Here is a 57671-nt window from a genome sequence, read left to right on the forward strand (position 1 = left end):
ACTACATTATTTTATACCAAATATTAAATTATAAAGTATTTCTCCCTGAATAGTACGTTTGTATTTTTGGTCTTTATGTGTTGGTTTTTCTGGAATTGTCATTTCTATCCATCCTAATTTCACTAATGGATCTAAATATTTCTCTCGATTATCGGAATGATTACGTAATCCGATATGTTCTAGAATTTCAACTCTTTTTTTAGGCTCTTCCAATACATTCAAAATAGCTAGTACTTTATCATTAAGCTGGCTTTCTATGATTTGAACAGCTTGGTCGCTAGCTTGGTCGTTAAGTCTTGATAAGGCGTTCTTTAAAACCTCACTTTCCTTGCTGTCACTGGTTTTATCTTGGTCGTTAACTTGGTCGCTCAGTTTGTTTAAAAAGTAACTAAGCTCCTCTAAATTATTGAAAGGAACATTCTCGATAGCTATAATTATTTGTTCTTTTGCTTGCAGCACCGAAAGGAAATAAGTGCTTTGTTCGTCTGTTTCAAAAACAGGATCAGGCGAATTATTTTCCTTCATGGCATTTCTGATGGTGGGAAAACCTGTACCACGACCTTCGGTTAGGTGTAGCTCTTTAAGTAAATCACCTATTCTGCGGTTGCGATAATCACGAGCCACTATGCGCCGGTTTTAGTTTCAATAAACATTTTTATCGACATTTTAATCGTTGTTTCATTTAGAAATGTTGATGGAGTAAAGAGACCGTTTTACTGATTAGTTCAGTATTTACGGTACTTTAAGTTACGTCTCCGATAATTGTGTCGGGGGCATTTTTGAGAAATACTCCTTATTTAACCTTCTTTTTTATCACTCCTATTAATTTATCACATTATGTGATTTACTTCGAATGTTCGCTATCGCTCAGGTCTCCCAAAAGGTTGAAATGACATAAAACTTCAAAACGACAAAAACGCCTCATCGACTAAGCTCCCCCTTAAATGCTCGTTCCAACAAACTCTGAAATATATCCTTATTTTTTACCAAGGTTTTTTAGTTTATTTATAATTTATTCAAAGTCGTAGAGTTTTCATTGTTTTCCAACTATAAAAGATGCTCGTTCATATAACTCATCATAAGTTATTATCTCAATATTTTTCGAATCGCGTCTAAACAATTCAAATGTTTTTCTTTTTATTCGTTTAACATTATATGATTCATCACTCAAATTGACTTCATCCCAATTTCTAATTATTAAAATTGTTTTTAAATCATAAGCGTGTTGATTTATCACGTCTCCTTTATCATTAATTAGTTCTTTTGAGTTTTCAATTTTTATTTGTCCACTAGCTTTTTGTTCTAATATTTGCGAAACGGAATCGATAAATTTATTAGAAAATCTCCAAGCATTTGAGCGGTTTTTTTCTTTTCCAAATAATTCAGTTGTTGGTAATTTTAATTCAACAAATGTTGTGAAATTATTATCTCCCAATAAAAAATCAGCGATAACGCTCTCGCTTCCATTCGCATTTGTGTCTGATGCGTGAAATTCTTTTTGTAAAATTCCTTGATAACGATAATCTAAACCATAACCAAAAATCCATTCATTTTTATTGAAGAAATATTGCCAAGCAACTTCATCTTTAGTATTGGGATTGCAATTCAAATTTTTATATTCTTGCAGATAATGTTCTTCTAATAGTTTTCTGAATATTTGTAATTCCTTTTTGCGGTAACCGGTATTAACGATATCTTGAGATGTAATTAAACCATCTTCTAATAAATCTCTAATTACATCAGCGCCATCAATACCTGAAAGTAATGTTGCTATTTGTCGTTTAGTGTCTTCATCTACAATATCTAAAAAATTGTCAGCCAAAACAATTCTTCTATCTGAAATGCATTTTAAATCAATTGAATTTATAAATTCCAGAAAGCATTTTAATTGTTGAAAATTAAATTTGCTGAATTTAATTCTCTGCTTCTCAATTTCAGAAACCATCTTTATTATTTCTATACCTTCAATATCTTCATGTTCTCTGATATAGACAATTTTCATTAAAGTTTTTGGAGCAAGTTTTATATGAGTTTCTTCATCGTTAGAGAATACAACCTGAAAAAAACGTCCGCTGCCAAAGTCATGATTATATAAATGTTCTAATTTCGAATTAGTAATCACATCGTCTTCGGTTGCTATATTATTGAAATCTTTCATTTATACACTTTTAAATTGCCTCTACACTTTCTAATTCATTACTCACCAACTCCCCCTTAAAGGCCCGTTGCTACAAACTATGACTTTTTAATACCTCCTAGAGCTATTAACCCACTCAGGTCTGTTCTCTGAAATTAAATATTTTTCTTCCTCAGTAGGATTCTCCATTAAATCAACATTCTCAAATTTTAATATTTTTAAAAAATATCGTGAAATTGATACAGGTACCTTGGTTCCATGCATTATTAGACTATTTCCAAATTGTTTGTTTATAGATAGTATGTTTTTGCCTAGAAGTCCAGCAATAACTGGATTGTCATATGGCATATCAATTGAACTTTGACTACATATAATAAATTCTCTCAATACAGCCTTTTCCTGAGGATCTAATTCGGTGAGGATTTGCTTATGCTCAGCTTTTAATTTTTTCAGCTTGTATTCAAAATGTAATTTGTTGAATATCCATATAATTAGATTTACTATTACAAGAACAGTAGAAAATAAAAAAGCCAATCCTACAAATCCTTCATACGTTTGAAATTTATCCAAATGGAGTTTCTTTAAAATTTCTGAACCAGAAAAAATAAATACTCCAGTGACAATTGAAACAACAAGAAAAATCTTTGTTGGTAGTTTCGTAACATCAAAAAACGATTTAAAAAAATCCATACTGTTTGGTTATTATAAATTAATTCAATTCCCCCTTAAACGCCTTCTGCAATAAACTCTGAAACAAATCTTCGCTTTTTGCCAAGGCTTCTTGCGCTTTTTGTTTTTGGGTTTCTATCAGTTGTACTCGTTCTGCGAATTGGCTTTGGAGTTCGATTGGAGGAACTGGAATATTAAATTTTTCTAGTTGATCCTTTGTGATAGCTTCCATTATGGCACCACCTGCTAAACCGACTCCTAATAATTGAATTTTTATGTTTTCTGAAATCAATAAATGACTTAAAAATAATGAATGTAATTTATCAGAAATCGGTCTTAAAATTGAAACGTGCTGATTAACTCTTGCGGGTAAAACATCGTTTGGTACTACTGTACAACGGCAAACAGATGCACCAGTGATATTAAAAAGGACATCATTACTTTCTACTGTCACATTTTTTAATTTGGTTGCTTGGTCATCATTTATAAAAGCTAATTTTTTATATTTGAAGTCATTGTCATAAATATTTAAACTTCTAATTAATGAAATGCCTTCAGTATGATAAGCTTCTTTGCCACCTCTCGGAGTAGAGCCGCTTCCAATTTTTGAAGTACAATTTTTCAACTCCATCTTCTCCCACCCCTTTTCATTCTTCACAGGATCGCCAAACATATCCAAAAACAAACTTTGCGTCAAGGCATTGTATTTTTCTATGAGTTGTTTGTTGTATTGGCGTAATTGATCTGCGGTGTCGAGAATTTTGGCTATTTTTTGTTGGGTCGGTAATGGTGGGAGGGGTATTTTTAATGAATTTAAAGTTCCTTGGGTTAATTTTCCTCGAGTAGCACCATTAATATGCAAAGATAAATCTGCATGATTAAAGTAATACATTAGATACTCAAGTACTAAATTGTCTTTTGCTGTTAAAACATGTGCATGATTATTTACCCAGCATTTCTCATTCATTATTACTGCACATTTTTCTCCTTTACCCCATGAGCCTCCATCTTCAGCAATACATAATATTTTTTCATCGAAAATATACTCATCAATATATCCTTGAATATTATTAGCGCCTACATAAGGGTATAAACCAATTTTAGTCTTCTTTTCTCGCTCAATACCATTTAAAGGTATTCTTCGATTGTCAAGATTATTTGTAATATGTTTCAGTTCTATTAATTCCATTACTTCAACATTATTTGCAATTCGTTCATTTACTGTTAATTCCATATCTTTATGCTAATTACCCTTTCAAAATTTTTTTTAAGGATTATGTTTATAGCACCTGCCTTCTAAGCAGGCGTTCAAAGGTTCGTCTCTCGACTGCGCTCGGGATGACAAGCTCCACTTCTGCGATTACAAAGTAACTTTTTAAGATTACAGGCTTGAATCTAGTCAAGGTCAAGTTGTACCTTTAGGGTTTTTGGTTCGAACCCTGTCGCGGTATTCGAATCCCTTTCTCACTGCTGAATATTTTAAATTGTATTCTAGTCAGGAGCTAGAATCCCTCTTATTCTGCCAGTTTTACTTTTTCAACTCGTTGTATTGGTTTGATTTTTCGGCTTGTGTCACTAATTTTTCAAATTCATCCTCTGACAATAAGGGTGCTACAATTGTGTATTCGTCCACGCGTTGCCAACTTTTTGGCAGTATGGTGTTTAGTGTATCATTAGTTATGGCTATAATTTCTAATTCGTTTTTTTGAAATAAAATATAATCATATTTATCAATGATGCAATTTACATCGTTAGTGATGAGTTTTAATGTTTTTTTATCCTCGCCTTCTCCCATTACCAGCACATTGCCATATTCATAATTAGGAATTTTATAGTTTACATATACTATGATGTTTTGCAGTATTATAGTTAATTCCTTATTGCTTTTATCCGATAATTTACTCAACATTTCTATGCCAAAATGCACCTTACGAATTGGGCAAAAAAGAGTCATTGGTTGCTTTAACTGTGTTACTATAGCACTAACCACCGCGGTATCATTTTGTGGTAAAGATTCAATATCTTCCGTGGTAAATAATGGGTGTTCCTTTGGCAGGTAGGCTAAAAAAACATCATCTTCATCTTCATCGTAATCGTTATTTTCTTTATAGAGTTCTCCTTTATAGAGATTGCAAATACTACTCACTAGTTCGTTAGTTAAGTTGTAATCTGCATAATTAGAGAAACTAGTATTGCGTATTTCTACCAAACCCACTTCTTCCATACTCACATCGACACCACGAGCAGAGGCTCCATTAATCCAGAAATAACATAGTGTTTCTGAGCGCTGTTCATATAAGACATCCGCTAATGTGCGTTCAATGATTTTTTGAAGTTGCACAAAATTAATAGGCTCTTTGGTTTTTATATAATGAAGTACACTCATAATTATTTTTAAATTTGTTTGACATTTTTTTTATAATGTTACTGGTCTTCTTTGCGTTTTTTTGATTATTCCAACTGGTTCAATTCCCTTTCAATAAAGGCTTGCAATACTTCTTTGCTAGGCAGTTGCAGTAAATATTTAGACACAAACAGTTTTTCGTCCATTCCAGAAAGAGCATATTCTACCAGTTTTGTTCCTTTTTGAGTACACAACAAAATACCTATTGGCGGGTTGTCATCGGGTTGTTTTACTTCTTCCCTATAATAGGAAACATACGTATTGAGCTGTGATAAATGCTCGTGCTTAAATTGATCCGCTTTCAGTTCTATTAAAACATGGCATTTTAAAATTCGGTGATAAAAAACTAAATCCACAAAATAGTTTTCCTCGTCTATGAGGATTTTCTTTTGTCGTGCTTCAAAGCAAAAGCCGTTTCCTAGTTCTACAATAAATTCCTGTAAATGGTTTATCAATGCTTGTTCGAGTGTGTTTTCTTCTATTAAATTGTAGTTGCCTAATTTTAGAAAATCGAAAATATAATGGGATTTTATGGAATCTATTGGGCTCGAAGGCTCAATTTTCTGTAACAATTCTTCGAATCCCAAGGCATTATTTTGAGATAAACCGACTCTTTCAAATGCCAGAGAATGAATTTGTTTTTTTAATTGAGCTACAGAGGGTTGCGTTTTTAAAATTAGTAATTCGTAAAACTGTCGCTGTGTTGGGTCTTTTATTTTGATGAGCTCAACAAAATGGGTGTATGAAATGCGTTGAATTGCTTTTTTATTATATGCTAACAGCTCATTGTCATTGCTTTTAGATTTTGCGGTTGGCAACCGCAAAATGTTTTTATCATCGTTTTGGAATTCTTGGGATACCATCCCAAGAATTCTATTTTCTTGATTTTTCAATTTTGCGGTTGGCAACCGCAAAATGTTTTCAACAATCAAATGGGTGTATTTTTCCTGAATTAGGTCAGAATAAAAAGGATAAGTAGTGTAGAATAACCGGCATCTAGCTAATTCTGATGAAGCTAGTCCTTTTAGATTTATGGTTTTAGCTAATTTTGAAATTAGCTTATCTCCATAGATTGCTCGGTCTTCTCCATTCTGTTCAAATTCTAAAATATAAAACCCAACCAGCCAATTACGAACAGTCATAGAAATATTAACCGCTTTTATAGCTTCTTGTTGCAAAACAGCGTGTGTATGTTGTATGGATTCGGCTAGAGAATTAAAATTTGTCATAGCATTCTTCTTTATAATAGTATTTTAATGTTGTTTTGAATAGGGCAGTTGGCGACTGCCCAATTTTGGGGTTGGTAACCCCAAAATTCGTTACTTTAACAATTTTTCTAATATTTCCATGGCCTTAGCCCTATCATTATCCAGTTGTTTGATATCAGCAATGAGTGTTTCGGGTTTGTCATAGAACACTTCGTCGTAGACAATTTCTTTGTAGCGGTTTATGCTCAGGTCGTAATCGTTGGCTACAATATCGGCTTTTGGGATTAGGAAGGATTTTTGGGTACGATCTTGCCCTTCAACTGCGCTCAGGGTGACACCGCTAGTAAACTTTTTCCAGTCTAACAAAATGTTAGGAATGTCGCATTTGCCTTTAAACTCCTCTAAAATACTTTCCGGATCAGCGAAACATTGTTCAAATACCTCTTCCGAGAGTTGAGCGTTGCGTTTGTCGTCCAGACTAAATCCATCAGCTTGCATGTCATAAAACCACACTTTATCTGTACCGCCAGAATTGGTTTTTGTAAAGAATAAAATAGCGGTGCTCACTCCGGCATAGGGTTTAAAAACACCACTTGGCATCGAGATTACCGCTTGCAGTTGTTGGTTTTCTACCAATTCTTTACGGATGCTTTTGTGGGCTCCGCTGCCTCCAAATAACACACCATCGGGTACAATCACAGCAGCACGTCCGCCAAGTTTTAGCATTCGCAAAATCAAGGTCAAGAATAATAATTCGGTTTTTTTAGTTTTGGTTACGTTTAGCAAACTGCTTTCTACCTCATCATAATCCAGCGCCCCTTTGAACGGTGGATTAGCTAAGATTAAAGAGTACTGACTGCTGATAGCGTTGCTTTCGCTCAAGGCAGAATTACCAATAAGCGTTGGGTTTTCCATGCCGTGCAATTGCAAGTTCATAGCCGAAATACGCATCATCGAGGGATCGATTTCTATGCCGTTGAACATGCTTTTGTTGTAATGTTCGCGGAATTGTTCTTCTATAAACCAGTCTTCGTGTTTCTCGTGAATGAATTGAGAAGCAGCAACCAAGAAACCTGCTGTTCCACAAGAAGGATCACAAATGGTATCGTCTTTTTTGGGTTGGGTCATCTCGACCATCATACGGATAATATGGCGCGGGGTACGGAATTGCCCGTTAGTTCCTGCTTCGGCAATTTTGCCTAACATGTATTCGTATAAATCTCCTTTGGTATCGCGGTTGTCTAAGGGCAGTTTGTCAATTTGTTGTACCACACGGTCTAATAATTTTGCCGTTGGAATCATAAAGGTTGCACCTTTTATGTATTCGGTAAAAGCACCGCCATCTTTACCTAATGTTTTCATAAAATCAAACACGGTAACATCATTCAAATGACGTTGCGGACGTGTAAAAAGTTCAAACATCACCTCTGAATCCTTGTCTCTGAAGCTGCTCCAACGTAAATCCCTTTGTTCAGGGGAATAGATGGGTTTGTCAGTAGTTACTCCCAGCATATTGGCTCTTTTCTCAATAAGGATTTGTTTTTCGTCCAGTTGTTTCAAGAAAATAAGGTAGGTGAATTGTTCAATTACCGTTAAAGGATTTGATATTCCGCCAGTCCAGAAGTCGTTCCAGATTTTGTCTATTTGAGATTTTAAGTCGCCTGTGATCATAAGTTTAATTCGTCTTTTTAATGCTATTATTTTCAAATGTACAAAGTTAATGTGCAGATGACGTGCATTGATTACTTTAATTCGAAAATTACTTTTTGCTTTTGTAAAAGCAATTCAAAATATTGTGAAAAAATGTATTTTTTGGCTAAGGTATTTAAAATCTAATAAATAAAAATATGGAATACCGTAAAGCGAGTCCTTATAATTTTTAATCAATTGCATTTTAATAATTTAAGTTTTTTTAATTAAAATTATTTCTTGACAACCAAATGTGCCAGTCCAAAATCATTTAATAGTCTTTCTTTTTCAGAATAAATAATGTCCTTGATATCCTGTTTTATCTGCAAGTAGTTGCGTTGCACCATTGCGTTATCGACTTTCCGAATAACAGGGATATCTTTATAATCATCCTGTTCGTTTTTCAATGCTTTATGGTCATTCACAATTTCACAGTGAAATGTTTTGAGTTCAATTTTACAATCGGGATCATCGGCTACCATACCAACAAATTCACCAGAACTAAGTCCAGAAATTTTGGAAGGAGGCACTGCGGATTCCAATTGCTTGGAACGACTGATCGAGGTGTCCCCGCTATTAATAGACAGGCTTTCCCTATCCTGCATGATCTTTCCGAAACGCTCTGATAATTGCTTGGCAGTATCACCTGTGACCTGTCCGCTGACGATATTTCCGGTAATGTTCATAATCACGTCGGCCTGTTCACGTCCATAGTCTTTTCGCAACTGACTAAAGTCCTGAATACCCAAACAATTAGCTACTTTATTGCTTCTGGCAGTAGCAATCAAACTATCCATATTGTTAAGGTAAATTGTTGGAAATTCATCGAATATCAGGCTGCTTTTCTGTTTGCCTTTTTGGTTAACCAACTTTACCAATCTGTTTACATAAAGCGATAATACGGCCCCGTAAATTTGTATTTTTTGTGGATTATTTCCCATGCAAACAATTTTTGGTTCCTCTGGATTATTGATATCCAATGTAAAATCATTACCTGATAAAACATAATACAATTGCGGAGAAGAAAGCCTCGCCATTGCGATTTTTGCCGAAGCGATTTGACCTTCCAATTGGTCCATTACATTATTGAGGTAGGCATTTACAAAAGGATTGATGAGTACCTCAATTTCTTTTTCAGTTCTAAGCAAGGTAAACAAGCTATCGTAGTCTGCCTGCATCAGTTCTATAACATGGGGAAGCGTACAAAATTCGCCGTCTTTGTATTTTCTTAAATACCATATTATGGCTGAGAGAAAATTAATTGGTGATTCCACAAAAAAATCTCCCTGACGTTTGATCCATTCCCGATTTAATCCTAACAGAATGGTGCGTGCAGATTCAGAAGCATCGGTAATATCACTCATGGCTGAAGGATCCAATGGATTGCATCGGTGTGTTCGGGTCAGGTCATCAAAATTAATAACATAAAATTGTGGTGGTTTAGGATAAAGATGTTTGTATTTGAGCCAGGTATTATAGGTAATTTTGGAAAGATCATCGAACTTGAAATCATAAATAAACATCGTAAAGCCTTTGCGTATGTGCTGAGTAATAACATGTCGAATTACAAAGTAGGACTTTCCAGAACCTGGAGTCCCCAGAACCATCAAAGCACGAAAGGGATTAATAATGTTTATCCAGCTGTTTCGCACCTTATCTTTTAAGTGATATCTAGCTGGAAGGTTGATGGAATATTCATTCTCTAAAAGCCTTTCTTCTTGAGGAAAGGTCTCATTTTCGGTATTAAAAATATCTTTATCGCTGAGCCTGTTTTTTATAATACGCGAGAGCAAAGTACCTCCAGAAAGTATCAGAAGAAATCCAACTGCCGTAATGCTTATATAAGCTATCGCTGCCTGTACTATTTCTATTTTGAGATATAATGAAAGATAGCTTATGAAGAAAATTAGAGTACCCGTAATTATATAAGCAAAAGCTGTTTTGTAATTTAGTTTTTCGTCTTTACGTCCTTTAGCACCTATTAAGGAAATCAGTAAAAATCCCAATGCAAAGAGTTTGGATTTGTGAAAATTGCTGAACAATCCTGTATGGTGAATATTGCCCATAATTTTATCACTGAATCCGCTGACAAGATGCCACTCCAGAAAGGCAGCGTAGCAGTAATAATAAAAATGGATTACTAAAATAATGATGCTGATTAGTCTGGTCATGTCGAGTATCTTCCTCAATGCCTGTTCGTTTTCTCCAGTTTGCATAGCCATAATTTAAATTTTATTGATTATTTGGCTTTCCTCTTCTTTTTTTCTTTTTGCCTTTGAGTTGATACGGAACGTAATTAGCAGCCTGTTCGGATTGCGTAAGGATATTCAATAATTGTCCCATTACTAAATCGGATCCAACTGATTTATTATTTTGAAAATCATCACCAAACGAAGTTGTATTGATTTTCGAATGAGTCGTTTGAGATGTAATCCCCTGTGATTTTTCACTATCTGAGCTTCCCATTTTTTGTTCTACTGGGGTAATTGATTTACAACGTTTCTGAATTGCTTTAGCGCTATATTGTTTGCCCAGCTTACTACCGTTAAAAACACATTTTGTGGTATGGTCTACATAAGTAATCCCATAAAGTAATCCTTCTGCATTTTTTCTAAAAACAGTAATGATTCCATCTTTTTCCAGTAGTTGCACCATTTGCGTAAGTGATATTTCCGTTCTTAAAAACGCCATATCAATGGCGTTTTTAACTCTTCTCACATCGGAAATTTGGCCACTCGTATTGGATGCAAATTTTCCTTCTAAAAATTTCAGGATTGGCTTGTTGTAAAAGAGACTGGCCTTAATGGGTACACCGATAGGTTTGCCATTTTCATCCAGTATCCGGTACATTAATCCTTTTGTCTTAAACATCCTTGAATTTTCATTGCCTCTGTCTGTCAAAACATTGTATTGTTGTAAAACTGCATTCAGCTCCGGCAGGCTGGTATATTTATAGGATGAAAGCACTTGGGCCAATACATTTGCAATGGCTTTTTTGGATTCGTTTCGCCCATAATGAACCTTTCCTGAGATGATAGGTTGGAGTTCAAAATCTTGATTATTTACGCGTCCTTGCGCTTTAACAAGTCCAAAAAGTTCTTCGATTTCTTTTCGCGCTGGTTCAGATTGATTTCGACCGATATTTTGCATATCGATCCGCTTGCCATCCCTCTCTACATTTATGGAGACCAGATGGAGATGCGGATGCCCGGAATCGTGATGTTGGTATACCAGATAAGGTTGTTCTCCAAAACCTATTTTCTCCATATAAGTATCCGCAATAGCCATTAATTTTTCTTTGGAATGATCTTCCGTGCTATGAAAATTCAATGAGATGTGCACACTGTTTCGCTTTACATTTTCATTTAATTCCAACTGTTTTAAAAAACGATTCAGTTTTATAGTATCGCTCATTTTATCCACATCAATTGGATAATTTCCGGCACCGATACACTCTGCTACGCCCTCTTTTACTTTGTTTTCATTGTAATAGAAAACCTTGTAGATAGAGTGTCCTGTTTTTATGATTGCAACCATTTTTCCGAGATTTTTTGGATGCAAATCTTGATTTCTTCAACCTTGTTCAAAAGGATTTTTTGATCCTGTTCAGAACTGATAATCCAGACTTTAAATTCAGGAATTTGGTCAAGGGTATGTAATTTTTTTACCGCCTGATTAAAGTTGTTTCCGATGGCATTTAATTGCTTATAAAGCAGCATCATTTCACAGGTCATATCATCTAAAGATTGATTCCTGTAAGTGGTGTTTATCGGTTTATTAAATAGGTGTTTACGAATGTAGTCACTCAGCTTACGGCAAGTACTTGCTTTCCATTTTCGTTCAATTTTCACATACTCTTCGGGTGTAAATCGTAACCCGACAATCCGTGTTCTGTTTGAATTTTCTCTTTCCATCATCTCTCATTTTACTCATTAATTCAAATTATTTTTTATTGGTATTCGTGAATTCGCTGCGCTTCATTTCATTGTTATCAAACTCTTTTTATCCTTTCAGTGTCACTGCTAACGAGTCCCGAGTATAGAGCAGCAAGAATCTGTTGTTTAACAACAGGACATCTTGCCGATTGCAGGAACGTTGCAATCTTACAGCCACTTTAAATGTTTTTTAGACATTCCAGTATTTCTAAAATATTCAAAACTCAAATTCCTCACTTATAGGTCTTTTTATAATATGTGATATATTAAAAATGGTATTTCAGCCATTCATAGGAACTATCAATTCAGTCATTAAATCTCGATGACTTTTATAAAGGGGTATTTTATCATCACTTTCGGTGGTCAAGGAAAGTGCACACTCCTTTTAATTTAAAACCATTGCAACCGGATAATTATAAGGCCAAATTTTACTCACCAATTTTCCATAAAAGGATGTGCTCTTTCCAAGTAATAAACCAATTTTAAAACAACCAAATCCTGACTTGTTTAAGGAAGGTTTTGGCTGTTCATTTTAAAGGATAGTGATTGTCATTAAATGCTTAAATAAAATCATCTTTTCAGAACTTTTTTTCTACCCTGAACTTCATTTGATAAACCGTTTCTTTTGAAATATGATTATCAAATTTTATACTCTTGAAAATCGTTTTTAATTGACCCATTTTATATCAAATTCAAAGCACATTTCTGTAATTCTGTTTGTCTAAAATCCTATCGTACATTTTAATGTTCAGCATTTAAATCAGATACAAAATTAAGTAAGCGGTATGAATTCTACCTATCATAGGTAAATTTTACCTATCAAAATTCATAAACGACTTTATACCTTTACGGAATAAATTATTAATTAAAAACGTGAAGATTATGACAACAAATGATGTAGCCAAGGTTTTTGATACTGTACTTAGTATCCCTGGAATGAATGACGTAGTGAAGATTGATTTGAAAATTTCACGAAAAAATGTGCTGTTATTAAACCATGTCATTGAACGTGGATTAGCAGCTAAAGACGATGATAAACCATCGATTCTCATGACAAGTGTTCCAGAAGAAAATCTCCAGGAATTAAAACTGTTTGGAGATGAGTGTTTACAAAAAGCCGGACTTATAGAACTCAATGAAAAATTGAAGACATTGAGCGAAACCGGGAAGTAATAACAAATTATAAAAGAAGAAAATAGCTGGGTGCCAAATAAACAATATTTGTTTATTTGGCACTTTTTTTATTGCTCAATTTTATTTCAGGGATGCTTTTTTAAAAACTTTAACTAAACTAGCGGATTTTGACAAATTCATGCCGGATTTCGGTAACATGTTATCAAACAGACTATTGTAATTTTGTTTCAGTTTTAATTCCAAATAATTAAATCATCAATAAAATGTTTTTTTCATTTAATGGATTTTGAATACGATACTAAAATTCATTGCCCCAAATGCAGTAATAAAAATGGAGAATAAGGTATAAAATTATAATTAAAGAATTTTTCCAAACTGAAAATCAGAAAAATGAACCAGATTAAAAACATAAGGAATACGTTGATGATTACAATTTGCTATCTAACGGCATTACTTTTCATTTATGCTGCCACAAGTAAAGGACTTGATTATGAAAATTTCAGCATTCAATTGGGTCAATCACCATTACTTAGTGCATTTGCAAGCTGGGTCTCCGTGACAGTTCCATTGGCTGAAATAGCTTTGGCTCTTGGACTGTTTATCCCAAGACTACGATTCGTTTCATTATTAGGTTCCTTTACACTAATGGTAATGTTTACAGCCTACATCTACATTATCCTTAATTACAGTGCTTTCGTTCCATGTTCATGCGGGGGTGTACTTGAAAAATTGACATGGAACCAGCACCTTATTTTTAACCTCATATTTGTTGTGCTTATAGGAATAGCGATAATTTTTATACCGATACAAAACACCAAAATAATTACAAATAAAAAACAATCATGAAAATTAAAAACAAGATAGTATTGATGTTTTTTTGCACAATTGTTGGAACAGCAATAGTGATATTACTTTTTAATAGGTCTGAAAATATCATCCATTATGCAAATACATTTATCAGAAGATTTCCACAACATGTGGCGCAGGAAAAATATAAGGCAGATTTGGGATACAACTCGTACTATTTTGCAGGGAGTAGCAATGGAAAAATTTATTTAGGAAACAGCACTGCTCCTTTACAAGTAATGGAATTGGATACAGCTTTAACAAACCGAAAAACCTATAAGATAATTCCAAACAACAAAAAGCTTCCCTTTCACAGCCCTAAGGTTAAAGTATTTGAGAATAATTTTTACCTGTTTGAGGGAAATGTCCCTTATATATTTAAGGGAAATATTCACGACTGGAATGCAAAATTGGTTTTAAGTACCGGAAAATATTTTTCACATCTGGAGCCAATTGATAAGGACAACGTTGCGGTCCGCTTTATTGATCAGAAAACAGGAAAAAGTATCCTTGGTACAACAAGCCTCAGCCATCGTTTAGAGAATCATTCCGAACAACTTCTCCAAACACAAATTGACGGTATTTTTGATGTAGATGGATCATTGCATTTCGACAACAATAATAATCGCATTGTATATGTGTACCGTTACCGTAATCAGTATATAGTTGCTCATAAAAACCTCAAACTTGATTACAGGGGAAATACCATCGATACCATAAACAAAGTACAAATTAAAGTAGCTGAAGTGAAAAGCAAGAACATCAACACTTTTTCAAACCCTCCATTAATAGTCAACAAAATGAGTGCGGTAAGTGATAATTTACTATATGTTAATTCTAATATATCCGGGCAATACGAAAGAGATCAATTATGGAAGGAAGCGAGTATCATTGATGTATATGATTTAAGGGACCATTCCTATAAATCAAGCTTTCCGATTTACAAGATAGGTAAATCTAGTATGAACAGTTTTACTGTAGTAAATAAGAAACTGTATGCCATAATCGATGATAAAATTGTTTGCTACAAATTACTGAACCATTTAACAACTAGGGCAACACTAAAAAATGACAATTAATATTGAAAATATACTGCGCAGTATCAGGACTACGATCGAAAACCTGTAACAGAGTAGATCATAAACTTTAATACTTTTTATTATGAGAACAAATTTTAAAAAACTGATGATGCCTGTGGCAGTCATCATTTTGGGATCGCTTGGAGCATTTGCAACAATGTCAATGGGTACTGTAAAAGATGCACCTGGCGATAAGCGTGGTTACTTATTTGTGGATGCCCTGCACCCTTGTGTTCAGGATATTATGTGTAGTACCATCGTAAATGACATCTGCAAGACACCATCGTTGCAGACATTAAAGGGCAAAATAAATGAAAGTGATGCCTCTTGTCCACAAACACTTTACAAAAAACAATAACGATCTTCGTTATATTTAAAAAGTACGATGCGGTTAATCAATGATTAACCGCATCGTTGTTTAATATAAATCTTGAATTCTATTCCGGACTACTCCAGCCTGGTTTGGGACAATCTTTAAGATAATAATTAAACCAATCCATAATTTTTGAACTCAGGTCAGCCTGACGAACCATATCCAAAATAACATGGCCTTCTTTGGGATACCTCAGCATAACATGATTCCTTTTCAATCTTCTCATGGCCATATAAAAGGCCATGCTTTGCTGTGGATTGACTTGCGTATCTGAATCCCCAGTCCACGACAAAATCGGGGTTGAAAAATCACGGGCAAATGTAATAGCCGAATTTCTCCTATAGCCTTCCGCATCTTCAAAGAGGGTCTTCCCCATGCGAAACTGCTGGTGTTCAAAACGCCATGCATCAGGTGTGCTGTAATTCCATCCCATTGAAAGATAAAAACTGCTCATGTCGGAAATGCCGGCACCAGCTATAGCAGTCGCAAATAACTTCGTTTGCGAGGCAATAAAAAAAGTTTCATAACCTCCAAACGATTGACCTATGAGGCCTATTCTTCCAGGATCAATGCAACCTTTTGAAATAACAGCATGGGTGGCAGCAATCACACAATCTGCTGCTGAAACACCCGGATTACCAATGATATAATTGATATCGGGATGCAGTACAAAGTATCCTTGGCTTGTTAGGTTTGAAGTATTGTACCCCGTTGTATTATACATGGAAGGAGCAATGTAGGTATGCACAGTGGTGACTTGCTTTTCATAAATGCGCACCACCATTGGGTATTTTTTTTCAGGCTGATAGTCAAAAGGATAGAATAAAACCCCTTGCAAAAACTCACCTGCACTATTTCGATAGGAAATTAACTCAGAATGCCCCCACGGATATTGACTGTGTTGCCGATTGCTTTTAAAAACAACATCATTTTTCCATTTATTCCCAGAGACAGCCACAATTTGTGCTGGCAAATCATAATCTTCCTGTCTGTAAATAATGATATCCTTATTTTGGGCCTTTTTAAGTCTGCTTAGTTTCTTATCCGTAAAAGTCTTTATGTTTAACTTTCCATTTGGAGATAAAACGGCATAACCACTCTTGTCGTTGTCCTCGCTCTGGACTTCCAATATAATAGCACTGGCAGAATCAATCTCTTTCCCTGTTTGTACAAACCAAGGCTCCTCTATTGGCCTAACATTGTCAATGTCAGCAACACGAAAAATGATTCCCTCTTCCCTTCCCCTTGTAAGTCGCTTACTATCGGTGCCATCTATTGAAAACGACCAGAGATCAAATTGGTCATACAACAGTAACCTATGGCCATCGGTAGTCCAGCCTGCAAAACCGTAAGGACTTCTTGGTGCACTATAATCTGCTTCGTATGCAAATGGTACTGCAGATGACATCGTGATATGAGTTTTTTCGGCAAAATTATATACTTTCCATTCGTTTTCCCTAAAGTAAGCAACTGATTTTCCATTGGGCGAAAATACCAAAGTAGCATTTTCGAAAGGTACCAGACGTAAAAAAAGGGAGACTTCTCCACTAAGCAAATTAATAACATAATAGTCTGCTTCGGGCCTTTCCTTGTCACTAGGCAAATAAGGAAATACATCTTTTGTGATAGCATACTGCTGATCTCCATTAAGCATATAAATATCCTGTTTCCCTTTACCTGCAATCAGTATCCTGCCGCTAAGAGGTTCCCAAACACCCATTTTATTAACACCCTCTCTGCCAGATTGCTTTAGATGTGGATACACGTTTGAATCTGATGCATTCCATACCTCAACATCTGATGTACTTTTTTTATTGCTGCTTTCCTCTTGATCCTTGAGCGTAAAAAAGACCCGCATCCCATCATCCGAAACAATAAGGGAAGAACTCCTATTACCATTGAAATCAAATCCTTTAAGAGAACTATTATCTGTCATACTGAAACTGTAACTTTTATCTTCAGGTATCTTATAGAAAAAAACGTCAGGCTCCGATGCACCCGTTTTTAGGATTGGTGTCCCTAAGAAAGCTACAGCACTGCTGTTCGGTTGCCAGACTGGATTGAAATAGGCATAGTTACCTGACGCTATTGTTTTCTTTTGAACTTTATGATCCAAAAAAGCCAGTAATGTTACTTTCTTATTTCCACCGTCAGTATGGCAATATACCAATGAATTACGATCTGGACTAATCATAAAGCTACTGACACTTTTTATCATTTCGATCACCGTACAATCTGAATTTAATACATTTATGGTTGTTGTACCGCCTTCTTCATTGGAAGTAAGTAACAGAAAACTATCGTTGCCGGCAATCTGATAATTTTCAACACCTTCAATCTCCTTTTTCTTCGCATTCATTAGATTCGAAATTCCTATTTTTTTATCAGGAAGCATATAAACAAACGAGTTCTCGTTAAAAAACTGGCCATCATACCCTTTTGCAACAGCCAAAACCGCTTTGCCTTTCGTATTCCTGACAAACAACGTATCATTTCCTGAATCATAGACAAGTTTGTACTGCACCCAAGTGCCATTATCAGAAATACCCTCACGGATCATTTGGCTCCACTTACCATAGTCATCCTGCGTAAGTAGCTTTACTTTGTTGACCTGCCCGAAAAGCGGACAGCCAGAAAGAAAATAAATTAAACTAATATAGATTAATTTTTTAATGTTACAGATCGACACCATCAGTATCCTGGATTTTGAGGTTCCAAATTCGGGTTTAAACCTATTTCCGTTTCAGGAATTGGAAACAAGGCGTCATTGCTATCCCAGCCGGGTTTTACAGCCGAAAGTACTGGATTAATAACGCCAAATCGTTTCAGGTCAAAGAAGCGATGACCAAATTCGGTAAACAGTTCAATCCGTCTTTCCCCTAAGATAGCCTGCAGGATTTCCTCCTGTGAAAGGGCATTGGTATCAACAAGTCCTGCAGTATTGCGGATGATATTCAAATCTTCCTTGGCTCCAATCAGGTCACCTGCCCTAGCCCTGGCTTCTGCCCTGATTAGGTAAAGTTCTCCGGTTCTGAAAATGATAGAAAATTCCATCGAAGTGGATGTATTTTCCTTTTGTTTGTATTTATAGGGATGGTACCAAGTCTGGCTTCCGTTTGTCACTGCTTTGGTCCATGCTGCTTTACGAAGGTCGCCCGGCTCAAAACTCGACAGCAATCCCATGCTGATAGCCGAAAGCGTAGGTGTTCCGCCTGTAAAAATAAAACTGGCGCCTTCATAGGTGTTACCCCCTGCATTTTCTGCACTTAGTTGCCATATTGTAGTGCTACTGCCATTTAAAAATATTTTCGAAAGATCGCTTTCAAATGCATACAGTTGCATATTATTCAGTACAGCTGACGCAGCGTTTGATGCTTCATCCCACGATCCTTCATAAAGCGCTATACGGGCAAGCAAGGTCTGTGCCGTATATTTATTGGGACGTGTGCGGTCTGTAACAATATAATTTTCAGGCAACAGTAAGATGGCTGTTTCTAAATCAGCTTTTGCTTTGTCATAAACGTCAGCAACAGCAGTTCTTGCAACATTGCTGTTCGTCTTATAATCCGTTGTGCTTACATACGGCACGGCTCCAAAAACATTGGCAAGGTAGAAATGGATCAGGCTTCGCACAAAGAGCGCTTCGCCCTTTAGCTGATCTTTGTATTCCTGCGGAAGTGTCTTTGACTGCTCTACTCCTGCTATAATGGCATTCGCAGAATAAATTTGATTGTAACTACTGTCCCACAAGCTTTTTACATCAATATTTGCAGCGGTTAGCGAATTATTGTAATACGATAAAGTACCAAGATAGGATTCACCATAAAAATCAAGCTCATCACTGTAGTTGCCCAGTACAACCGAAAGGCCATCGGCAGAACCGGTCAATAATCCGGTTCCTCTTATTTTCGCATAAACTTCTGTCATCGCAGCGTCGGCAGTCGACTTTTCCTCAAAGACTCCATTAGCGATGAGCTGGTCACTTGGAAGGTCAACTTCAACAAAGGAGTCGCAACCATTCAGCAACAAGCCAAGCACAAGCACAAGCACATATAGTGATAAAAAAAGGGAATTTCTACAGGCATGTATTGGAAGCCCTGAACAAATATTCTTACTATATTTTTTCATTTTCATAAGATTTAAGTTAAAAGGTGATTTGTAACCCTACACTAAGGACACGTAGCGGTGGTAGATAGCCTGCTGATTTAAATTCTGGATCAGCACCTGCATACTCGGTAAAAGTCAACAGATTCTGTCCCTCGACAAATACTTTGCAACGCATATCCTTTAATTGGAGAGGAAGATCATACGAAAGTGAAATGTTTTTCAACCGTATATACGATGCATCACTGATTGCGGCATCACTGCTGGCATATCGGCTTGCCGCATTAGCCGCCTCACCATTCGCTCCCGTAGTATACATTTGGTGCGAGGCGATGTCCCCTGGCTGTTTCCAACTGTCAAGAACTGTTGTCGGTTGTTGTGATAGCATTCCTGCAGGGGCAAAAAAGGCGGTAGCGTTGTAATTCTCCTGCTTCACAAACTGGAATAAAAAATCCAGTTGTAGTTTTTTATAGCGGAAACTATTTTGAAAGCCTCCAAAAAATTTAGGATTAAAATCCTTTACCAGCGTTCGATCACCGCTAAAGGTAATTTTTCCGTCTCCATCTCGGTCCGCAAAAGTATAGAGTCCAGTTGCAGGATCGACTCCAGTAAATTGATACACCTTTTTGATATTTAAGGGTTCTCCAATAGAATAAATGTTTTTGTAGGTCGAGGATTCAAGGTCTGGAAATGCAACCAGCTTGTTGCGCGAAACAGTTATATTCAGGTTACTTGTCCAATTGAAATCTTGGGTCTGTACGTTAACAGTTCTCAAAGTCAATTCTAATCCTTTATTCTCCACCGTAGCGGCCAGATTAGATTGTATCGAGAAGAATCCCGTTGTTCCCGGCAGTGGCATTCCTGCCAGTTGGTTCGAGGAGCGGTTCTTGTAATAACCAGCCGTAATAAAGATGCGGTCGTTTAAGAACCCTGCTTCCACCGCAGCCTCCAATTTTCGGTTGGTTTCCCATCCAAACGCGGGGTTAAAGAGTCTAGTAGGCTCTAGTCCTATGATACCGCCGTAGTTGCTACCCGTAGAACCATAGGTGTCTAGGTATTGGTAATCCCCTATCTGGTCACTTCCTGTCACACCATAGCTTGCCCTGATTTTGCCAAAGCTTAGTATTTTACTGTCCTTCAACACATCTTCACGCGAAAAAAGCCACGCTCCTCCTACGGCACCAAAACTGGCAAACCGCTTCCCTGGTCCAAATCGGCTGGAACCGTCACGTCTTCCCGTCAGGTTCACTATATACTTGCCGTTCCAATTAAGGTTTATCCTTCCAAAAAGAGCCGCATAGCGATACTCCTGCTCTTGGCTCAGCAAGATGCTTTTTACTGAGGCTGCGGCAAGGTTATAGATAAGGCTGTTGCTTGAAAAACCTTGACCAAGGTCATCCCTCATTTTTCCTTCTTGCGATTGAAAGCTGCTTCCTGCCAATACATCCAAGCCCATTTTCCCAAACTGCTCTTTGTAATTAAGCTGCGGTTCAATAATCCAGGATTTGCGTGACATAGTCCCAACTTTCAAGGCCGAATAAGAAGCTCCTACGCCATAGGCAGGATCATACTGTGTGGAGGGCAATGCAGCAGTTTCATTGTTATCGGTGGAGGTATAACCAAAATTCGACTTAATTTCAAAATTTTTACTGATCTGGTACGATAATACTGAATTGGCAATCAGGTCATAGGTTTTTGCCTCATATTCCCCTTCAAGGCTGCTCAACGGATTGATCCAAGTGCTATTTTCCCAGTTCAGGCTCCCGTCTGCTTGGTAGAGTGCAGGCGCATTGGGTGCTAGTGCCAGAGCCGAGGTCATCAGATCGTCACGGGGTTGAAGGTTATGTTGTATCGTATAGCCTACCGTGAAGATCGAACGGAAGCGTTTGTTTTCAGACTCATGGTTTACATTCAGGTTAAAATTGGCTTTCTTGTAATTAAAATCACCAGGAAATACCGTCGTCTGTTTATTGAAGCTTCCGCTGGCAAGATACTGTGTACCTGCTGAACCTCCCGAAATCGAGGAAGACAGCGTAGTGATTTCACTCGTATTGCCTAGCAGTGTTTCCTGCCAGTCTGTATAGCGGCTCCTGTCCCAAGTGCCGTTCACATCGTAGGCTTGGTCAGGTAAAGGACTGATGCCGTCATTCGCAAAGGCTTGTTCACGCATGGCAAGATACTGTGGGGTATTCAGCAAATCCATAAATCGGGTAACGCTCCCCACACCTTTTGAAACATTGGCGGTAAATTGCGTCCCTCCCCTCCTACCTTTCTTGGTGGTAATCAGCACAACACCGTTGGCACCACGAGAACCATATATGGCCGTAGCATCAGCATCCTTCAATACTTCTATGCTCTCAATCTGTTCGGGATTAATGCTGTTCAGCGGGCTGGGTTGTCCGGGCAGTACTGGTGATGCCTGCCCGCTTCCTATCGGATCAGTAGCATAAGGCACTCCGTCAATAATATAAAGCGGGTTATTGCCATTGCTACGTACACTGTTCAGTCCCCGTATCTGGATATCAAATCCCCCTCCGGGTACGCCTGTTGTCTGTGTAATACTCACACCAGCCATTCTGCCCTGCATGGCAGCAAGCACATTTGTTACAGGCTGTTTTTCAATATCCTTTGCCGTGATTTTAGAAATACTCCCGGTGCGTTCGCTTTCTTTAACACTGTAGTAACCTGCATTAATTTTCACTTCCTGCAGTTGGGTAGTATCTTCTTTTAGTTGTATGTTTATTGTTTTTCGTCCGTTTATGGTCTCTGTAACGGTTTTAAATCCCATGAAACTAAAGACTAAAGTATCATCAGGCGACGCTGCGAGGGTATATTGCCCGTTAAAGTCAGAGATAGTTCCAGTCGTAGCTTTTCCTTTTATGGAAATTGTCACCCCGGGTAAAGGGCTTGTACCATCAGTAATGGTGCCGCTTATTTGGGTTTGTTGGGGTAAGGACTGCATTTGCCTCAGTAGCTTATTACCTAAAGCAGGGGTGTAACTTAGAGAGAACCCAAAAATAATCAGGTACCAAAAAGCTGAACCACCATTGTAAAATGAAAATTTATTCATAATATTGGGTTAGTTAAATGAAACGTTAGTTTTGTTAGCTACGGTCCTCTATACTAGTTTGGTGACGAATTAGAGGGCCATTTTTTATATTTTTTAATAACCTGCACTGAAGTTGACTAACTCAAAATAAAGAATAAACAGCACAGGTATTAAGTAGGCATTTTTTTTATTTCATAGGCATACCAAAGGTTAAGCGGTTAAACATTAACTGTTGCTGCGAGACAATAAAAATGAAGAAGCGGTGCTAAGAATATAAGCGGAGTATGTGCCTATTAGTATAAAAAATGGCATGGAACTCAGCTTATTGCACTAGAGGTATTGGCCATACCTTACCACAAATAAGTAAGCCCACGCCATGGGACGTGAGCATCTTACTTATCATCTCGTGGTAATTTGAAAAGGCCAATTTTCTAGTACGAGATTCAAAGCGAATGCTTCAAATATTTTTATATGAAGAATCGCAAATTTAATAAAATGAGTACTACTTTGTTAGTACTAGAGCCAAATATATTAAAAAATATCGGTACTCCAAAGCGTACCGATATTTTATTTAAGTTATTGTTAATTGCATTTGTGAAAAAAGATTTAGAAGAACATATAAAAGTGAAGATTGCTACAAGTCTACACAAGCTTTTGCAAAGCAATGGCAAAGATGCTGTAGCTCAAAGCTATAATGATATCGCTATAGCTGCCGATATCCGTAAAGCTACCGTTTCCGATACTTTTAACGCAAAATCTTCTCCAAATTCCTCAACGTTAATTTTGATTTTAGAAGCTATGGGTTATTCACTTCGTGATTTTGCACATATATATGATACTATAAAAGATTCTGAGGTTCTTGCATTCAAAAGAGGTTTAATATAATTGTTAATTCTAAATTATGTAAGAAAAAGATTTCGGTATAATTTTTTTATTTATTTTTGCACTAACCCATAATCCCTAATTAAAACTACTTTGCAAGTTTTGTACAGTGCAATATAAAGCTACATTTTTGATAGAAAGCCATTCGAATTTGGGTGGATTGTAGCCACTTTATGTCTGGTATATACAAGTTAGCGGTAATTATGTAAAACCGCACGAGAATAATATATGAAAGATGATGAATACTAAAAAAATATTTGACGAAAATGGACAAGGATTTACACGGATTTTTTCTTCTGATAAGGTTGAAAAAGTAAATCCTGTTGAGTATTATAAAACATACGAACTTGAAAAAAGAACAATTTCATTACGGGATTTATTAAATGCTAAAAATCCATTTCTTACATCATTATTAGAGGATGATTTTTTTATAAAAAATGCGGAGGAAACTTTAGTTGGTTTTTTCGACCAATTTGAAAATACTAAAGTTCACAACAATTTTTTAGAATTGCTAAAAACAACACGTAAAAAAGACCAAGTAAAGTTATTAAGAGGAATGACATTAAATCCTGACGAACTAATGTCACTTATATTTAAGTCCTATAATGATTTTGGTTTTATATACAGTAAGTATCTTTTTGAAAATTTACCAAATGGTTTAGAAGGAAAAAAACTACCTAAATTATTTCACATAAAAGATGATGGAACAATTGAAAAAGTAGGCGAAACCGAATTAAGCGATGGACAACTTAAAAATGTAATTGAACAAAGAAAAGTGATTGTGTCGCATTTTTTTGAGCAAGATGATATTTGGCATTGTTTTTTTCTAACATATAACAGTATAGCAGGTAAAGAAAACCATAATAGCGGACAACCTCATTTTCATTATATATCAAGTGGTTTTGAAATATCTAAAGAAGATTTTATTGAAAGTATGAGAACAGGAAATTATAAATCAACTAATATTCATTTTGATTTATTAGAATATGGAAATCAACCAAATAAATAAAATAACTAGTGCTAATGGGCGTTATGGGCAAGACTAACAAACCGACAAAGTAATTCACATTATGACTTTTAAAAATTGAAAGAAGAAGAAGAATTAATAGAACCTCAGGAACCACAATCTATTGGATTGTTATCGAATAGTGATGTTGTTCTTGGAATTCCTATACCTCCAATTGACAGATTAAAAATTGTATCCGCTGAAAATTTTGAAGATATTGTTAGAGAATGGATCGCTGGGTACTGCAAAACAAAATACACGAAAGTCAGAAAACCCGCTGGAGCAGGTGACAAAGGTAGAGACGTTATTGCATTTATTGGTAATAATGGTGACTGGGACAATTATCAATGTAAACATTATGACCACCCACTTCACCCTGGTGACATTTGGCTAGAACTAGGGAAACTTTGTTATTATACTTTTCATAATCACTACCAACTACCGAAAAAATATTTTTTCGTTTCACCTCAAGGGGTGGGAAATACTCTTGGGGACTTATTAGATGAACCCGAAAAATTAAAAAAGGAATTAATTGACAAATGGGATGATAAGTGTAAAGTAAAAATAACAAACACTGAGAATATTGAATTAACTACTGAACTTAACGAATATATTGAAAGCATTGATTTTGGAATCTTCACATCACTTGATCCACAAGAATTAATTGAACAACTTAAAACGACAAGGTACTTTGCCTCTCGTTTTGGTGGCGGATTACAACAAAGAAAAAAACCGTCAATTAATTCATTTGAAAATAAAGAATACTCGTTGAGATTTATAGAACAATTGTTTGAAGCCTATTCAGATCATATCAAAATTCCGATAAGTAATTTAGAAGACCTTAAACCGTATACAGATTATTTCGAGCACTTCAATAGAAATAGAAATTGTTTCTATTGGGCTGAAGCACTAAATCAGTTTAGTAGGGACCATTTACCTCCAAAGAACACTTGTTTTGAAGACTTGAAAGAAGAAGTTTACATTGGCGTTGTAAATACTTGTAATAATGCACATAAAAGTGGATATGAAAACGTGTTAAAAACAACTAATGAAGCTACCAAACTAACTCTTAGTGGTAATGCGTTACTTGAAAAAGCACAAATTCAAGACAAAATTGGGATTTGTCATCATCTTGCAAATGAAAATAAATTAAAATGGATAAAGAAATGAACCCTTTTGAAGAAAGAAATACAACAGTTTTTAATTCACCCCTTGAAGTTGGTTTAAGAGTACTATACATTTTAAATGAACTTTATCCTAAAGGATGTGACTTACAAAGACTTGTTTATTACGATTATATATTGGTTCATTCCAGTGATGTTCCAAATGGCCCTAAGAGTATTCATCCTTGTATCCCTCATAGAACATCAGAAATATTAATAAAGAGGGAACTTGTTAAGAAGGGATTAACTTTAATGAATAGTAAGCAATTAATAAAATCAATATTTGATAAAACTGGTATACTATATTCTTCAACGGAGTTAACAAACCCATTTTTAGAGTATAACAATTCAGAATACGCTAATAAATTAAAAAGTGTTTCTAACTGGCTTGTGAATAAATTCGAAGCATACAGTGATGAAAAGCTATCATTATTTATAAAGAACAATATGGATGTTTGGGGTGGAGAATTTTCTAAAGAATCACTTTTAAGAGGAAAAATTAATGAGCAATAATTACGGTTTTTATATTAGTAAACTTCACGTAACGGGTCTTAATAGCAAGACTGCGAAACTTGAATTTAGTAAAGGATTCAACTTAGTTTCTGGATTATCAGATACTGGTAAGTCATATATTTTTGCTTGTATAAATTTCATGTTAGGAGGTGGTGACATTCCTAAAGATATACCTGAAAGTATTGGCTATACCGATGTATTTCTTGAAATAAAAACATTCACCAATAAAACATTTACACTTAACCGTAGCTTGAATGGAGGTAATTTTAAATTAAAAGAAGTTGAGATTGAAAAATTCATGACTCAAGGAGTTTCAAGAGATTTAAAAAGTCAACATTCAAGTAATAATGATGATAATATTTCTAGTTTTCTGTTGACATTAAGTGGTTTTGGGGAAACTTATGTGAGGAAAGATAAACAAAATGTAAAAAGAGAACTTAGCTTCAGAGATATTGCCAAACTTACCTTAATTGACGAAGAAAGAATAATTACTGAAAAATCGCCTGTTTATTCTGGACAATATACAGAACAAACACAAGAACAATCAGTACTTGAAATTTTACTTACAGGTAAAGATGCTAAAGATTTAGAACAGGTTGAAGATATTAAAATTTTCACTGGTAGAATAAAAGGTAAAATCGAATTCGCAGATTCTCTTATTAAAGAATTATCACAAAAAATAGAACTCATTGAACAAGAGAATCCAATTGAAAAGGAATTACAATTACAAAAAAGACTAGATGAGCTTACTATGGTTCTGGCCGACTCTAGCATGCAGCTTGAAAAATTAGGTAATGAAAAACAAAGTCTTTATAATGAAATTAATTCGATTGAATCAAAAGGAATATTACAAGAAGAATTGTCACACCGTTTTTTACTATTAAAAGAACATTACTACAGTGATATAAAGAGGCTTGAGTTTATTACAGAAGGTGAAGAATATTTTTCTCAATTAACGGCTATAAAATGTCCATTGTGTGGTGGTGATATGGACAAGGAACACTATGATTGCATTATTGAAGAAGGTGAAAAATCATCAAGTGTAATGAACTCTATTGAAGTTGAGTTAGATAAAATTAGAATTAAACTAGCAGATCTTGAAAGTACTTTAAAGCAATTACATATTGATAAGGAAGAAAGGAGGCTAACTCTATTAGCGTTAAACAGGCAGTATGAAATTGTAAAAATTGAAATACAAGAGAAAACAGAACCGATTAAATCATCCACAAAGAAGGAAGTTGACACTTTAATAACAGAATTATCCTTAATCAAGGAAAAAGATGTTCTTAAACAACAACTCGACAACTACTTTTTACAAAAAAGTTTAATGGAAAAAGAGTTAGCCAAAAAACCAAAAGTAGGAGAACAAACGGATGGAATAAAATATACTGTCTTCAAAGAATTTTGTAATTCAATAGAGAAAATCCTTAAAAGTTGGAAATACCCTAATATTTCAAGCGTAAATTTTGACGATTCGTATAAGACTTATGATATTGTGCTAAATGATAAAAATCGTAAAGCACATGGCAAAGGTATTCGGGCTATAACATATACTTCCTTTGTATTGGGTTTAATGGACTATTGTATTAATAAGGATTTACCTCATTCAAGAAATATTATCCTTGATTCTCCATTGACAACATACCAAGGTAAAGAATCAAAAGTTAAGTCAGTAGAAATTGCAAAAGATATGGAAGATGCATTTTTTACCGACCTATCAGCAGTAGATAGAAATCGTCAAATAATTATGTTAGATAACAAAGACCCAAATGACGAAATTATATCAAAAATTAATTACATTCATTTTACAGGTGATAAAACAAATGGCAGACAAGGTTTTTTTCCGATTTAATATTTTGGAAGCTGGATTTGTAAAAAGCCCAACTTATATCAGCTGTGACCGTTGCGTAACCTCTCCAAAATTGTAAAATCTCAAAATAATTCTAAAAACCTCGTTTAAGTTATTTTAAGCGAGGTTTGTTTTGACCTTACTAATTGTAGAAGTTGACTGTTTTTGTTACATAATTTGTAATAAAAAAGTATATTAGCCAAAGTATATTAGCCAAAGTGTATAAAGCCATTTTATGGCACAAAGCCAACCATGTCTAAGATTTAAGTCGCTTTATAGCTGGGATTTACAAGTTGGCAGGCAGTTTTAGAAACATCAGAAGAAATCAAGATCATATGAAATTATTTGACAAATTAATCATTTTAAATGAAACCAAACGGAAATGGGTTTCAATAATGATTACAGCCATTATTGCTGGAATTTTATCGCTTTGGGGAATTTATGGGATTGGAGAATATGGAATTGCACTTTTTATGCTAACACCATTTTTAATCGGATTTTGTTCAACATTACTTTATGGTTACAAACACAGAATTACAAAAAGTCAAGCTATTTGGATTGGATTTTCAACACTTGCAATTTGTACACTTGCTTTAATTGCATTTGCAATTGAAGGATTGATTTGTATTATAATGGCTGCTCCAATCGGAATTTTATTAACTTGGATCGGAAGTTTGATTGGATTTAGTTTATTACAAAAATCATCAACTTCCACACCATCAGTTTTATTAATTCTTATTGCTATAATTCCGTTAACTTCGTTTGTAGAAAATAAAATTAAACCAGAATTGACTTCAGTAACAACCTCGATTGTTATAAATGCGGAACCTTTGGAAGTTTGGAAAAACGTAATTGAATTTCCTCAATTAGATGAACCAACCGAATTTATATTTAAAACTGGAATTGCATATCCTATAAACGCTAAAATTGTTGGAAGTGGAGTTGGTTCAGTAAGACATTGCAATTTTACAACTGGAAGTTTCGTTGAACCAGTAACAGTTTGGAACGAAGGAAAGTTATTGAAATTTAACGTTCTTGAACAACCAGCACCAATGAAAGAATTAAGTTTTTGGAATATTTACGCACCACATTTACATGATTATTTTATATCGAAAAAAGGTCAATTTAAACTAACGAAATTGGAAAACGGAAAAACTTTACTTGAAGGAACAACTTGGTATTATCACAATATAAAACCTGCATTTTATTGGCAAGAATGGAGCGATTTAATAATTCATAAAATTCACGATAGAGTTTTAAAACATATTAAAAAGAATTCTGAAATAAACCTAAAAAAATAAAACGATTTGCTAATAGCGGCTTTAAAAGATTTGGGCTTTTAGGTTTAATTTGTGAAAGGTTTTGCATTTGGAAATTTATTCGAACTGAAAAATAAGCCTTAATTTAGTTCCAAACCTAGTGAAAGTCACAAGACATTAGAGTAAGACTTGAGTGACGGAAACGTAAAAATAAATAATTAAAAATGAACTTTAAAATAAAAAATAATATTGACAAACTTGGAACGGCTGGGCTTTTCTTGACTGCAATATTTTCACCTTGCTGTTTTCCGCTTTTTGCATTTACAGCTTCTGCACTTGGACTTGGTAGTTTTGAACTTTTCGGTGGTTGGACAATGTGGATTTTTCATGCAATGGTTTTAATTTCAATTAGTGGACTTTATATTTCTTACCGGAAACATCTTTATTTGTATCCTTTACTAATTGCAATTCCGAGCGGAATAGTAATATTCTTTGCTTATTATTTTAGCAAATCCGAAAATTCAACATATTTAATTTACACTGGGATGTTTGGACTTTTTATTGCTACAATTATAAATTATTATCGAAATAGACTTCAAATAAATTGTGAAACCTGTGCAACATATGAAGAAAAAACTGTTGAATTAAAATCGACTATTACTTGCCCAAATTGTGGACATAAGAAAGCAGAAATGATGCCGACAAATGCGTGCGAATTTTTCTATGAATGTGAAAAATGTAAAACAAGATTACGACCATTAGAAGGAGATTGTTGTGTATATTGCAGTTACGGAACTGTAAAATGTCCACCAATACAAGTTGGTTCTGGTTGTTGTTAGAACAAAAAAAATAGTCTAATCGCTAATTGGTTTTACAAAACTAAATATAACAGTAAAAACGACAGTATTACAGGATTCGAAAAATGAAGTTAAAGAAAAGTGCTGGGGTATACTTTTATATAAAAGAGTCAATAAGCAATTGTTTGTCTTGCTTGTGCATCCCGGTGGTCCGTTCTGGAAAAACAAAGATATAGGACACTGGTCAATACCAAAAGGAGAATTCAACGATGGAGAAAATGCATTTGATGCAGCCATACGTGAATTTGAGGAAGAAACAGGAACTCGATTAGATGGAGATTTTATCGAGCTTGTTCCTGTAAAATTAAAATCTGGCAAAGTAGTTTATGCTTGGGCATTGGAAAAGGATATTGATACAGATGCTGTAGAAAGCAATACTTTTGAAATTGAATGGCCACCAAAGTCTGGAACATTAAAAAGTTTTCCGGAAATTGACAAAGCAGCATGGTTTACTGCTGAAGAAGCTTTGGAAAAAATCAATGTGGCAATGGGTGATTTTATTTTGCAGTTGGTAGGGAAGGTATGAAACCTAAACAAAAAAACATATGTATGAATCATACCCTAATAAATTGTAATTAAAACCTGTAATCCCAATGATTTCAATTATAATTTATTGCTCTTTTAAAAGTTCCTCAATAAAGTATGATGTTGGCATCTTGGCTCTTGAAAAAAAAGCAGTAGCAAAACGTTGTGTGCTACTAAACCCAATTTCTTCTGCTAGTGCTTTATTTGTATAATTTCTCATCATCTTATCTTCTTTCAATAAAATAATCAAATAATCTACTTTTAGGTCATTGAGATAATCAACAAATTTTTTATCTCGGTAGTGGGATATTATTTTGGAAATATACCTTGTGTTTGAATCAAAGGCTACTGCAAGCTTTGTCAAAGTTAAATCTTTTTCCAGAAATTTTTTATCCTTTTCAAATTTCTCCAATTGCTTTAAGACTGCTGCTACCGTGTCTTGATTTATGTCTTCTATTCCATTGGCTATGTTTTTGGATTCAAGTTTAGTGGCGACTTCACTTTTTTTCATCAATTCATCAAATCTTTGCCTATAGACCCTCTTGTTTCTAATATGTCTATAGATAAGAAATAATACAGATAAGAATAAAAAGACTATTACACTTGTAAAAATGAAATCGTTATACTTTCTTTTATCTAATAAGTTTTCGGCTTTTTTCTTCTGTGCCAGCAATTCTTTAGTGTCGTATTCTTTGTGGATTCTTCCAGATACATATCTGTATCTACTGTTTAAGATGCTGTCCACTTTAAGTAGTTTTTCAATATAATAAAGTTGACGATCCGGATTGCTTTTGGATTTAAAGTAGCTGATTAATAATTCATAATTATTGCGAAGATCAGGACGAATGTATCCTTTATCATTAAAAATGACATCTACTTTTTTGAAATAGGCTATCGCCATTTGGGGATTCTTAAGATCCCAATAACTTTTTCCGATATAAAAATACCCAACAGCTTCATTTGCGAAATCCTTGTTTTTAAGTATGATTGGTAGCGAATAGGTTATTTTTTTAATAGCTGCGGCATAATTGCTACGAAAATACTGATTAATTCCTTCCGAGTAATTGAAGTACCCCTCCATTTCATCATTATTGAGTCTTCGCCCTTCCGCAATGCCCTTCTCGTTTGTTTCCGTACATAACCCATAATTGCCAATGCGATTATAACACAAACCAAGTGAATGAAGAGAATTTAAATAGCCTCTGGAATCACCTTTTTTAAAATAATCGATGCATTCCCTAAACAAAGAAATCGCCTCATCATAAAATCCAAGATAATACTTAATGTGTGCAATATTGTATTTCGTCTTATATATCAAATACTTGTCATTGGTTTTAGAAATAAAATTATTTGCGATAAGATAATTATCTAAAGCATAATTATGCTTTTTCTGGGCATAGTATACGATTCCCTTTGATAGATAGGCTGAGCCTATCAAAGCATTGTCCATCGATTTCTTCGCTGTATAGATCATACTGTCAGCATACACCAGTTTTAAATTTTCTGGTGAGCGACGAAGATAATTTTTATAGCCATTTACGATCTCCTGCGAATTTTTTTCTGATTTAGCTTTCGATAAAAAGGATTGAAGGTAAAGAGACTCTTTAACAGGATCATTTTCTGATTCCTTTATCCTTTCAAAGAGATAATCATAATCCTTATTTCGAATCGTATCAGGAATTTTAAAATAGATTTCCTGCGCGCAAACTTGATCTCCTAAACAAAGAGATAAGATTAGTAGATACTTTTTAATCATAGGTTAAATTAAAAATGGGGTACTATTTTATTTACAAAAATATTTTTGAAAGCAAATGATAGGCTGATAAAAATATAACGGGATATTTTTCTGGAAATTGCATCAAATACAATATAAACAATTAATAATGAGTAAATTTTCGTCAAAAAAAGGGTATGGATTTTCAGAAAATCCATACCATAAATTATGAAAATCCATACATCATGTGTTGCGGGGTTGAAATTCGACTTCTAGATTTGCCTCGAATTCAAAAGCAAAAACATTTAGCATCGTGCTAAATTAAAGTTCTGCTTACCCGGGTGAAATGAACTGACTACAAAAATAGTTGGACACATTTAACACATTTTAATCATGAAAAATATTTCATTAGGATTAGTGATTTTATCATTACTAATCGTCTCTTGTACCACTGACTCTATTGATAATACTGAAAGTATTAATGGCAAGGTTAGCAGCAAGAAATCAGAAAAATCAGCTCGTTTGGTGCAAAACTTGACCCCAGAAAACCCAGCAAACATATATGACTTTGCGGGTAAGTTACATAATGACATCCTTGATATTTATTTGACAGGTAATTATCAGTACAATACAATAGCACAAATCAGCCAACAAGTCGAAGCCATCGCAGCTGAGAATAATGATTTAATGCTCTTAAACTTAGGAACAAATCTGTCCATTAATCTTGATGTAATACAAGAGATCGTAAATAATCCTCAGGCTAAACTAGATGAAGCTATTGCAAATTCTACAATGACAAATGTAGCAAAAGGTAGTCTTTCCAGTTTTATGAACGATGTGCTTTTATGGAAAAACAATTCCTACGAGGAAATTTATCAATCCATAATTTCATATGAATCATCCGTGATGACTAATCCTGAATTTAACAACGAGGATAAGAGAATTATCCTCACCACTTCATCCATAGTCCGGTATTCACTCTATTATGATCCGCCGCGTAAAGATGAAGATTGGGACTCCTCTGTTGGTCATCGTGTTGGAGGACTTAGTGGTGCCATCGATAATTCATCTACCGCAGTAATCAGGTCACTTGTAGCAGGGATTATGATAAATAATCTTATAACGGAGTGATAATGCACCGTATCCTACTCATTGAAAAGGAAATAATATACACGTTTAGCGTGTTTTTGATTCTCTTCAATCTCGTTAGTCTTTATTTCATCGTAGACCTATTATCCTACGATGAAATGATTGACTACCTCACAAATGGCGAGATAAAAAGTAGTAACCCACGGAATCTCGCCTACTTATTTTTTGTGAGCGGTATGTCAAATTTACTTTTTGTTTCAGTCTCATTGATGGCCAGATTACTATCTAAGTAAACGCTCAAGCCACTTAAACCAAAGTAAAGTCAATTTAACCGATTGCAATTATAATTCTATAAAAGAGTATTGTTTTGGTAAGTAAAAATTCAAAATATCGCCATTTAGGTTTGCAAGTCTACATTTTTGAAAGCTTTACATCTAAAATAGCTTTTAGTGAGCTACTTATGTTGGATCGTTTTTCTATTCTGATCGTAAATTCGGGTTCTTTTTCTATACAAATAAATAATAGAGAAGTTACTATCTTCGAAAATGAGCTGTTAGTGGTTCCGATGCGAAGTTCATATGAAATTTTGATTATGAGCGACCAATTGCAAATTTGCCTGCTATCATTCACACCAGAGTTTGCTTTTGAGAATAGTATTAGGAGACCTCATATTGGATATTTTGAATTTTTTATTACCAAATTATCTTCCAAAATCTTTCTCAAGAACAAAGATGTGGTATTACTTATTGATCTGTTTAAATTACTTAATAGTAAAGTACTGCGTTCCAGTATCCATATTTTTAAAAATGAGACAATCCTTTTTACTTTTAATCTGTTACTGTATGAATTAGCAGGAATGTATCACAGATCCTCTTGGCATATATCAGTAAAACACACAAAAAAGGAAAAACTGGTCATGCAATTTATTACGATTTTAGAAATGAATTGCAGAAAACAACATAGTGTAAAATTCTATGCGGATACTTTACTGGTCACGACAGACCATCTTAGCAAAACTGTCAAACAAGTTACCGAAAAAACTGCGAAGCAATTTATTGAGCAGGCCATTATTCTTGAAGCAAAAATTTTGCTTCAAAACAACCATTTAACTATTTTATATATTACAGAAGAATTGCAATTCAGCAATTCTTCTTTTTTTAGTACTTTTTTTAAAAGACATACCTCCCTGTCTCCTTCTGAATATCGTTTAAGATTAAATTTCCATTGAATACTATGTAATACGTGTTTTGATCGGGTTAGAAATGTTCTATAAGCATTGATTTAGAGTACTGTCGATCTACGATCGAGAGAAAGATTTACTAAGTAAAAGTAAAAAACATGACTCAAACCTATCTTTTAGAGTGGCTGGATTTAACGGTTACTTCAACCCTTAATCCCAATAAAACGGATCTTACTATGATTACTCTAATTCAATCAAGAGCGATTATTGAAAAAGCGACTGAGCAAACATTTTTTATCCAGTCACAGTTTACAGTACAGGTTTTTTCGCTTACTAAGGAGAAACAGATTAAAATTTTAGTTGGTAATTATTATTCGTCATTGCTATTTCTTTTAAATAAAATCACAGAAATAAATAGTAGCAACGATTTACACAGAGATAATCTAAAAGAGGTTACAGCTACTTTAATTTCTTGTTTGAATGAATTAATAACTTTTGTAGAATCAAGATTTTCAAACTATTTAAGTGCGCCCTTTCAAATTATTGAAAAAAAGATAAATGAACCCTATGTAACAGACTCTCCTTCCGGCAAAATTTTATGCAAACTTTCAACGGATCAGACAGCTCTAATACTTAGGGCATCCAATGAATTAAAAATTCTTATTTCAAAATCAATGAATCATTTATTTAAAACAATTGTTCCTTTTCTATCCACTCCAAATAAAGTAAACCTCTCTTATGATGCTATGCGTAGCAAAGCTTACGTTGCCGAAGAAAGGGATAAGGAAATAGTAATTGAAACATTGGAACGCATGATTAAACAGATTAAAGAATATTAACTAAATATTAATAATTTAAAATTTAAAAACATGAAAAAGCTACCCTACATTTTGACCACAGTGATTCTGATAATCACAGGCTGCCAACCTAAAAAGCTAGATGAGAAATTGGCTACTGCCATTATTCTAGAAAAAAATCATTATCCTACTATTGTAGACCATAATATTTTCTGCAATGATCCTGTACACGCTTACACCATTTTTAAATCGGGATTGGTAGAAAAAGGATTTGTAAAAGTGCTTCAAAGCAAGAAATTTGGTGACACAACCTCTTTCGTGAGTTTTACCGATGCTGCAAAACCTTACTTACTGCCTACATCCAAAGATGATAAAAGATATAAAATTCAACGTGTAAAAGTAGCAGATGAAGAGTTTGGAGCGATTAAAGAAATAAGGATTATGAGTTCTGATAATAAGGCCATAGTGACTTACAATACAGTTCGAAGAAAGAATGTTTTTGCTGTTGCTGTTAAAAATGGCTTGCGAGACACGCTGAATTATGAAGTGTATTTTATACGAACCGATGATGGTTGGCAACTAATGGATAAAAAGTCGGAAATTGAATTTTCATCATTTTAGAATAGGAATAACTATCCTAAAATAATTTATTTCATCATCAAATTGGCCTCCCATTGTGGAGGCTTTTTTATTTTTTTGCATTTTTTTTATCTTTTTATCCCTGATTTTACTGAGGGTCCAAGGGGTACAACTCGGGGTACAACAAAAAGTTGGACTTGTGACGATTTCTTGTCTATCGTTTCTTTGCCCTGTAATGACGAACATCCGGATTTGGAAAACTTTCCATTAAACGGATTGCAAAGAACTAATGTAGAACGATAAAATGAAGAAAGTATGTTTACAAACATTTCATGGGGCAATTATATAGTTGTAGTTGTCCTGCTATTGGCAAGTTGGTATTTATTTGTTGGATTGCGATTTTATTTTGATGACATCAAAGAAATCGTGACAGGAAAACGGAAACTTCAATTCCACAGATTAGGAAACACAAATTACCAAGAACCCCAATCTGAATTAAACTATCAGAATTCACCTGAAGTGACTTCAACCCAATCTTCATTTGGAGAGTTTGATACTACTTTTCAAGACGTAGATAGTCTGGTAGAACGATTGAAAAACGTTATCGCAGATGCTGCCAAAAGAAAATTTCATAAACAGGAATTTCTGGACTACATCAAATCAATTCTTAGGGAGTATCCATCTGTAAAAGATTCTCCATTTCGTTCCTCAGTAAGCGAGCTGATTGTCTCAGAATGTGAAAAACTCGAATCCATCACTTTAACTCAGACAGAGGCGGAAGGATTGTGGGATGAAAAAGACTAAAACAATATAGCGAAGGAAATGCCCCTGTCCGTCCCGGCGCGGTATGGCTTATGTAACAGGAAAGTGGAATTGCGACAGTGGCAACCCCTTCGTTTTTTTATCTAATTATTTGAACTTTAAAATAATGTGTCATGAAAAAGTGCAACTGGAATTTTAAAATATTTACTCGACAAAAATTAACTATTACTGCAACTGTCCTTGTATTGCTGGCAATTAATTATCAGATCTATGCTCAAGACGGATTAGCAGGAATCAATGAAGCCAACCAACAGGTTCGAAGTTATTTCGATGCGGGCACGGAATTAATGTACGCTATTGGTGCGCTATTGGGTTTAATAGGTGCTGTCAAAGTATATCAAAAATGGAATGCAGGCGACCCTGATACAGGTAAAGTTGCTGCGGCATGGTTTGGCAGTTGTGTTTTTCTGGTTGTAGTTGCCACAGTAATTAAATCCTTCTTTGGTATTTAAAACAAATCGCTATGGAAGATATACTGAAAGAAAAGTTATGGTTTTATATTATCCATAACAATCCCGACCTGATGTTTACGCTACAGGAAGAGTACAATGTATTGGGTTATCTCAATGAAAAAGTAAATGGTGTAAAATCCATATTGGAGGATATGTTATCTGAAGGTACACCCCAATATATCATAGAAGAAATTTGCCTCAATATACTTACCGAAGATCTGAAGCCTTCACGATTTATATATATCCGCTCCCTATTGGCTGAGGAGTTTGAGAAAACCTATACCACTTTTCATGAATCAGGCATCCTCACTTATGAGGTAATCAATCTTATGGAAAGCTGTAAGGAAGTTTTTGAAACTATTGGTTTTACAAATGAAAATGAAGAAGATCCTACTTTGAGGAATGCCCTTATTGGTCAGATTGCTGACTATCTAAGTTGAGCTATTTATGGAATTGCACAGTATGAAAATAAGTGATTATGGCTTACAATCTATCCCAAAAACTAAATGCCAATATTAAGGCGATAATCTTTGCAATGCAATGGCAGCAAGACGATGTCTTGACAGAAGATGTTGTAGCAGCACTAAAGGAGTATGCTGGCTTTGGAGGTATCAAGGCTGTGTTATATCCATATGGCACTACCGAAGACTGGTTAAAGTCCGGAGCAACTATAGAAGACCTGAAGCTGTATCCAGAGATGATGCGCCTACATGAATTGTTGCAGGCACACTACTCTGAAAATGAATACAATACGGTTGTTTCATCGCTTCGCAATAGTGTACTTACTGCCTTTTATACACCAGAAATTGTTCCCAGAACATTGTACAATACTTTAAAAAGACAAGGCATTGCTCCTAAAAGATTATACGAACCATCGGCGGGTTCAGGGATTTTTATCACAGAAGCAGAAAAAGTATTCCCGAAGTTGGAACAAATTACCGCTGTTGAAAAAGATAAGCTTAGCGGACTAGTGCTTTCGGCATTAAACAGTACGCTGGTAACAAACACTACCACGAATATTACAGGATTGGAGGAAACCCCAACAAATGATAATGGCAGCTATGATCTTGTGGTCAGCAATATTCCTTTTGGCAATTTTTCAGTTTATGACCAGGCTTATCCTGATAAAGCAATTTCAGGGAAAATCCACAATTATTTTTTTGCAAAAGGACTGGACAAACTAGCGGATGGCGGCTTAATGGCGTATATCACTACGGATGGTTTTTTGAATAGTTCTTCGAATCAGACTGTACGTGAATACCTTTTTCAAAATGCAGATTTTGTGAGTCTGGCTGTTATGCCTGATAACCTGATGAAGGAAACAGGTAATACGGAAGCTCCTAATCATTTGCTTATTGTGCAAAAAAACGAGTACAAGGAAACGTTATCTGACAATGAAACTGACCTGTTGCAAACTGTTGGTATGGAAAACGAGTTTGGAAAATACAGTATTAATAAATACCTGTACCATCGACCGGAACTACTAATTGGGAATGAAGTACAAGCTGGTAAAAACCAATATGGACAAGCACATCAAAGGGTATGGCAAAGTGGCGATATCAATTCAATTGAAGACAGGCTTGCCCAAACAATCACTGATGGATTAAAAGAGAATTTTAACAAGGAACGTTTTGAACAGGCACAACAAGCGAGTATTGTTCAGCAACCCGAAGTACTAGGACAAAAATTTACCTACTTGACAATGCCGGAAAGCAAGGCAAGCGGAATTTCTGTTCAGCTAGGATTGTTTGACACCGTGCCAGCGGAGAATATCAATCGTGCGATGGATTACATCAATCCATTGGATGAAACGGTAATTGACAAAAAAACAGCAAGAATATTAAGCACCATCCGCACAACAGATAATCCCTCTCATGAAAATGTCGTGCTTATCACCGCCAAACAGATTAGGGCCAATCGATATCTGTATAAGTTATATTCCAATGTAAAGGAAATTGATGGTTTTTCAGCCAATTGGATGAATGGCGGATTATTACCACATGAACTATTGGCTTTATCCAATATCCTTCAACAATATGAGCATGGGTATGTTTATGAAGGAGATAAAACCCTTGAATCCGCTTTTAACCTTGAAAGACAGCTTTATGAAGAAGTTACCGCCTTCAAATCCTTCTATAAAGAAGGAACACTGGTTCGGCTAGGAGAAGCAATTGGAACGATCAATGATATAAATAACGAACATAAACAGGCTTTTTTCCAGCCATTACTGTTGCAAGGGAATCTGAAATTTTACGATTCCTATATTGTTATTAGGGATAATTACTTGGAACTGTTTGAAAAAGAACAATCAGATGAAGCCGCCAGTGATGAAGTGCGAAAAAATCTGGACATGCATTACACAAAATTTGTTTCTCACTATGGCATTCTTAACAGTGCTGAGAATCGCAGGTTAATTATGCAGGATTCGGCTTTTGGGTTCACGGTACTTTCTTCGCTGGAACGCAAGGAAGGCGAACGGTATGTGAAGTCCGATATTTTGAGCGAGTCCATAGTAAAACAACAAGAACGGTACTTTACGGATGATCCAATAGAGGCACTTGCACGAAGCCTGAACGAAAAAGGAAATGTAGATTTAGGATTTATAACCGCTGCAACTGGACTTGAAGAAAATGAGGCGATAGAAAGCTTGAACCATCATATTTATCTAAACCCTATCCGTCAGGATTGGGAGACTTCAGACCTGTATCTAAGTGGTAATGTTGTGAAAAAGTTGCAACAGGCTAAACAGGCGGTACAGCAATATCCTGAAAATATCCAATATTATAAAGGAATGCAGGCACTGGAAAAGGTACAGCCAGAGCGCATACTTTTTGAATTACTCGACTTTAACCTTGGTGAACGATGGATACCTATCAATTACTATGAGAATTTTGCCAGGCAATTGTTTGAACAGTCAACTGAAATTAATTACTTCCCATCACTGGATACCTTTAAGGTCAGTACGGGACATAATACCAAAATTGACAGGGAATTTGCGGTAACGCCCAAAAGTGGAAGAACAACCTATGGCTATACGATATTGGAACATGCGCTGGAAAATACCACTCCATTTTTCACCTATGAAATAGACGGACCTGGAGGTAAACCAATACGGTTACCTGACAATGAAGCCATACAATTGGCACATCAAAAAATTGAGAACATCCGTAATGGCTTTATTGAATGGCTTCAGGAATTGCCACAGAGCGATAAGAAGGAATTGGAAAACCTGTATAACGAAACATTCAACTGTTATGTGTTACGCGAGTATGACGGAAGTCATCTCAGCTTTCCGGGGTTGGATAAAAAAGCTCTTGAAATTGAGGATTTGTATAGTTCGCAGAAAAACGCCGCATGGCGTATTATTCAAAACCGAGGTGCTTTAATTGACCATGAGGTTGGACTCGGTAAAACACTTACCATGATTGTTGCAGCCAATGAAATGAAGCGCTTAGGAATCATACACAAACCAGCAATACTGGCGCTACATGCAAATGTAGATCAAATTGCAACGACCTATCGCAAGGCCTATCCCAATGCCCGAATTTTAGCTCCGGGTGAAAATGATTTTACACCAGCCAAAAGAGTAAGGCTGTTCCATGAAATCAAAAATAACAATTGGGATTGCATCATTTTGACACACGACCAGTTTGGAAAAATACCGCAATCACCTGAAATCCAAAAAGAGATATTCCAAAATGAACTCGATAATGTGGAACGTGATTTGGATACAGCAAAAGATTTGGGAGGTGATATTTCCAAGAAAATACTCAAAGGGCTTGAAATACGCAAAAATAACCTGGATGGTAAGCTCAAAGGTTTATTAAACGATATTGAAGAAAAGAAAGATAGTGGTATCAATTTCAAGGAAATGGGCATTGACCATTTGTTTGTGGATGAATCGCACAAGTTCAAGAATCTGACCTTTACGACCCGTCATGACCGTGTAGCAGGCATTGGAAATATGCAAGGAAGTCAAAAAGCGCTTAATATGCTTTTTGCTGTCCGTTCGCTTCAGGAAAAATTTGATTCGGATTTGTGTGTGACCTTTCTTTCCGGCACACCTATCTCCAACAGCCTAACGGAGATGTATCTGCTTTTTAAATACCTGCGCCCGAAAGAAATGGAACGTCAGCATATTGAAAACTTTGATGGATGGGCATCAGTTTTTGCAAGAAAAACAACTGATTTTGAATTTTCTGTTACCAATGAAATCATCGCCAAAGAGCGTTTCCGTCATTTTATTAAAGTCCCGGAATTGGCATTGTTCTATAATGAAATTACGGACTATAAAACGGCTAGGCATATTGATCTGGACAAACCGGAAATTGATGAACAGCTTGTCAATATCAGCCCAACACCTGAACAAAGTGAGTTCATTACACAGTTAATGCAGTTTGCAAAAACGGGTGATGCGACACTTATTGGAAGAGCACCCCTTAGCAAGGAGGAAGCTAGAGGAAGGATGCTAATTGCAACGAATTACGCTAAAAAGATGGCTGCCGATATGCGCTTGATAGATGAAGGGTATGGCGATCATCCCAACAATAAAGTCAATACCTGTGCTCGAAATGTGGCTGAAATTTATAATGATTCAACCAAACATAAAGGTACTCAGATTGTTTTTTCGGATATCGGAACACCCAAGCCAGACGCTTTCAATATGTACGATGCCCTTAAAGAAAAACTAGTTACGGATTTTAATATACCAGCCCATGAAATTACCTATATCCACGACTGGACGGATAAAAAAAAGGCACAACTATTTCACAAAATGAACACCGGCGAAATACGTGTTCTTTTGGGGAGCACCGAAAAAGCAGGGACTGGACTAAATGTGCAAAAACGTGTTGTGGCGATGCATCATTTGGATATTCCTTGGAGACCATCGGATTTAGGGCAACGTAATGGACGAGGAGGCAGACAGGGAAATGAAGTTGCCAAACAACATTACGAGAATAAAGTGAAGAATTTTATATATGCTACGGAGCAGTCGCTGGATAATTACAAATTCAATCTATTGAAGAACAAACAGACTTTCATCAGCCAGATGAAAAACTGTGAACTGAATGTCAGGTCAATTGATGAAGGTTCTATGGATGAGAAAAGCGGAATGAACTTTTCGGAATATATCGCAGTATTGTCGGGTGATACCTCTTTATTAGAAAAATCAAAACTCGAAAAAAAAGTAGCTGTGATGGAAAGCCTTAAAAAAGCACATTACAAGGAAATTTCGAGGACCAAGTATCAGATTGAATATCTGCTGGAAGAAAAAGTGGTCACATCCAAAACATTGGGTAAGCTTACTGTCGATAATGTCTTTTACAAAAAGAACCCGAAGTACGAAAGTGATGGGACAAGGGCAAATCCCATACAATTGCATGATTTTAAAACGCAAGATTCCGAAAGTATCGGTAAGCAGATTATTGATCTCTATAAAAATTGGAAACCTCCAGATGGAGAAAGCGAAGCGAAACAAATTGGTAAGCTGTATGATTTTGGACTGTACATAAAAAGGGAACGCGAAGCCTACCAGAGTGATGGCCTGTACCAATACCGCTACTCCAACAGCTTTTATGCGCAACGTTCGGATGAAGGCATTAAATATACTTTCAATGGAGGAACTCCTAATGTGGACAATCCAAAATTGGCAGTGCGTCATTTCCTAAATGCAATTGACCGGGTAGAGCACCTCAAGGAAAAGTACCAAAAATCCCTGAATGATATTGAAAATCAGTTACCAGAATTACAACAATTAACTGCAAAACCCTTTAGCAAGGAGCATGAATTGCAACAAATGAAAAGTGAACTATCTGGTCTTGAAAGGGAAATAGCATTGAAAATTCAAGAGAACCAATTAAAGCAAGATAATCCGCAAGATGCCAGTATCAATGGAGAAACAGCAGAATCTAATGAGGTCTCAGTGATTCAGTTACCTATAGAGAGCAGTGAGGAGCGTACAGAAAAATCAGAGCGTTTTTCAACTGTAGAAAGTGACAACGATAAATGGCAACAACAATCCTTTGCCGAAATGAGACGAAGTAACAGGATGAAATTTTAAAACAAATACCATGACAAATAGTGTATATCAAATCAACAAAGGAATTAACCAAAGTATTGAATTTAAAGGGTTAAAAGCACAATACATATGGTATTTGGGTGGAGGTGTCATTGTTCTTATGATTCTGTTTGCTGCAATATACATTGCAGGATTGCCCTCAATAGTCTGTGTAGGGATTATTGGCGTTTCAGGGGCGCTATGGGTTTTAAAAATATACAAGATGAGCCAGAAATACGGCGAACATGGTATGATGAAAGCTTTAGCAAAACGACAGGTTCCTAAAGCGATCAAGTTCCAAAGCAGGAAAATTTTCAAAATGCAAAAATAGTATTTTGTTAAAATTACTAACAGGTAATAAAAATGAAGATGGAAAAGATGATAGATGATATTTTACCGATTATGGATGTTGAGCATGACTGCATCCTGTCCAAACAGGGTGACGTGACCGTAGTATTCAAGGCAGAGCTGCCTGAGATATTTACCTTGTCGGATCAGGAATATGAAGCATTCCACCAAACTTTGCTTAAGGCAATAAAATTACTTCCTAAGTTCAGTGTATTCCATAAACAGGATTGGTTTATCGACAGCAAGTTTCAACCGGACTTTACCAATGAGGATAATAGTTTCTTGACCCGTAGCAGTGAGCGTTTTTTTAATGAACGTCCCTTTCTGGATCATTCGTGCTACATTTTCCTGACCAAAAAACCGGCAGGAAGAAAAACATCAAGTTCTTTGTTTTCTAATTTACTTAGGAGTTCAATAGTTCCGGAAGAAACATTAAAAGCGCAACTACGTCAGGAATTTATTGACAGTACCGGACAATTTGCAAGAATCTTAGAAGACAGTGGTTTTGTAAAATTGACACGCCTTGGCAATGATGAACTGCGAAGCCACAGCAGAAAGATTGGGATTATAGAACGGTACTGTTTTCTTTCTGAAAAAGATAATTCTTTTGTCTTCAAAGATATCGCTTTCAATGATGGCCTACAGGTTGGCGACAAACATTGCCAAATTTATACACTGGGTGATGCAGCTGACTTGCCTGCACTTTGCGGTTCCAGAATTAATTATGACCGGTATTCCACGGATAAGACCAAGTTTAGTATTGGATTTGCCTCAACGCTGGGTCAATTGCTTTCCTGTAATCATATTTACAACCAGTATATTTTCATAGAGGATTTCCAAAAAACGTTGCAAAAACTAGAAAGCAAAAGATTGCGATTACAATCCTTATCGGCGTACAGCAGGGAGAACCTGATTGCACGTGATGCCACCAATGATTTTCTTAATGAAGCTATTAGCCAGCAACGATTGCCTGTCAAAGCCCATTTTAATGTATTGGTTTGGACTGACGATAAAGAAGAGCTGAAAGACCTGAAAAACAAAGTCTCTTCTGCGCTGGCACAAATGGATGCGGCCGCTAAACAGGAAACTGTAGGTGCTGCACAAATTTTTTGGGCGGGCATTCCAGGAAACTCGGCAGACTTTCCAATGAATGACACCTTTGATACGTTCGCAGAACAAGCCACCTGCTTTCTGAATTTAGAAACGGGTTATCGTTCTTCCCTTAGTCCAATTGGAATCCGCCTGGGAGACCGTTTGACGGGGAAACCAGTTCATGTGGACATCAGTGACGAGCCTATTAATATGGGTATCTGTACCAATCGAAACAAATTTATACTGGGCCCTTCGGGTAGCGGAAAGTCTTTTTTTACCAACCATATGGTCAGAAGCTACTATGAGCAGGGAACCCATATTGTTCTTGTCGATGTTGGACATAGTTACAAAGGATTGTGCGATATGGTTGGTGGTTATTATTTTACCTATGATGAAAAAAATCCAATCCGATTCAATCCATTCTATATCAGTGAGGGCGATAATTTGGATACAGAGAAAAAAGAAAGTATCAAAACATTACTGTTGGCTCTATGGAAAAAGGACAATGAAACATTCAACAGAAGTGAATATGTGGCATTATCCAATGCATTGCAACTCTACTATGAAAAACTCGATGCCAATCTCGATTTGTTTCCTTGCTTCAATACTTTTTACGATTTTTTGAAAGGCGATTTTGTAAAAATATTGGAAGGAGACAAGGTGAAGGAAAAGGATTTTGACGTGAATAATTTTCTGTATGTACTTCGTCCTTATTATCAGGGAGGCGAATTTGATTACCTGCTCAATGCTACCGAAAATCTGGAACTATTAAAAGAACGCTTTATCGTTTTTGAGTTGGATAATATCAAGGATCATCCGATACTTTTCCCTGTAGTGACCATTATCATTATGGAAGTATTCATCAGTAAGATGCGCAAGCTAAAAGGCATTCGTAAAATGATTCTTATTGAAGAAGCTTGGAAGACTATTGCTAAGGAAGGTATGGCAGAATATATAAAGTATTTATTTAAGACAGTAAGAAAGTTTTTTGGAGAAGCTATTGTAGTAACTCAAGAAGTGGAAGATATCATTTCATCCCCTGTAGTGAAGCAGGCCATCATCAATAATAGCGATTGTAAAATATTGCTAGATCAGAGCAAATACCAAAATAAGTTCGAGCAAATCCAGGAACTGCTTGGACTTACAGAAAAGGAAAAAGCACTGGTGCTTTCGGTAAACAAAGCCAATGATCCCGATAAAAAATACAAAGAAGTATTTATTTCCTTGGGTGGAATGCAATCTAAAGTATACCGCACTGAAGTATCCCTTGAAGAATACCTCGCCTACACCACCGAAGAAACCGAAAAAGTAAAAGTGCAAGCCTATACCAAGAGATTTGACGGTGATATCAGAAAGGGAATTGCAGCACTGGCAATCGATATGAGAAATGGAAACTAAATTATAACATTATGAAAGCAAAAAAGAAAATTATGATTTTCCTGTTCTGTCTGTTACTAGTGGGCACTCCGGTACGGCCGGCGGAAACAGTTGTTGTCATTCCAATCGCATTGATTAAGGAGGCGATAAAGAAAGTTATTAAGGCGATTGACCTTAGGATACAAAAACTGCAAAACAAAACGATCTGGCTACAAAATGCGCAGAAGAAATTAGAAAACACCTTATCCAAAATTAAACTTGATGAGATTTCTGATTGGACAAAGAAGCAAAAAGACCTGTACAAAAATTACTATGATGAACTGATGAAGGTCAAATCAATCATTACCTATTACCAGCGTATTAGGGACATCACACAAAAGCAGGTACGTCTTGTGGATGAGTACGAAAGGGCTTGGAACCTGTTCCAGCAAGACAATCATTTTAATGTGGACGAATTGGTCTATATGCAAAAAGTATACTCAGGCATATTGAATGAAAGCATGAAAAATATTGACCAGATCTTTTTAATCCTTGATTCATTTAGCACACAGATGAGCGATGCCAAAAGACTTCAAATCATCAATGCCGCAGCGGATCATATTGATGCCAACTACGATGATCTTATGTTGTTCAATAGGCAAAATGTACTCTTAAGCTTGCAGAGAGCGAAAACAAAAAATGACGTGGATGCTGTTAAGAAATTTTACGGAATTCCATTCTTAAAACCTTAAAATCATGAGAAAAATAGTTTTATTCCTGCTCTTTGCAGGATTCTTAAATGGAAATATTTATGGGCAAGCAAAACAAGCAGAAGTACTCCTGAAACAAATCGCAGCCCTTCAAATCTACATAGGCTATGCCCAAAAAGGGTATTCCGTTGCTAAAAAAGGACTCAATACCATAGGAGATTTCAAACGTGGAGAATTTAATCTTCAAACTGATTATTTCAATTCGCTCAAAACAGTTAACCCGAAAATAAAAAAGTATGCAAGGGTTGCTGAAATTATATCCCTTCAGGTAAAGATTATAAAAAGTTACGGTACCATTTACGGACAAATCCAACAAGATGATTTATTCCACGGGGATGAAGTGGATTATATTAAACGGGTATTCGATCGTCTAATTGAAAATTGTGACGACAATTTAGAGGAACTCATCACAATTGTAACAGACGGGCAGCTCGAAATGAAAGATGATGAGCGAATGAAACGAATCGATGCAATCTATCAGAACATGCTGGAAAACCACACTTTTTGTGAGAGTTTCAGTAATCAAACCAGATTGATGTCCCTCTCAAGGACTAAGGATACTAAAGAGGTAAAAACTAGCCGTGCCTTGCGTGGCATTAACACCGATTTACCATGAAAAAAACACTAATTATAGGAATTGTGCTTGTCGGTTTATTGTTACCGTCGAAGGTAATAGCCCAAGCACAGGAAATGCAGCAATTGATTTTAAACATAGAAAAGCTTGCCCAATTCAGGCAGATTCTCAAGGATATGAAAAAGGGCTATGAAATTCTTAATGGCGGTTATAATACGGTAAAAAAAATATCTCAGGGAAATTTTAGCCTTCATGAAACATTCCTTGATGCACTCATGCAGGTAAGTCCAACGATTCGAAATTACAGACGTGTTGGTGATATCGTCAACTATCAGGTGCTTTTGGTAAAGGAATACAAGGCTGCGTTTAACCGTTTCAAAAACAGTGGGAATTTCAATCCCGATGAGATTGCCTATCTCGAAAAGGTCTACAATAATCTTTTTAAGCAGAGCCTTAGAAATATTGACGAGCTCACCTCTGTCATTACCGCTAACAGAATGCGAATGTCCGATGATGAACGACTGGTAGCTATTGATAAAATTTATGCTGATATGCAGGATAAGCTTTTGTTTCTGCGAAGCTTCAACAACAACACTTCAGTACTGGCGATACAGCGTGCAAAAGAGCGTAATGATGTGAATGCGATGCGTAGCATCTACAAGGTAAATAACTAAATACTCACTAACATGGTAAAGATAAATAAGGGGGCATTATTTGCTATCCTAGGAATAGCATTGCCTTTTAAGAGCCAGGCACAAGGGATGGCAGACGATATGAACAGTCTGCATGGTGTATTGGAACAATTGTATGACGAGATGATGCCTTTATGTAGCAACCTTTTGGGAGTTGGACAGGGAATCGCTGGCTTTGCGGCCATCTGGTATATTGCCTCCAGGGTTTGGAGGCATATCGCCAGTGCGGAACCGATAGACTTTTATCCCCTTTTCCGTCCATTTGTTATCGGATTCTGCATTATGATTTTTCCTTCGGTTTTGTACATGATCAATGGCGTGATGAAACCTACCGTTACAGCAACTGCCGCAATGGTAGAGGGATCGAACAAAGCTATTGAAGTATTACTTCAACAAAAAGAAAATGCGCTAAAAAGTACCGATCCTTGGCAGATGTATATTGGGGCTGATGGAAGCGGTGATCGTGACCGATGGTACAAGTATACTCATGATGATGCCGATCCTCAAGGGGAAGGAGCATTTTCCAGCATTGGGAATGACATCAAGTTTGCCATGTCCAAGGCATCTTATAATTTTCGCAACTCTGTAAAAGAATGGATGAGCGAAGTATTACGCATGCTTTTTGAAGCCGCCTCGCTTTGTATTGATACGCTTCGGACTTTTCAATTAGTAGTGCTATCTGTTTTAGGACCGCTCGTTTTCGGTATATCGGTCTTCGATGGTTTCCAACATACGCTGACCGTCTGGCTGGCACGCTACATCAATATCTACTTATGGCTTCCTGTCGCCAATATTTTTGGCAGTATCATCGGCAAGATACAGGAGAACATGTTAAAGATTGACATAGCACAGGCCAATGATTATGGGGATACCTTCTTTAGCAGGACGGATATAGCGTATCTGGTATTTATGATTATCGGCATTGTGGGCTATTTTACTGTTCCCTCAGTTGCTAATTACATTGTTCACGCAGGCGGTGGCGGGGCTTTAGGTCAAAAAGTGACCAGTATCTTCAGCAACTCCACAAATTCAGCGGTTAACACCGCATCTGCTGGTGCAGGAATGGTAGTTGATGCGATGGGCAATGCCGCTGGACGCATGTCCCAAAGTATGTCTGGTTCAGGTGCTTCGGCTCCTTACTTCAAGGATAAGGACAGCTACATGGGCGATAAGTTAAAAGGCAATTCATAATCCTTAAAAAGAAAATATCATGTTTAGCAAAATGAAAAATATTGACACCGCCTTTCGGCATGTTCGCGGCTTTACCATGTTAGTGGTAGCTGGTTGTATCGTAATCTGCTGCTTCGCCCTTTACAAGAGTTTCAGTTTAGTATCGCAAATGCAGGATAAGGTCTATATACTGGCTAATGGAAAAGCGCTGGAAGCCTATGCTTCGGACAGGAAAGATAATATACCCGTTGAAGCACGAGATCATGTAAAGACCTTTCATAAGTTATTCTTTACCCTTGATCCGGACGATAAAGTAATCAAAAGTAACGTAACCAAGGCACTTTATCTTGCTGATGACAGTGCCAAACGGATATACGATGATTTAAAGGAAAATGGGTATTACTCTGGTATCATATCAGGTAATATCAGCCAGACCATACAGGTGGACAGCATAACAATTGACATCAATACCTATCCCTATCAATTCCGCTGTTATGCTATTCAAAATATTACCAGAACTACCAGCATTGCACATCGAAACTTGATAACGGAAGGCAATCTTCGCAATGTATCGCGTAGTGATAACAATCCACATGGATTTTTGATCGAACGGTGGAACACAATCGAGAATCGTGATTTAAGTACCGAAAACAGAAAATAATAAAACTACAAATCATGAAATTCACTTTTAAAAAAAAACACTAAAAATTGTCCTGCTGAGGCTTATAGTTTCAGGATCAGTTTATTACAAAGGTTTGATGAAGCGAATCTACGGTTACAATATAAATGTGCCAACTGGTTAGAGCGTAAGACAGCACATTTATCACGTAAAAGTTGGATTATTCTCCTGTTCTGTTTTACAGTGTTTACAGGCGGTTGTAGCATTTACCTGATTGTGAATAGCTTTTCAGGAAATACAACTAAAAGCATAACTATAACCCCGATTACCAGACCAATCAATGCGGTACCATTTAAAGAAAAATCCATCCAGCTAAATGTTGCCATCAATACAACCGAATTTGAAAAAATTGTTCGCTTTCACAGGTATATGGATAGCCTGAGCCGCAGTCCCACAGGGAAAAAACGGCATGACAGTATTCTGCACTATCGCCCCGGACTTCTGGACAGTATCATCATAGTAGAACATTATTATCACTCACAATTTAAAAATTAATATCATGGAACAAAAAACAAAATCATTAAAAATGTTAAGACAGCGCAAGCTGCTAGTTGTATTACCGCTACTGGTTCTCCCGTTTGTAACCATTATGTTCTGGGCATTGGATGGTGGAAAAATGGAGGCTGTAAATTCCCTAGCAGTAGAAAAAAAGGGTTTTAATATAAAGCTACCGGACGCGAATCTGAAAGAAGGACTCCCATTGGATAAGATGAATTATTATGATCAGGCTGCCCTTGACTCTATAAAGCTTGATGAACTCATCAAAAAAGACCCCAATTATTTGAGCCAATCATTTCAGATTGATTCTACAGAAGGTCTCAGTGACGTTACTTCTAGAAAAGGAAATACAGGTTTAAATACATCGGTGCATCGTGACCCGAAAGAAGAAAAAGTACGTAAAAAATTGGAAGCATTGCAGAAGGCGATAAATACGCCTGCACCTCCTCCAGCACAAAATCGGGATTTTGATAAATATGCAAAATCAAATGAAACTTCGATGCATTCCAATGATGTTGACAGGCTCGAACAAATGATGCATTCCATGAACGGTAAAATTGATGATCATGATCCTGAACTGCAACAGCTCAGCGGAATGTTGGAAAACATCCTTAATATTCAACATCCTGACAGGATGCAGGAGAAATTGAGAAAAGCCTCGAAACAACAACGAGGACAGGTATTTGCCATTGCTACTAGAACGCATGAAGACAATATTTCTTCCTTGCAAAGTGCTCCCGTCAATACTACTGCCTCTCCTGGACAATCCGGACACAATGGATTCTATTCTTTAGATGAACCGGAAAGTCCTGACTATGCACAAAATTCCGTAGAAGCTGTCATCCATGAAACCCAGACTATAGTAAATGGTTCAACAGTTAAGTTGCGACTTTCTACTGATGTTTTTATAAATGGAATAAAAATTCCAAAGGACAATTTTATTTTTGGCACAGCTTCTCTAAAAGGAGAAAGACTGGCAATTACCATAAACAGCCTAAGATACAACAACTCCCTATTTCCTGTTGACTTGTCTGTATATGATATAGATGGACTCAGTGGGATCTATATTCCAGGCGCCATCAACCGTGATGTGGCCAAAGCATCTGCTGACCGTTCTATGCAAACGCTCGGTGTTGCAAGCCTTGATGATTCTTGGGGAGCGCAGGCGGCGGGAGCTGGAATTGAGGCCGCTAAAAGCCTTCTCGGTAAAAAAGTAAAACTAGTCAAAGTGGTTGTAAAGGCGGGCTATATGGTGCTGCTTCGTGATGAAAATCAGAAACAAAAAGATTCAATTAAAAACTAAAAATTATTAACTATGAAAAATTTTAATCTATTGGTGATGGGGTTTCTACTACTTCTTACCATCAGTGCATTTGCACAACAAACAGACAAAAACCGTTTATCTAAAATTGAGCCTGATTCTTTAACAATAGCCTATTCAAAAACGACCAATATCGTATTTCCTTATGCTATTAAAAGTGTTGATAGGGGAAGTCAGGATATACTAGTGCAGAAAGCGAAAGGTCTTGAAAATATGCTGATGATTAAGGCAGCCCAAAAAGGTTTTTCTCAGACCAACCTTACGGTGGTCACTGCCGATGGTAAATTATATTCTTTTGTGCTAAACTATGATGAGAACTCGCCACAATTGAATCTCACCGTGCATAAGATCAAACCGGAAGGTCAGGAAATTTATTTTTCGTCTGAAACTAGAAACGAAGAGGATGTTCAAGAGTATTCCAAATTAGCTTTTTACGATAAGAAAAAAGTACGAGGTGAAAAGGAAAGGAACTATGATATTGATTTTCAACTCAGCGGAATTTTTATTCGTGATGATGTCATGTATTACAGGATAAAAGTGACCAACAATTCTAAAATTAATTATGATGTTGACCAGCTTCGATTTTTTATTCGTGATACTAAAAAAGTGAAACGAACTGCTTCACAGGAAATCGAAATTACACCAATCTACATTCTAAATAATGTAGCTAAAATTGACGAGGAAGCGGAAAACACATTTGTATTTGCTCTTGCAAAATTTACAATTCCGGAAAAAAAATACCTAGCCATCCAGCTAATGGAAAAAAATGGTGGCAGACATGTGGAACTACATGTGAAAAACAAGAAACTAGCAAAGGTGACCGTGTTACCCAAACTATAAATTATTAATCATTTAAAGAATTTAGTCATGAACGAGAAAAATTTTGAATACTTAAAAGACCAGGTTAAGTATACCGGTTTCGGTGAAGGACTGGAAAGTGAATTAAAAGCAAATTTGCAAAAAGAGGAACCAAATTTCACCTTAAGCCACAATGCACAATACGGCAACAATACTGCTATGGCTACTTTGAATTTTAAAAAATCCGATCAAAGCGATATGTATTTTTTTAATTCCTACAAGGTGGAATTACAAAAGGAGAATTCCAAGGAAGCTCTGGTACAAACCTTCTATATCAATAAAGGCAGTAACATTACAATGAAAGAGGCTTTTAATCTTATGGAGGGAAGATCCGTAAACAAAGACCTTACCAATAAAGAAGGAGAAATATACAACGCTTGGGTGCAGATGGATTTTAAACAAGCTGATACTAATGGAAACTTTAAGTTAAACCAATACCATCAAAATTACGGTTATGATCTTGAGGCAACATTGGCTAAACATCCAATAAAGGAACTGGAAAATTCTAAGTATAAAGAGGATCTGATGGATTCCATGAAAAAAGGAAATCTGCAATCCGCTACTTTCCTAAAAGAAGGCAATGAGGTCAAACAATATATTGAGGCCAGTCCACAATTTAAAACTCTCAATGTGTATGACGGTAATATGCAACGAATTGACAACCGTCATTCCAAAGAGGAAAAGCAGTCCGAAGTCGAAAAAGCTTCGGTTAAACAGGATAGTAAAAAGCAAAGCCTTAGTGTTGACGACGATGGGCCAGAAGTACCAAAGGAAGCTAAGAAAAAAAGGAAAAGCCAGTCTAATTCCATGTAGCAAAAAGGTTGATAAACAAACTCTGCTTAAAATTAATAAACTAGCACTTAATGGAAACACTAAAACCTTTATCCGATTTCTTTAAGGCGATAAAGAAAGATTGCCGTATTAGCATCACGCATATTGGTATCTATGCTGCATTGCTTCAATTCAGGGCGGATAGAGGCTTTATTAATCCAATTCAGTTATACAGTTATGAAATTATGGAAATAGCAATGATTTCTTCTCCAAAAACATACCATAAATGTATGCATGAACTAAATGAGTATGGCTATATTAAGTATGTGCCAACCCGAAACAGAAACCAAAGGAGCGCGATTTATTTCTATATATAAGCAATTGAATCAATGAAAGTAAAAATCAGTAAAGCCCGTTCGCGGGCTTTTGCTATCAAAAGAAGGAGGTGCATGATGAGTGAAGAAGATATTGGTAGAATAACACCACAAAAGGCGATGGTATTATTAAGAAAAGATGGTATTGATATAGATGTAGAACAAGCCAAAATCATTTTGAATTTTCTATACGAAATATCTGAAATAGTGGTTGATACATATTTAGATCAACAAAAAAAAGTATATTTACCAACACACAAGTGACGAGTAAATAAGCTTAACTAATCAATCTAAAAATCATGAAAATTGCAGATTTATATATCCGGGTAAGTACAGATGAACAGGCAGAGAAAGGATATTCGCAACGCGATCAAGAAGAACGTTTACGCAAATATTGTGAATCGAATTCGCTTCAGGTACGTAATGTGATTACTGAAGATCATTCGGCAAAAACATTTAACCGTCCATCATGGAAAAAACTATTGATAGAACTTCGTACTCGCAGAGGACAATCAGATTTAGTACTTTTCACAAAATGGGACAGATTTAGTCGAAATGCAGGAGATTCTTATCAAATGATAAATACTCTCAGAAATTTAGGTGTAGAACCTCAGGCTGTAGAACAGCCTTTAGATCTATCTATTCCCGAAAATAAAATGATGCTTGCCTTTTACCTTGCAGCTCCAGAAGTAGAAAATGACCGACGATCTATGAATATATTTAACGGAATGCGTAGGGCTAAAAAAGAAGGACGTGTTATGGGAAGAGCCCCTTTAGGATATAAAAATAAAATTAATGAAGAGGGGAAAAAAAGTATCGCTATTAAAGAAGATGAAGCGACTATTATGCGATGGGTATTTGAAGAACTGGCAAAGGGTCAAATAAATACACAACAAATTTGGAGATTAGCTAATGCAAAAGGCTTAAATTCTTATAAAAATAGTTTTTGGATTGCGCTAAGAAATCCTATCTACTATGGAAAGGTATTCATTCCTAAATATAAGGATGAAGAAAGTTACTTAGCTCAAGGACAACATGAGCCACTAATACCAGAATCCTTATTTTATGAAGTTCAAGATGTACTTGATGGTCGTACGAAAAAGAAAAGAACTACTGTTACAGTAGATCCAGAGATTCCGTTAAGAGGTTATCTAATATGTCCGAAATGTGGAAGATTACTAACAGGAAGTGCCTCTAAGGGACGATACAAATATTACTACTATTATCATTGTACTTTAGGGTGCACATTTCGTGAAAAAGCCCCTATAGTAAATGAAAGAATTGCAGAAGAAATACAAAAATATGTTAGACCACTACCTTTTCTAGAGTTATATAAACAAGCAATAACATCTGTATTTCAAAATAAAACTAAATACCTGCGAAGCGATAGTAATCAATTGACAAAAGAACTTGAAGAGACAAATATAAGATTGACCAAAGCAAGAAATTTATTAATTGCAGGTGATTTAGATGCAGATGATTATCGCAAAATAAAAATTGAGACCAGTGAAAGAATAAACAGACTTGAATCGATGCTAACCACCAAAAATAGTAACGTTACTAATGTGGGACCTCTTTTAAATAAGGCTATAAGCCAAATTTCACAACTTGGGAAATTATATGAAGAGGGATCTGCTACCAGTAAAAGAAAGATAATTGGTTCGATATTTCCTGAAAAACTCACTTTTGAAAATAATCAAGTTCGAACCACTAGAATCAATGAAGGACTAAGACTTATGTTGTTGCTATACAAGGATTTAGACAGTAAAAAAAAAGGGACAAATCAGCAAAAATCTGATTTGTCCCAGTATGTGAAGGCAGAAGGATTCGAACCTTCGACCGCCTGCTTAGAAGGCAGGTGCTCTATCCAGCTGAGCTATGCCTCCATTTATTATTTTGACCTCCTGCTTAGAAGGCAGGTGCTCTGTAGTAATAAACAGAGTAAAATTAGTCGGGGTGGCAGGATTCGAACCTGCGGCCTCCTGCTCCCAAAGCAGGCGCGATAACCGAGCTACGCTACACCCCGAAAAGCAAATTAAAAAGCGGAGGGACAGGGACTCGAACCCTGGCACCGATTACTCGATGACAGTTTAGCAAACTGCTCCATTACCACTCTGGCACCCCTCCAAGCTCAAAGAAACGTGTCCTGTTTTGCGGTTGCAAATTTAAGACATCTTTACGTTTCTCACAACTATTTATGACCTTTTTTTTAATATTTTTTATCATTTTTACAAAAACACTTCACAATCAAATATATAGAATAGAAATTAATTTAAAAAAAGATAATGGCAAAATCAAAATTTGAAATTGTTTAAAAAAGATTAAATTTGCTACATAAACCAACATTATAAAAAAGTCATGAACAAAAGAGTTGTTATCGTTTCTGCCGTTAGGACACCTATCGGAAGTTTTATGGGGGGATTATCTACAGTTACTGCTCCAAAATTAGGAGCAATTGCTATTAAAGGTGCTTTAGATAAAATAAAGTTAGATCCAAATTTAATTGATGAAGTATTCATGGGCAATGTAGTTCAAGCCGGTGTAGGACAAGCTCCCGCAAGACAAGCTGCACTATTTGCCGGTTTACCAGATTCAGTTGCCTGCACCACAATAAATAAAGTATGTGCTTCAGGAATGAAAGCAGTTATGTTAGGCGCACAAGCTATTCAATGCGGTGATGCCGAAATTGTAGTTGCCGGTGGAATGGAAAACATGAGTTTGATTCCACATTATATGAATTTAAGAAATGGAACTAAATTTGGCCCTGCAACCATGATTGACGGAATGCAGAAAGACGGGCTTACTGATGCTTATGATAACAGCGCTATGGGAGTGTGTGCTGACTTATGTGCTTCAGAATATAATATTACAAGAGAAGATCAAGATAACTACGCAATTCAATCGTATGAGCGTAGTGCAAAAGCATGGGATTCAGGAAAATTTGATAATGAAGTTGTTCCGGTTCCGGTTCCACAAAGAAAAGGAGATCCTATCATCGTTTCTAAAGATGAAGAATTCACGAACGTGAAATTAGATAAAATACCATCATTGAATGCCGTTTTCACAAAAGATGGAACTGTAACTGCAGCTAATGCATCAACAATAAACGATGGAGCGGCAGCAGTAATATTAATGAGTGAGGAAAAAGCAATCGCTTTAGGGCTAAAACCTTTGGCTTACATCAACGGATATGCTGATGCCGCTCAAGAACCTAAATGGTTTACTACAAGTCCTGCAAAAGCAATTCCTAAAGCATTGGAAAAAGCTGGAATAACGATTAATGATGTAGATTATTTTGAATTTAATGAAGCATTTGCCGTTGTAGGTTTGGCCAATTCACAAATTCTTGGATTAGAAGACAACAAAGTAAATGTAAATGGTGGTGCTGTATCTTTAGGACATCCTCTTGGTTGTTCAGGAGTTAGAATCATTGTTACGTTATTAAATGTTTTAGAACAGAACAATGCTAAAATTGGTGCTGCAGCAATTTGTAATGGCGGTGGCGGTGCTTCAGCAATTGTTATTGAAAGAGCTTAAATAATTATAGATTAAGAGTTATAGGTTTTTCAAGTCTATAACTCTTAATTCTTAACTCATAAAAGAACCTAAATGTTCGGAATTTGTAATCTAGCCATAATCCCACTTCGCTTTGAACCCAGTGACAGAAGCGAAATCGTTTCTCAAGTTTTATTTGGTGAACATTTTGAAATTTTAGAGCAATTGAGACAATGGTCCAAAATCAGAATGCAATATGATGATTACGAAGGTTGGATAGATTCTAAACAATTACAACTGA

48 protein-coding genes, 3 tRNA genes and 2 pseudogenes (1 of these 53 running past the window's edge) are annotated in these 57671 nt (G+C 36.0%); 36 read left to right on the forward strand and 17 right to left on the reverse strand.

The window, feature by feature from the left end; translation table 11 throughout:
* Positions 1-6: 6 nt before the first annotated feature.
* The 10 genes from QLS65_RS07845 to QLS65_RS07890 form a co-directional block, all read right to left on the reverse strand.
* Entirely contained in the window at positions 7-624 is a 618-nt protein-coding gene (locus QLS65_RS07845) for a Fic family protein (RefSeq protein WP_282716486.1), read from the reverse strand.
* A 409-nt stretch (positions 625-1033) separates the two neighbouring features.
* Entirely contained in the window at positions 1034-2158 is a 1125-nt protein-coding gene (locus QLS65_RS07850) for a Shedu anti-phage system protein SduA domain-containing protein (protein WP_282716487.1), read from the reverse strand.
* An 87-nt stretch (positions 2159-2245) separates the two neighbouring features.
* A complete protein-coding gene (locus QLS65_RS07855) occupies positions 2246-2827 on the reverse strand; it encodes a super-infection exclusion protein B (RefSeq protein ID WP_282716490.1) in 582 nt (193 codons plus the stop codon).
* Positions 2828-2846: 19 nt separating this feature from the next.
* Positions 2847-4040: a restriction endonuclease subunit S gene (locus QLS65_RS07860; RefSeq protein WP_282716493.1), complete on the reverse strand. Its 1194-nt coding sequence runs from the start codon at positions 4038-4040 to the stop codon at positions 2847-2849.
* Between the two features lie 294 nt (positions 4041-4334).
* Positions 4335-5192, reverse strand: a complete 858-nt coding sequence (locus tag QLS65_RS07865; RefSeq protein ID WP_282716495.1) for a hypothetical protein — start codon at positions 5190-5192, stop codon at positions 4335-4337.
* 65 nt (positions 5193-5257) lie between these two features.
* Positions 5258-6439, reverse strand: coding sequence for a PDDEXK nuclease domain-containing protein (locus tag QLS65_RS07870; protein WP_282716497.1), 1182 nt, complete (start codon positions 6437-6439; stop codon positions 5258-5260).
* A 90-nt stretch (positions 6440-6529) separates the two neighbouring features.
* Positions 6530-8089, reverse strand: coding sequence for a class I SAM-dependent DNA methyltransferase (locus QLS65_RS07875; RefSeq protein WP_282716500.1), 1560 nt, complete (start codon positions 8087-8089; stop codon positions 6530-6532).
* Between the two features lie 251 nt (positions 8090-8340).
* The gene (mobC, locus tag QLS65_RS07880; protein WP_282717146.1) at positions 8341-10323 is read right to left on the reverse strand and encodes a conjugal transfer protein MobC; all 1983 of its coding nucleotides are present in this window, start codon (positions 10321-10323) and stop codon (positions 8341-8343) included.
* A 16-nt stretch (positions 10324-10339) separates the two neighbouring features.
* Complete coding sequence (locus QLS65_RS07885; protein WP_282716503.1) at positions 10340-11644, reverse strand: relaxase/mobilization nuclease domain-containing protein; 1305 nt, start codon at positions 11642-11644, stop codon at positions 10340-10342.
* Entirely contained in the window at positions 11629-12021 is a 393-nt protein-coding gene (locus tag QLS65_RS07890) for a plasmid mobilization protein (protein ID WP_345959474.1), read from the reverse strand. Before QLS65_RS07890 ends, QLS65_RS07885 begins: the two co-directional genes overlap by 16 nt.
* Before the next feature lie 903 nt (positions 12022-12924).
* On the opposite strand from QLS65_RS07890, the gene QLS65_RS07895 reads away from it, so the two are divergent.
* From QLS65_RS07895 to QLS65_RS07910, 4 genes are all read left to right on the forward strand, one after another.
* Positions 12925-13215 carry a hypothetical protein gene (locus QLS65_RS07895; RefSeq protein ID WP_345959476.1) on the forward strand — a complete coding sequence of 97 codons (291 nt, stop codon included), beginning with the start codon at positions 12925-12927 and terminating at the stop codon, positions 13213-13215.
* A gap of 351 nt (positions 13216-13566) precedes the next feature.
* On the forward strand, positions 13567-14022 hold the full coding sequence (locus QLS65_RS07900; RefSeq protein ID WP_282716508.1) for a MauE/DoxX family redox-associated membrane protein: 456 nt from the start codon (positions 13567-13569) through the stop codon (positions 14020-14022).
* Positions 14019-15101, forward strand: a complete 1083-nt coding sequence (locus QLS65_RS07905; RefSeq protein WP_282716511.1) for a hypothetical protein — start codon at positions 14019-14021, stop codon at positions 15099-15101. The genes QLS65_RS07900 and QLS65_RS07905 overlap by 4 nt, the downstream gene beginning before the upstream one ends.
* 82 nt (positions 15102-15183) lie before the next feature.
* Entirely contained in the window at positions 15184-15459 is a 276-nt protein-coding gene (locus QLS65_RS07910; RefSeq protein ID WP_282716514.1) for a hypothetical protein, read from the forward strand.
* A gap of 79 nt (positions 15460-15538) precedes the next feature.
* Here QLS65_RS07910 and QLS65_RS07915 read toward each other — a convergent pair whose 3' ends face one another.
* The 3 genes from QLS65_RS07915 to QLS65_RS07925 are packed head-to-tail and all read right to left on the reverse strand — an operon-like array spanning position 15539 to position 22648.
* Positions 15539-18166, reverse strand: coding sequence for a S9 family peptidase (locus QLS65_RS07915; protein ID WP_282716517.1), 2628 nt, complete (start codon positions 18164-18166; stop codon positions 15539-15541).
* Positions 18166-19602: a RagB/SusD family nutrient uptake outer membrane protein gene (locus QLS65_RS07920; RefSeq protein WP_282716519.1), complete on the reverse strand. Its 1437-nt coding sequence runs from the start codon at positions 19600-19602 to the stop codon at positions 18166-18168. The genes QLS65_RS07915 and QLS65_RS07920 overlap by 1 nt, the downstream gene beginning before the upstream one ends.
* Positions 19603-19618: 16 nt before the next feature.
* Complete coding sequence (locus tag QLS65_RS07925) at positions 19619-22648, reverse strand: SusC/RagA family TonB-linked outer membrane protein (RefSeq protein WP_282716522.1); 3030 nt, start codon at positions 22646-22648, stop codon at positions 19619-19621.
* 450 nt (positions 22649-23098) lie between these two features.
* Between QLS65_RS07925 and QLS65_RS07930 the strand changes: the two genes are divergently transcribed.
* From QLS65_RS07930 to QLS65_RS07970, 9 genes and pseudogenes are all read left to right on the forward strand, one after another.
* Positions 23099-23512 (forward strand): hypothetical protein, encoded by a 414-nt coding sequence (locus tag QLS65_RS07930; protein ID WP_282716524.1) that lies wholly within the window; start codon positions 23099-23101, stop codon positions 23510-23512.
* 235 nt (positions 23513-23747) lie between these two features.
* The gene (locus QLS65_RS07935; RefSeq protein WP_282716527.1) at positions 23748-24518 is read left to right on the forward strand and encodes a hypothetical protein; all 771 of its coding nucleotides are present in this window, start codon (positions 23748-23750) and stop codon (positions 24516-24518) included.
* Between the two features lie 75 nt (positions 24519-24593).
* Complete coding sequence (locus tag QLS65_RS07940) at positions 24594-25685, forward strand: ABC-three component system protein (protein ID WP_282716530.1); 1092 nt, start codon at positions 24594-24596, stop codon at positions 25683-25685.
* On the forward strand, positions 25670-26191 hold the full coding sequence (locus QLS65_RS07945; RefSeq protein ID WP_282716532.1) for an ABC-three component system middle component 2: 522 nt from the start codon (positions 25670-25672) through the stop codon (positions 26189-26191). Before QLS65_RS07940 ends, QLS65_RS07945 begins: the two co-directional genes overlap by 16 nt.
* A complete protein-coding gene (locus QLS65_RS07950) occupies positions 26181-28043 on the forward strand; it encodes an AAA family ATPase (RefSeq protein WP_282716534.1) in 1863 nt (620 codons plus the stop codon). The genes QLS65_RS07945 and QLS65_RS07950 overlap by 11 nt, the downstream gene beginning before the upstream one ends.
* A 332-nt stretch (positions 28044-28375) precedes the next feature.
* Entirely contained in the window at positions 28376-29341 is a 966-nt protein-coding gene (locus QLS65_RS07955; RefSeq protein WP_282716535.1) for an SRPBCC family protein, read from the forward strand.
* Positions 29342-29523: 182 nt separating this feature from the next.
* A pseudogene (locus tag QLS65_RS07960) lies at positions 29524-29868 on the forward strand (MerC domain-containing protein); the annotation flags it as partial.
* 30 nt (positions 29869-29898) lie between these two features.
* Entirely contained in the window at positions 29899-30138 is a 240-nt protein-coding gene (locus QLS65_RS07965; RefSeq protein ID WP_282717150.1) for a GDCCVxC domain-containing (seleno)protein, read from the forward strand.
* A gap of 109 nt (positions 30139-30247) precedes the next feature.
* Positions 30248-30682, forward strand: a complete 435-nt coding sequence (locus QLS65_RS07970) for an NUDIX hydrolase (protein WP_282717154.1) — start codon at positions 30248-30250, stop codon at positions 30680-30682.
* A gap of 84 nt (positions 30683-30766) precedes the next feature.
* Here the strand turns inward: QLS65_RS07970 and QLS65_RS07975 are convergent, their stop codons facing one another.
* The gene (locus tag QLS65_RS07975) at positions 30767-32437 is read right to left on the reverse strand and encodes a tetratricopeptide repeat protein (RefSeq protein WP_282716536.1); all 1671 of its coding nucleotides are present in this window, start codon (positions 32435-32437) and stop codon (positions 30767-30769) included.
* Between the two features lie 351 nt (positions 32438-32788).
* On the opposite strand from QLS65_RS07975, the gene QLS65_RS07980 reads away from it, so the two are divergent.
* The 21 genes and pseudogenes from QLS65_RS07980 to QLS65_RS16190 form a co-directional block, all read left to right on the forward strand.
* A complete protein-coding gene (locus tag QLS65_RS07980) occupies positions 32789-33526 on the forward strand; it encodes a hypothetical protein (protein ID WP_282716537.1) in 738 nt (245 codons plus the stop codon).
* Between the two features lie 325 nt (positions 33527-33851).
* Positions 33852-34712, forward strand: a complete 861-nt coding sequence (locus QLS65_RS07985) for a helix-turn-helix domain-containing protein (protein WP_282716538.1) — start codon at positions 33852-33854, stop codon at positions 34710-34712.
* A 110-nt stretch (positions 34713-34822) separates the two neighbouring features.
* Positions 34823-35503, forward strand: a complete 681-nt coding sequence (locus QLS65_RS07990; RefSeq protein WP_282716539.1) for a hypothetical protein — start codon at positions 34823-34825, stop codon at positions 35501-35503.
* A gap of 30 nt (positions 35504-35533) precedes the next feature.
* Positions 35534-36082 (forward strand): hypothetical protein, encoded by a 549-nt coding sequence (locus QLS65_RS07995; protein ID WP_282716540.1) that lies wholly within the window; start codon positions 35534-35536, stop codon positions 36080-36082.
* Between the two features lie 273 nt (positions 36083-36355).
* On the forward strand, positions 36356-36844 hold the full coding sequence (locus QLS65_RS08000; protein ID WP_282716541.1) for a hypothetical protein: 489 nt from the start codon (positions 36356-36358) through the stop codon (positions 36842-36844).
* 131 nt (positions 36845-36975) lie between these two features.
* Positions 36976-37314: a DUF4134 domain-containing protein gene (locus QLS65_RS08005; protein WP_282716542.1), complete on the forward strand. Its 339-nt coding sequence runs from the start codon at positions 36976-36978 to the stop codon at positions 37312-37314.
* Between the two features lie 71 nt (positions 37315-37385).
* Positions 37386-37754, forward strand: a complete 369-nt coding sequence (locus tag QLS65_RS08010; RefSeq protein WP_282716543.1) for a DUF1896 family protein — start codon at positions 37386-37388, stop codon at positions 37752-37754.
* A gap of 38 nt (positions 37755-37792) precedes the next feature.
* The gene (locus QLS65_RS08015; RefSeq protein ID WP_282716544.1) at positions 37793-43375 is read left to right on the forward strand and encodes a helicase-related protein; all 5583 of its coding nucleotides are present in this window, start codon (positions 37793-37795) and stop codon (positions 43373-43375) included.
* Between the two features lie 10 nt (positions 43376-43385).
* Entirely contained in the window at positions 43386-43703 is a 318-nt protein-coding gene (locus tag QLS65_RS08020; protein WP_282716548.1) for a DUF4133 domain-containing protein, read from the forward strand.
* A gap of 38 nt (positions 43704-43741) precedes the next feature.
* Positions 43742-46210, forward strand: a complete 2469-nt coding sequence (locus QLS65_RS08025) for a TraG family conjugative transposon ATPase (protein WP_282716550.1) — start codon at positions 43742-43744, stop codon at positions 46208-46210.
* An 11-nt stretch (positions 46211-46221) separates the two neighbouring features.
* Positions 46222-46920, forward strand: a complete 699-nt coding sequence (locus QLS65_RS08030) for a conjugal transfer protein TraI (RefSeq protein ID WP_282716552.1) — start codon at positions 46222-46224, stop codon at positions 46918-46920.
* 4 nt (positions 46921-46924) lie between these two features.
* A complete protein-coding gene (locus tag QLS65_RS08035; RefSeq protein WP_282716554.1) occupies positions 46925-47554 on the forward strand; it encodes a hypothetical protein in 630 nt (209 codons plus the stop codon).
* Positions 47551-48186, forward strand: coding sequence for a TerB family tellurite resistance protein (locus QLS65_RS08040; RefSeq protein ID WP_282716556.1), 636 nt, complete (start codon positions 47551-47553; stop codon positions 48184-48186). The genes QLS65_RS08035 and QLS65_RS08040 overlap by 4 nt, the downstream gene beginning before the upstream one ends.
* A gap of 12 nt (positions 48187-48198) precedes the next feature.
* Positions 48199-49395 carry a conjugative transposon protein TraJ gene (traJ, locus tag QLS65_RS08045; protein WP_282716558.1) on the forward strand — a complete coding sequence of 399 codons (1197 nt, stop codon included), beginning with the start codon at positions 48199-48201 and terminating at the stop codon, positions 49393-49395.
* 31 nt (positions 49396-49426) lie between these two features.
* Positions 49427-50035: a conjugative transposon protein TraK gene (gene traK, locus QLS65_RS08050; RefSeq protein ID WP_282717157.1), complete on the forward strand. Its 609-nt coding sequence runs from the start codon at positions 49427-49429 to the stop codon at positions 50033-50035.
* Positions 50036-50552: 517 nt separating this feature from the next.
* Positions 50553-51854, forward strand: a complete 1302-nt coding sequence (gene traM / locus QLS65_RS08055) for a conjugative transposon protein TraM (RefSeq protein ID WP_282716560.1) — start codon at positions 50553-50555, stop codon at positions 51852-51854.
* A gap of 12 nt (positions 51855-51866) precedes the next feature.
* Positions 51867-52712: a conjugative transposon protein TraN gene (gene traN, locus QLS65_RS08060; protein WP_282716562.1), complete on the forward strand. Its 846-nt coding sequence runs from the start codon at positions 51867-51869 to the stop codon at positions 52710-52712.
* A 27-nt stretch (positions 52713-52739) separates the two neighbouring features.
* On the forward strand, positions 52740-53543 hold the full coding sequence (locus tag QLS65_RS08065; protein WP_282716564.1) for a hypothetical protein: 804 nt from the start codon (positions 52740-52742) through the stop codon (positions 53541-53543).
* Positions 53544-53593: 50 nt separating this feature from the next.
* Positions 53594-53878 (forward strand): hypothetical protein, encoded by a 285-nt coding sequence (locus QLS65_RS08070; protein ID WP_282716566.1) that lies wholly within the window; start codon positions 53594-53596, stop codon positions 53876-53878.
* Between the two features lie 12 nt (positions 53879-53890).
* Complete coding sequence (locus QLS65_RS08075; protein ID WP_282716568.1) at positions 53891-54139, forward strand: hypothetical protein; 249 nt, start codon at positions 53891-53893, stop codon at positions 54137-54139.
* A 35-nt stretch (positions 54140-54174) separates the two neighbouring features.
* A pseudogene (locus tag QLS65_RS16190) lies at positions 54175-54957 on the forward strand (recombinase family protein); the annotation flags it as partial.
* A gap of 730 nt (positions 54958-55687) precedes the next feature.
* Here QLS65_RS16190 and QLS65_RS08080 read toward each other — a convergent pair.
* The 3 genes from QLS65_RS08080 to QLS65_RS08090 all read right to left on the reverse strand — a co-directional run bounded on the left by QLS65_RS08080 (position 55688) and on the right by QLS65_RS08090 (position 56002).
* A tRNA-Arg gene (locus QLS65_RS08080) sits at positions 55688-55761 on the reverse strand.
* Between the two features lie 65 nt (positions 55762-55826).
* Positions 55827-55901, reverse strand: a tRNA-Pro gene (locus QLS65_RS08085).
* 17 nt (positions 55902-55918) lie between these two features.
* Positions 55919-56002, reverse strand: a tRNA-Ser gene (locus tag QLS65_RS08090).
* Between the two features lie 231 nt (positions 56003-56233).
* Here QLS65_RS08090 and QLS65_RS08095 point away from each other — a divergent pair.
* On the forward strand, positions 56234-57412 hold the full coding sequence (locus tag QLS65_RS08095; RefSeq protein WP_121341927.1) for an acetyl-CoA C-acyltransferase: 1179 nt from the start codon (positions 56234-56236) through the stop codon (positions 57410-57412).
* A gap of 72 nt (positions 57413-57484) precedes the next feature.
* A protein-coding gene (locus QLS65_RS08100) for a C40 family peptidase (RefSeq protein ID WP_121341925.1) crosses the window boundary here: on the forward strand, positions 57485-57671 show its start. The gene runs 575 nt beyond the window's last position; the window shows 187 of its 762 coding nt (coding positions 1-187); the start codon lies at positions 57485-57487; the stop codon falls past the right edge of the window.

Origin of the sequence: Flavobacterium algoritolerans (assembly GCF_030010385.1) — a bacterium.
In the GTDB taxonomy this organism is placed as follows: domain Bacteria; phylum Bacteroidota; class Bacteroidia; order Flavobacteriales; family Flavobacteriaceae; genus Flavobacterium; species Flavobacterium algoritolerans.

Bases quoted from the DNA above. Each gene is read 5' to 3' on its own strand.
- traJ (WP_282716558.1), top strand. From the start codon at position 48,199: ATGGTAAAGATAAATAAGGGGGCATTATTTGCTATCCTAGGAATAGCA.
- QLS65_RS07900 (WP_282716508.1), top strand. From the start codon at position 13,567: ATGAACCAGATTAAAAACATAAGGAATACGTTGATGATTACAATTTGC.
- QLS65_RS07885 (WP_282716503.1), bottom strand. From the start codon at position 11,644: ATGGTTGCAATCATAAAAACAGGACACTCTATCTACAAGGTTTTCTAT.
- QLS65_RS07930 (WP_282716524.1), top strand. From the start codon at position 23,099: ATGAAGAATCGCAAATTTAATAAAATGAGTACTACTTTGTTAGTACTA.
- QLS65_RS07980 (WP_282716537.1), top strand. From the start codon at position 32,789: ATGAAAAATATTTCATTAGGATTAGTGATTTTATCATTACTAATCGTC.
- QLS65_RS07995 (WP_282716540.1), top strand. From the start codon at position 35,534: ATGAAAAAGCTACCCTACATTTTGACCACAGTGATTCTGATAATCACA.
- QLS65_RS07920 (WP_282716519.1), bottom strand. From the start codon at position 19,602: ATGAAAAAATATAGTAAGAATATTTGTTCAGGGCTTCCAATACATGCC.
- QLS65_RS07905 (WP_282716511.1), top strand. From the start codon at position 14,019: ATGAAAATTAAAAACAAGATAGTATTGATGTTTTTTTGCACAATTGTT.
- QLS65_RS08075 (WP_282716568.1), top strand. From the start codon at position 53,891: ATGAAAGTAAAAATCAGTAAAGCCCGTTCGCGGGCTTTTGCTATCAAA.
- QLS65_RS07955 (WP_282716535.1), top strand. From the start codon at position 28,376: ATGAAATTATTTGACAAATTAATCATTTTAAATGAAACCAAACGGAAA.
- QLS65_RS08020 (WP_282716548.1), top strand. From the start codon at position 43,386: ATGACAAATAGTGTATATCAAATCAACAAAGGAATTAACCAAAGTATT.
- QLS65_RS07855 (WP_282716490.1), bottom strand. From the start codon at position 2,827: ATGGATTTTTTTAAATCGTTTTTTGATGTTACGAAACTACCAACAAAG.
- QLS65_RS08095 (WP_121341927.1), top strand. From the start codon at position 56,234: ATGAACAAAAGAGTTGTTATCGTTTCTGCCGTTAGGACACCTATCGGA.
- QLS65_RS07945 (WP_282716532.1), top strand. From the start codon at position 25,670: ATGGATAAAGAAATGAACCCTTTTGAAGAAAGAAATACAACAGTTTTT.
- QLS65_RS07915 (WP_282716517.1), bottom strand. From the start codon at position 18,166: ATGGTGTCGATCTGTAACATTAAAAAATTAATCTATATTAGTTTAATT.
- QLS65_RS07950 (WP_282716534.1), top strand. From the start codon at position 26,181: ATGAGCAATAATTACGGTTTTTATATTAGTAAACTTCACGTAACGGGT.
- QLS65_RS07875 (WP_282716500.1), bottom strand. From the start codon at position 8,089: ATGATCACAGGCGACTTAAAATCTCAAATAGACAAAATCTGGAACGAC.
- QLS65_RS08010 (WP_282716543.1), top strand. From the start codon at position 37,386: ATGTTTACGCTACAGGAAGAGTACAATGTATTGGGTTATCTCAATGAA.
- QLS65_RS07990 (WP_282716539.1), top strand. From the start codon at position 34,823: ATGACTCAAACCTATCTTTTAGAGTGGCTGGATTTAACGGTTACTTCA.
- QLS65_RS07975 (WP_282716536.1), bottom strand. From the start codon at position 32,437: ATGATTAAAAAGTATCTACTAATCTTATCTCTTTGTTTAGGAGATCAA.
- QLS65_RS08025 (WP_282716550.1), top strand. From the start codon at position 43,742: ATGGAAAAGATGATAGATGATATTTTACCGATTATGGATGTTGAGCAT.
- QLS65_RS08040 (WP_282716556.1), top strand. From the start codon at position 47,551: ATGAAAAAAACACTAATTATAGGAATTGTGCTTGTCGGTTTATTGTTA.
- QLS65_RS07865 (WP_282716495.1), bottom strand. From the start codon at position 5,192: ATGAGTGTACTTCATTATATAAAAACCAAAGAGCCTATTAATTTTGTG.
- QLS65_RS07850 (WP_282716487.1), bottom strand. From the start codon at position 2,158: ATGAAAGATTTCAATAATATAGCAACCGAAGACGATGTGATTACTAAT.
- mobC (WP_282717146.1), bottom strand. From the start codon at position 10,323: ATGCAAACTGGAGAAAACGAACAGGCATTGAGGAAGATACTCGACATG.
- traK (WP_282717157.1), top strand. From the start codon at position 49,427: ATGAAAAATATTGACACCGCCTTTCGGCATGTTCGCGGCTTTACCATG.
- QLS65_RS08005 (WP_282716542.1), top strand. From the start codon at position 36,976: ATGAAAAAGTGCAACTGGAATTTTAAAATATTTACTCGACAAAAATTA.
- QLS65_RS07860 (WP_282716493.1), bottom strand. From the start codon at position 4,040: ATGGAATTAACAGTAAATGAACGAATTGCAAATAATGTTGAAGTAATG.
- QLS65_RS08070 (WP_282716566.1), top strand. From the start codon at position 53,594: ATGGAAACACTAAAACCTTTATCCGATTTCTTTAAGGCGATAAAGAAA.
- QLS65_RS07890 (WP_345959474.1), bottom strand. From the start codon at position 12,021: ATGGAAAGAGAAAATTCAAACAGAACACGGATTGTCGGGTTACGATTT.
- QLS65_RS07910 (WP_282716514.1), top strand. From the start codon at position 15,184: ATGAGAACAAATTTTAAAAAACTGATGATGCCTGTGGCAGTCATCATT.
- QLS65_RS08030 (WP_282716552.1), top strand. From the start codon at position 46,222: ATGAAAGCAAAAAAGAAAATTATGATTTTCCTGTTCTGTCTGTTACTA.
- traN (WP_282716562.1), top strand. From the start codon at position 51,867: ATGAAAAATTTTAATCTATTGGTGATGGGGTTTCTACTACTTCTTACC.
- QLS65_RS08035 (WP_282716554.1), top strand. From the start codon at position 46,925: ATGAGAAAAATAGTTTTATTCCTGCTCTTTGCAGGATTCTTAAATGGA.
- QLS65_RS08015 (WP_282716544.1), top strand. From the start codon at position 37,793: ATGGCTTACAATCTATCCCAAAAACTAAATGCCAATATTAAGGCGATA.
- QLS65_RS08065 (WP_282716564.1), top strand. From the start codon at position 52,740: ATGAACGAGAAAAATTTTGAATACTTAAAAGACCAGGTTAAGTATACC.
- QLS65_RS08000 (WP_282716541.1), top strand. From the start codon at position 36,356: ATGTTTACAAACATTTCATGGGGCAATTATATAGTTGTAGTTGTCCTG.
- QLS65_RS07895 (WP_345959476.1), top strand. From the start codon at position 12,925: ATGACAACAAATGATGTAGCCAAGGTTTTTGATACTGTACTTAGTATC.
- QLS65_RS07870 (WP_282716497.1), bottom strand. From the start codon at position 6,439: ATGACAAATTTTAATTCTCTAGCCGAATCCATACAACATACACACGCT.
- QLS65_RS07935 (WP_282716527.1), top strand. From the start codon at position 23,748: ATGAATACTAAAAAAATATTTGACGAAAATGGACAAGGATTTACACGG.
- traM (WP_282716560.1), top strand. From the start codon at position 50,553: ATGGAACAAAAAACAAAATCATTAAAAATGTTAAGACAGCGCAAGCTG.
- QLS65_RS07925 (WP_282716522.1), bottom strand. From the start codon at position 22,648: ATGAATAAATTTTCATTTTACAATGGTGGTTCAGCTTTTTGGTACCTG.